51 protein-coding genes (1 of these 51 only partly in view) are annotated in these 54,553 nt (G+C 40.6%); 13 read left to right on the plus strand and 38 right to left on the minus strand.

From position 1 onward, the window contains the following. Positions 1–658, minus strand: the 5' portion of a protein-coding gene (locus tag EHQ58_RS05700; RefSeq protein WP_135622909.1) for a porin OmpL1. Its footprint begins 245 nt before the window's first position; only the first 658 of its 903 coding nucleotides appear in the window; it begins with the start codon at positions 656–658; the stop codon falls past the left edge of the window. A gap of 217 nt (positions 659–875) precedes the next feature. Between EHQ58_RS05700 and EHQ58_RS05705 the strand changes: the two genes are divergently transcribed. From EHQ58_RS05705 to EHQ58_RS05715, 3 genes are all read left to right on the plus strand, one after another. Further along, the gene (locus tag EHQ58_RS05705) at positions 876–1,445 is read left to right on the plus strand and encodes a hypothetical protein (protein WP_135622910.1); all 570 of its coding nucleotides are present in this window, start codon (positions 876–878) and stop codon (positions 1,443–1,445) included. A 188-nt stretch (positions 1,446–1,633) separates the two neighbouring features. Beyond that, the gene (carA, locus tag EHQ58_RS05710) at positions 1,634–2,722 is read left to right on the plus strand and encodes a glutamine-hydrolyzing carbamoyl-phosphate synthase small subunit (protein ID WP_135622911.1); all 1,089 of its coding nucleotides are present in this window, start codon (positions 1,634–1,636) and stop codon (positions 2,720–2,722) included. A gap of 13 nt (positions 2,723–2,735) precedes the next feature. Then, positions 2,736–2,921 (plus strand): hypothetical protein, encoded by a 186-nt coding sequence (locus EHQ58_RS05715; RefSeq protein ID WP_135622912.1) that lies wholly within the window; start codon positions 2,736–2,738, stop codon positions 2,919–2,921. 2 nt (positions 2,922–2,923) lie between these two features. Here the strand turns inward: EHQ58_RS05715 and EHQ58_RS05720 are convergent, their stop codons facing one another. The 19 genes from EHQ58_RS05720 to lepB all read right to left on the minus strand — a co-directional run bounded on the left by EHQ58_RS05720 (position 2,924) and on the right by lepB (position 21,135). Next, the gene (locus EHQ58_RS05720) at positions 2,924–3,970 is read right to left on the minus strand and encodes a hypothetical protein (protein ID WP_135622913.1); all 1,047 of its coding nucleotides are present in this window, start codon (positions 3,968–3,970) and stop codon (positions 2,924–2,926) included. Between the two features lie 3 nt (positions 3,971–3,973). Beyond that, positions 3,974–5,383, minus strand: a complete 1,410-nt coding sequence (locus tag EHQ58_RS05725; RefSeq protein ID WP_135622914.1) for an MBOAT family O-acyltransferase — start codon at positions 5,381–5,383, stop codon at positions 3,974–3,976. A 19-nt stretch (positions 5,384–5,402) separates the two neighbouring features. Then, a complete protein-coding gene (locus EHQ58_RS05730; RefSeq protein ID WP_135622915.1) occupies positions 5,403–7,757 on the minus strand; it encodes a GAF domain-containing protein in 2,355 nt (784 codons plus the stop codon). A 1-nt stretch (position 7,758) separates the two neighbouring features. Beyond that, positions 7,759–9,894, minus strand: coding sequence for a hypothetical protein (locus tag EHQ58_RS05735; RefSeq protein ID WP_135622916.1), 2,136 nt, complete (start codon positions 9,892–9,894; stop codon positions 7,759–7,761). Between the two features lie 9 nt (positions 9,895–9,903). Then, positions 9,904–10,173, minus strand: a complete 270-nt coding sequence (locus EHQ58_RS05740; RefSeq protein WP_135622917.1) for a hypothetical protein — start codon at positions 10,171–10,173, stop codon at positions 9,904–9,906. A gap of 49 nt (positions 10,174–10,222) precedes the next feature. Next, positions 10,223–10,603: an ATP synthase F1 subunit epsilon gene (atpC, locus tag EHQ58_RS05745; protein WP_135622918.1), complete on the minus strand. Its 381-nt coding sequence runs from the start codon at positions 10,601–10,603 to the stop codon at positions 10,223–10,225. A gap of 12 nt (positions 10,604–10,615) precedes the next feature. Then, positions 10,616–12,028 carry a F0F1 ATP synthase subunit beta gene (gene atpD, locus EHQ58_RS05750; RefSeq protein ID WP_135622919.1) on the minus strand — a complete coding sequence of 471 codons (1,413 nt, stop codon included), beginning with the start codon at positions 12,026–12,028 and terminating at the stop codon, positions 10,616–10,618. A gap of 21 nt (positions 12,029–12,049) precedes the next feature. Then, positions 12,050–12,919, minus strand: a complete 870-nt coding sequence (gene atpG / locus EHQ58_RS05755) for an ATP synthase F1 subunit gamma (protein ID WP_135622920.1) — start codon at positions 12,917–12,919, stop codon at positions 12,050–12,052. Positions 12,920–12,930: 11 nt separating this feature from the next. Further along, positions 12,931–14,445: a F0F1 ATP synthase subunit alpha gene (gene atpA, locus EHQ58_RS05760; protein ID WP_135622921.1), complete on the minus strand. Its 1,515-nt coding sequence runs from the start codon at positions 14,443–14,445 to the stop codon at positions 12,931–12,933. Further along, complete coding sequence (atpH, locus tag EHQ58_RS05765) at positions 14,435–15,004, minus strand: ATP synthase F1 subunit delta (RefSeq protein WP_135622922.1); 570 nt, start codon at positions 15,002–15,004, stop codon at positions 14,435–14,437. The genes atpA and atpH overlap by 11 nt, the downstream gene beginning before the upstream one ends. Then, the gene (locus EHQ58_RS05770) at positions 15,001–15,525 is read right to left on the minus strand and encodes a F0F1 ATP synthase subunit B (RefSeq protein ID WP_135622923.1); all 525 of its coding nucleotides are present in this window, start codon (positions 15,523–15,525) and stop codon (positions 15,001–15,003) included. Before EHQ58_RS05770 ends, atpH begins: the two co-directional genes overlap by 4 nt. Before the next feature lie 2 nt (positions 15,526–15,527). Beyond that, positions 15,528–15,824 (minus strand): ATP synthase F0 subunit C, encoded by a 297-nt coding sequence (gene atpE / locus EHQ58_RS05775; RefSeq protein ID WP_135622924.1) that lies wholly within the window; start codon positions 15,822–15,824, stop codon positions 15,528–15,530. A 49-nt stretch (positions 15,825–15,873) separates the two neighbouring features. Continuing rightward, on the minus strand, positions 15,874–16,926 hold the full coding sequence (gene atpB, locus EHQ58_RS05780) for a F0F1 ATP synthase subunit A (protein WP_135622925.1): 1,053 nt from the start codon (positions 16,924–16,926) through the stop codon (positions 15,874–15,876). Next, positions 16,916–17,296 carry a hypothetical protein gene (locus EHQ58_RS05785; protein ID WP_135622926.1) on the minus strand — a complete coding sequence of 127 codons (381 nt, stop codon included), beginning with the start codon at positions 17,294–17,296 and terminating at the stop codon, positions 16,916–16,918. Before EHQ58_RS05785 ends, atpB begins: the two co-directional genes overlap by 11 nt. A 19-nt stretch (positions 17,297–17,315) precedes the next feature. Next, positions 17,316–17,804 (minus strand): glutathione peroxidase, encoded by a 489-nt coding sequence (locus tag EHQ58_RS05790; RefSeq protein WP_135622927.1) that lies wholly within the window; start codon positions 17,802–17,804, stop codon positions 17,316–17,318. A gap of 30 nt (positions 17,805–17,834) precedes the next feature. Beyond that, on the minus strand, positions 17,835–19,550 hold the full coding sequence (ilvB, locus tag EHQ58_RS05795) for a biosynthetic-type acetolactate synthase large subunit (RefSeq protein WP_135622928.1): 1,716 nt from the start codon (positions 19,548–19,550) through the stop codon (positions 17,835–17,837). Between the two features lie 71 nt (positions 19,551–19,621). Then, the gene (locus EHQ58_RS18995) at positions 19,622–19,747 is read right to left on the minus strand and encodes a hypothetical protein (RefSeq protein WP_281277100.1); all 126 of its coding nucleotides are present in this window, start codon (positions 19,745–19,747) and stop codon (positions 19,622–19,624) included. Positions 19,748–19,876: 129 nt separating this feature from the next. Next, positions 19,877–20,086: an AtpZ/AtpI family protein gene (locus EHQ58_RS05800; protein WP_246047186.1), complete on the minus strand. Its 210-nt coding sequence runs from the start codon at positions 20,084–20,086 to the stop codon at positions 19,877–19,879. A gap of 5 nt (positions 20,087–20,091) precedes the next feature. Beyond that, positions 20,092–21,135: a signal peptidase I gene (gene lepB, locus EHQ58_RS05805; RefSeq protein ID WP_135622929.1), complete on the minus strand. Its 1,044-nt coding sequence runs from the start codon at positions 21,133–21,135 to the stop codon at positions 20,092–20,094. Positions 21,136–21,247: 112 nt separating this feature from the next. Between lepB and EHQ58_RS05810 the strand changes: the two genes are divergently transcribed. Together EHQ58_RS05810 and EHQ58_RS05815 are read left to right on the plus strand one after the other, a co-directional pair. Beyond that, the gene (locus tag EHQ58_RS05810; protein WP_135622930.1) at positions 21,248–22,039 is read left to right on the plus strand and encodes an aldolase; all 792 of its coding nucleotides are present in this window, start codon (positions 21,248–21,250) and stop codon (positions 22,037–22,039) included. Between the two features lie 201 nt (positions 22,040–22,240). Next, positions 22,241–23,722: a DUF2079 domain-containing protein gene (locus EHQ58_RS05815; RefSeq protein WP_167883547.1), complete on the plus strand. Its 1,482-nt coding sequence runs from the start codon at positions 22,241–22,243 to the stop codon at positions 23,720–23,722. Positions 23,723–23,737: 15 nt separating this feature from the next. On the opposite strand, the gene EHQ58_RS05820 is transcribed toward EHQ58_RS05815, so the two are convergent. From EHQ58_RS05820 to EHQ58_RS05830, 3 genes are all read right to left on the minus strand, one after another. Further along, positions 23,738–25,546 carry a PAS domain-containing protein gene (locus EHQ58_RS05820; RefSeq protein ID WP_135622932.1) on the minus strand — a complete coding sequence of 603 codons (1,809 nt, stop codon included), beginning with the start codon at positions 25,544–25,546 and terminating at the stop codon, positions 23,738–23,740. Positions 25,547–25,722: 176 nt separating this feature from the next. Then, entirely contained in the window at positions 25,723–26,742 is a 1,020-nt protein-coding gene (locus EHQ58_RS05825; protein WP_135622933.1) for an MBL fold metallo-hydrolase, read from the minus strand. A gap of 137 nt (positions 26,743–26,879) precedes the next feature. Continuing rightward, complete coding sequence (locus EHQ58_RS05830) at positions 26,880–28,058, minus strand: MaoC family dehydratase (protein WP_135622934.1); 1,179 nt, start codon at positions 28,056–28,058, stop codon at positions 26,880–26,882. Positions 28,059–28,170: 112 nt separating this feature from the next. Between EHQ58_RS05830 and EHQ58_RS05835 the strand changes: the two genes are divergently transcribed. After that, on the plus strand, positions 28,171–28,467 hold the full coding sequence (locus EHQ58_RS05835) for a DUF805 domain-containing protein (RefSeq protein ID WP_135622935.1): 297 nt from the start codon (positions 28,171–28,173) through the stop codon (positions 28,465–28,467). A 56-nt stretch (positions 28,468–28,523) separates the two neighbouring features. On the opposite strand, the gene EHQ58_RS05840 is transcribed toward EHQ58_RS05835, so the two are convergent. Beyond that, positions 28,524–28,727 (minus strand): hypothetical protein, encoded by a 204-nt coding sequence (locus EHQ58_RS05840; RefSeq protein ID WP_135622936.1) that lies wholly within the window; start codon positions 28,725–28,727, stop codon positions 28,524–28,526. A gap of 50 nt (positions 28,728–28,777) precedes the next feature. On the opposite strand from EHQ58_RS05840, the gene EHQ58_RS05845 reads away from it, so the two are divergent. Next, positions 28,778–30,382: an NADP-dependent glyceraldehyde-3-phosphate dehydrogenase gene (locus EHQ58_RS05845; protein ID WP_135622937.1), complete on the plus strand. Its 1,605-nt coding sequence runs from the start codon at positions 28,778–28,780 to the stop codon at positions 30,380–30,382. A gap of 91 nt (positions 30,383–30,473) precedes the next feature. Then, a complete protein-coding gene (locus tag EHQ58_RS05850) occupies positions 30,474–31,733 on the plus strand; it encodes an esterase/lipase family protein (protein ID WP_135622938.1) in 1,260 nt (419 codons plus the stop codon). Positions 31,734–31,735: 2 nt separating this feature from the next. Here EHQ58_RS05850 and EHQ58_RS05855 read toward each other — a convergent pair whose 3' ends face one another. Genes EHQ58_RS05855 through EHQ58_RS05865 form a run of 3 tightly spaced genes read right to left on the minus strand, consistent with a single transcriptional unit; the run spans position 31,736 to position 35,254 of the window. Then, positions 31,736–33,688 (minus strand): Lnb N-terminal periplasmic domain-containing protein, encoded by a 1,953-nt coding sequence (locus tag EHQ58_RS05855; RefSeq protein WP_167883548.1) that lies wholly within the window; start codon positions 33,686–33,688, stop codon positions 31,736–31,738. A 52-nt stretch (positions 33,689–33,740) separates the two neighbouring features. Then, positions 33,741–34,676 (minus strand): histone deacetylase family protein, encoded by a 936-nt coding sequence (locus tag EHQ58_RS05860; protein ID WP_135622940.1) that lies wholly within the window; start codon positions 34,674–34,676, stop codon positions 33,741–33,743. Positions 34,677–34,690: 14 nt separating this feature from the next. Then, positions 34,691–35,254, minus strand: coding sequence for a hypothetical protein (locus EHQ58_RS05865; RefSeq protein ID WP_135622941.1), 564 nt, complete (start codon positions 35,252–35,254; stop codon positions 34,691–34,693). 112 nt (positions 35,255–35,366) lie between these two features. Here EHQ58_RS05865 and EHQ58_RS05870 point away from each other — a divergent pair, with 112 nt between their 5' ends. Continuing rightward, positions 35,367–36,323, plus strand: coding sequence for a putative glycoside hydrolase (locus tag EHQ58_RS05870; protein ID WP_135622942.1), 957 nt, complete (start codon positions 35,367–35,369; stop codon positions 36,321–36,323). 24 nt (positions 36,324–36,347) lie between these two features. On the opposite strand, the gene EHQ58_RS05875 is transcribed toward EHQ58_RS05870, so the two are convergent. From EHQ58_RS05875 to EHQ58_RS05905, 7 genes are all read right to left on the minus strand, one after another. Continuing rightward, positions 36,348–37,385, minus strand: a complete 1,038-nt coding sequence (locus EHQ58_RS05875; RefSeq protein ID WP_135622943.1) for a lipase secretion chaperone — start codon at positions 37,383–37,385, stop codon at positions 36,348–36,350. Positions 37,386–37,455: 70 nt separating this feature from the next. Continuing rightward, the gene (locus EHQ58_RS05880; protein ID WP_135622944.1) at positions 37,456–38,367 is read right to left on the minus strand and encodes a lipase family alpha/beta hydrolase; all 912 of its coding nucleotides are present in this window, start codon (positions 38,365–38,367) and stop codon (positions 37,456–37,458) included. Positions 38,368–38,517: 150 nt separating this feature from the next. Continuing rightward, positions 38,518–39,555, minus strand: coding sequence for a hypothetical protein (locus EHQ58_RS05885; RefSeq protein WP_135622945.1), 1,038 nt, complete (start codon positions 39,553–39,555; stop codon positions 38,518–38,520). Between the two features lie 71 nt (positions 39,556–39,626). Further along, positions 39,627–40,739, minus strand: coding sequence for an esterase/lipase family protein (locus EHQ58_RS05890; RefSeq protein ID WP_135622946.1), 1,113 nt, complete (start codon positions 40,737–40,739; stop codon positions 39,627–39,629). A 183-nt stretch (positions 40,740–40,922) separates the two neighbouring features. After that, positions 40,923–41,438, minus strand: coding sequence for a hypothetical protein (locus EHQ58_RS05895; protein ID WP_135622947.1), 516 nt, complete (start codon positions 41,436–41,438; stop codon positions 40,923–40,925). Positions 41,439–41,578: 140 nt separating this feature from the next. Next, positions 41,579–42,802, minus strand: coding sequence for a hypothetical protein (locus tag EHQ58_RS05900; RefSeq protein WP_135622948.1), 1,224 nt, complete (start codon positions 42,800–42,802; stop codon positions 41,579–41,581). 8 nt (positions 42,803–42,810) lie between these two features. Then, entirely contained in the window at positions 42,811–44,205 is a 1,395-nt protein-coding gene (locus EHQ58_RS05905; RefSeq protein ID WP_135622949.1) for a DUF5683 domain-containing protein, read from the minus strand. A 164-nt stretch (positions 44,206–44,369) separates the two neighbouring features. Here EHQ58_RS05905 and EHQ58_RS05910 point away from each other — a divergent pair, with 164 nt between their 5' ends. The 4 genes from EHQ58_RS05910 (at position 44,370) to EHQ58_RS05925 (ending at position 49,909) form a co-directional block, all read left to right on the plus strand. After that, positions 44,370–45,527, plus strand: a complete 1,158-nt coding sequence (locus EHQ58_RS05910; RefSeq protein WP_135622950.1) for a FecR domain-containing protein — start codon at positions 44,370–44,372, stop codon at positions 45,525–45,527. Continuing rightward, positions 45,478–48,591: a response regulator gene (locus tag EHQ58_RS05915; protein ID WP_135622951.1), complete on the plus strand. Its 3,114-nt coding sequence runs from the start codon at positions 45,478–45,480 to the stop codon at positions 48,589–48,591. The genes EHQ58_RS05910 and EHQ58_RS05915 overlap by 50 nt, the downstream gene beginning before the upstream one ends. A 77-nt stretch (positions 48,592–48,668) precedes the next feature. Continuing rightward, complete coding sequence (locus EHQ58_RS05920) at positions 48,669–49,292, plus strand: response regulator transcription factor (RefSeq protein WP_135622952.1); 624 nt, start codon at positions 48,669–48,671, stop codon at positions 49,290–49,292. After that, complete coding sequence (locus tag EHQ58_RS05925; RefSeq protein ID WP_135622953.1) at positions 49,292–49,909, plus strand: response regulator transcription factor; 618 nt, start codon at positions 49,292–49,294, stop codon at positions 49,907–49,909. The genes EHQ58_RS05920 and EHQ58_RS05925 overlap by 1 nt, the downstream gene beginning before the upstream one ends. Before the next feature lie 19 nt (positions 49,910–49,928). Here the strand turns inward: EHQ58_RS05925 and EHQ58_RS05930 are convergent, their stop codons facing one another. From EHQ58_RS05930 to EHQ58_RS05945, 4 genes are all read right to left on the minus strand, one after another. Further along, a complete protein-coding gene (locus EHQ58_RS05930; protein WP_135622954.1) occupies positions 49,929–50,636 on the minus strand; it encodes a hypothetical protein in 708 nt (235 codons plus the stop codon). A gap of 689 nt (positions 50,637–51,325) precedes the next feature. Further along, a complete protein-coding gene (locus EHQ58_RS05935) occupies positions 51,326–52,111 on the minus strand; it encodes an IPT/TIG domain-containing protein (protein ID WP_135622955.1) in 786 nt (261 codons plus the stop codon). A gap of 9 nt (positions 52,112–52,120) precedes the next feature. Continuing rightward, complete coding sequence (locus EHQ58_RS05940; RefSeq protein ID WP_135622956.1) at positions 52,121–52,852, minus strand: hypothetical protein; 732 nt, start codon at positions 52,850–52,852, stop codon at positions 52,121–52,123. Between the two features lie 8 nt (positions 52,853–52,860). Continuing rightward, positions 52,861–54,411 (minus strand): COG3014 family protein, encoded by a 1,551-nt coding sequence (locus tag EHQ58_RS05945; RefSeq protein WP_135622957.1) that lies wholly within the window; start codon positions 54,409–54,411, stop codon positions 52,861–52,863. Positions 54,412–54,553 lie beyond the last annotated feature (142 nt).

Here is a 54,553-nt window from a genome sequence, read left to right on the forward strand (position 1 = left end):
CAGGAGTAGGAGCGTCAGAAAGAAATGCTCCACCAGGACCAGCGAGTCCAGGGAAAAGGTTTTTTAGTGTGTCGCCGTCAACCGTTCCCGCAACACCCCATTGGCCTTTAAAGTAGTTCGCACCACCGGCAACATAGACTGCTGTGTCGTTAGACGCATTAAAAAGCTTGATACCGATAAAAGCAGGAACTGTCCAAGCAGAATAGCTCCACTCTTGTTCTAACCATTTGTAACCAGCTGCTGTAGAAGAAGTGTAACCACCAGCGATCTTGCTTGTGTGGTTTACGCTAATTCTATAAAATAATGAATTGATACCGAAAAGGCCTTCCTTTTCATAACCTACGTTTAGGTTTAAACCAACCATAGCTCCATTGTCTTTCACGCCAATGAAACCATTTGTAGATTTATTGAGTCCTACAAGTGTGTTTTCAGCATAAATGGCTTGTTGTGTTCCGCCTGTTACGTTTCCTTGTGAGTTCGTTACTGGTTTAGAAGAATCTAAACCGTCTTTTAGGATGGTTCCGCCCAATCCTGCCAAGTCAAATTGGCCCCCGAGACCAAAATTGACGTAAGAACGAGGTCCTGTCTGTGCGCTTAGGCTTGCAGCCGCAGCTACGAACATGAACCCCATAATTCCGATGCGAAGTGATTTCAACATTCGATGGTTACTCCTTGTGAGTTTGTTTCCTGATTTTTTTTATCCTGTGGACACAACCCAACATTAGTTAGGAAAATGCTCTCACAATTGTAGGAGATTTAGACATAAGAAATGCTTCTGTCAAATTAAAAAATGTTATTAAATCGCAATTTTTGTGTTTTTTAAGTCATTTGTGACGCATTGCACAATTGTTTACGCATTTAAACTGAGGAAAACCATGAAAAAATCTGCCAATTTGTCCGAAATCAGTCTACTTCTCATTTTTCTTTTTTTCCTGCCGGTCCATTCGGGAACGAAAGCAAAAATGATTCGTTACTCGGGGAAACTTTTAGGGTCCTTTCCATTGTCTCAACCGCCTTACTTTGAGTATGAGGATAAGTATACCTTTCAGTCCAAAAAGATCCATTGCGACAGAGAAACGACGGCCCTACTCGAAGAGAAGTGGAAAGAATCCAAGGACTTTCAAGTGGATGGGAAAGCGATTGTCAAAGTCGAAAGCGACGGGGCTTTTTTTTGTGAGGGCAGACCCAATGTGGGGACAAGATACAAAGTCTCTGCCCCTTCGCCTTCGCAGGCAGGTTCAAAATGGATCCAAGGTCAGGTCTTAGAAGCCGATCCGACCTCAGGTCAGATTGTCTATTCTTCCCCCTATGGAAAACGAAGCTACCTTACCCTTTCGAAAGAGCAAGCTACAACCTTCCACGAGAGAATCAGCAGGATGGAGACCGTGGAGATTCGTGGGAATTTCCGGTATGACCGAGTGAAGCGGTATTTTGTGGAGGAATGAGGGAGGGGTGGGTTATGTCGCATGGGTCTTAGTCCCCCACCCGTTTTCAGGGCGGGGGGAGTGGATCGTGGGCGACCCGCTCCGGCCATGGGACAGAGCTAACAGTTCGGGCAGAAATTGGCAAGTTTATGAATTAATTTTTCTCTTTATGTTCGCACTTTTGCCTGGGTTCTATGGAATGGAACTTGATGAAAGCTTTCCTCGTCTTAGAAAATGGTGTAATCATGGAAGGCACCTCTTTTGGTGCAGAAACTTCCTCGCTCGGCGAAGTTGTATTTAACACATCGATGGCGGGATACCAAGAAATCTTAACCGATCCATCTTACAAAGGGCAGATGATAAATCTGACTTACCCTATGATCGGAAATTATGGGATTTGTTCTGAGGATATGGAGTCAGATAAAATCCATGCTAGTGGTCTCATCGTCAAAGAATACGTACCAAGGCCATCAAACTATAAATCCACAGAAACATTAAAAAATTTTCTAGTTCGATTCAATGTGCCCGCCATTGAAGGAATCGATACTAGGAAACTAACGCGAATTATACGTAATTCGGGGGCAATGTCAGCTGGTATCTTTGTTTCAGAAACATACTCTGACGATTTCTTGAAGAAAGTAAAAGCTGCACCAAGTATGGTAGGTGCTGATCTTGCCAAAGTTGTATCGACAAATAAAGCATACAAATTCGGAGACCATTCGCCTAATAAATTTAACTTAGCTGTCTACGATTTCGGAGTGAAAACAAACATTTTACGACTTCTTGATGCTGCAGGTTTTAATGTGAATGTATTCCCTGCAGAAACGAATGCATCAGATTTACTGAAAGAAAAATTCGATGCTTATTTTTTATCAAATGGCCCAGGCGATCCTGAACCACTTAGTTATGCTATTGATTCTGCGAAAAAAATTATGGATGCTGGACTTCCGTTATTTGGTATTTGTTTAGGTCATCAAATCATCGGACTTGCGCTTGGAAGAAAGACTGCTAAACTTAAGTTTGGTCATCGTGGCGGCAACCATCCTGTTCGTAATGAAGAGACAAAAAAAATAGAAATTACAAGTCAAAATCATGGTTTCCATGTTCTGGGCGATTCCACAGACGAAACGCCTGTAACACGCATTAATCTATTTGACAATACAGTGGCTGGACTAAAAAGAAAAGGTTTGCCTGTTATGGCTGTCCAATACCACCCAGAGGCCTGTCCTGGCCCTCATGATTCAGCGTATCATTTTAAAGAATTTTTTGAAATGGTTAAAAAAAACAAATCCAGCTAATGGGAGCTAATTTATGAAGAATTTAGATGAAAAAAATTTTTGGGGTATTCCTTACGCAACTGAGATATCAACAGAGGCGTTTGTAAAAGATGTTTGGGATCCAACGACTGATGAAATCTTAACACCGAAGAATTTCCTTGGAATTGGCTGGGGAATCAACCTTCATGCCCTTGGCAAGAAAGCAGGGATCATTAAATAGGATTATTTATTTAGCAAGTGTGATTTTAATGCATCTCTTCCTTTCGCGTTGAGATGCGTAAAATCAATAAAAAACTCTGGATCATCCAATGACCTGCTTTCGATTTTTATCACTTCAGAAAATTTTAATTTTGGAATTTCTTTTTCCAATCGACTTCGCACATTCAATTTTTCCATATCCTTTTCTAATGCTGGAGAAAAAGGAAGATCTAAACAAACAACTTCTATATTTTCAATTTTAGCTATCTCAATCAGTCTTCTGATTGCATCTAGAGCGCCTTTTCTCTCTTTTAAAAAGGCAATCGAACTTCCCTCGGGCAGAGATGGAAAGGCTTCCTTATTTTTTTCTGAGCCAAAACTTTTCCAGGTCCAATGATCAGAATTATTAAAATGACCGTTAAGATAGAGATTATTTTGATAATGTTCTTTCAAAATCTCAAAACTTCGATTTCTAAGTAATTGATTCTGATCCGCATCATGTAATTCGGTTGATTTTGGTAATGGAGATGCGATCGCAAAAAGGGAGGAAAAATTCTGATTTAAGCCAAAAAAAGGAAATAATTTAATGACAACTTTCCATAAAAAATCTTGAAAATGATGAAAATAAAAGGAGCGGAGGCTTGGTTCAGTCAATTGGTGTAAATGAAATTTTGAAAATCCAAAGTAAAGTTCTTTATGGGCATCAGTGACAGCATTTTGTGAAATGGAAATCGGTGATAGATTCAAATAAATTTTTTTCAAATTTGGCATACCAGATTTTACTTCGAGGTATTGATCTAACATCCCTTCTGGTTGTTCGCTGGGCCTAACACGATATTGAATTTTGCCCGCGTCCAGTGAATTTAATTTACTCATTAATTCAGAAGTAATACCACTTAACACTTGACTGTCGCCAAGAACCAGAACTTCAGCATTTGCATGAATCTCCTTTTTGAGATTCAAATACCACAGAAAGGATGTCTCTTCCGTGAAATAACAGAGTTGCTCAAATGCCAAACGCATAGAAAGAAAAATAAAAAGTAGGCTAAGGGCAATATATTTCGCTGTCATAAATTAAAATTGAAAATAAAAAAATTCCTGTTTCGCGAATGGTGATATGAGTGAAAAAATTAGAAAAAGAATACTGAATGAAAGCCAAAATACGATAGGCTTATTATGCAGCTGCCAATCAGTTTCCGAGGTTTTTATTTGTTCTTGCCAGAGATCAAAAATGAGTATAGGTAGAAAATAAAGAAAAACAAAAAACCAGTCAGAAGTTAAGGTTCCAATAGATAAGATATTATTTAAGTATGCAATCAACTCCTTATAATTGTGTACTCGAAATAACAAAAGACCAAAAGAAAAAGAAAAGAAAGTGAAGAATATACCAATCATTTTTAAAGTAAAATTAAATTTTCCCGGAATCGATTCCAGGAAATATTTTTTGATCACATTATATACTATAATACAAAAACCAAGATAGATACCCCAGAGTAAATATCCATAGGTAGCCCCATGCCAAAGCCCACCGAGAATCCAGACTAAGAGAATATTTATATTCTGTCGTAAAAAACCTTTTCGATTTCCACCTAATGGTATATAAACATAATCTCTCAACCAACTAGATAAGGAAATATGCCAACGTTGCCAAAATTCAACTGGACTCGAGGCAAAAAAGGGTCGATGAAAATTATTCATGAGATTAAAACCCATAACATAAGCAAGGCCTCTCGCACAATTAGAATAGCCGGAAAAGTCAGCATAGACCTGGAAGGCAAACGATGGAGCAACAATCCATAAAATGCCGTCAGGTAGCGCTCCGCTCTGATTCAATGCAGCGTCGACAAATTTTGCAAGTGGATCAGCTATGGCTGTTTTTAAGAATATCCCCCACAGAAAAATGCTAAATCCTTTATAAATTCCTTCTCTTGTGATCTTCCGATTTGATTCTAATTGCGGTAAGAGAGAATTCGGTCTTTCAATTGGTCCAGCCAGCAATAAAGGAAAAAATATATCGTAAACTGAGAATGTAACAAGATTATCTGAAGGAGCTATGTTCTGTTTAGCGATTTCAACTAAATAACTAATGTTATGAAATGTATAAAATGAAATTCCCACTGGTAATAAAATTTCAGGTCGCCAGATCGAAATGGAATGAGAGAATACATTTGCGATATCAACAACAAGATCCACCAGAAACAAAGTGTATTTGAAAAAGCCGAGAATGATTAAGTTGAGGACGATTCCAAAAATTAAGATGCGCTTACGATCCTCTATCTTCTTCCTTTGACTTAAAAACTTCCCGATATAAAAATTAAAGAGTATGGAAATTACGAGCAATAAGCTCATCTTCCAATTCCAGTAAGAATAAAAATAGAATCCATATAACAGGAGTGCTACGTTTTGCCATTTTTTACTAAGGAAACAATAGAAAGAAAAAAAAAGTAAGAAACTTGTTAAGAAAGGAAGAGAATTAAATAACACAAACTTATCGTTTCGCTAATTATGCTTCTTCGATCATTTCCATAAATTGGTTTTTATCTTTTGTATCGTTCGGATACGAAAGACTCAGTATTCGATACGAAGGCTTAAAAGTTGAACTAAAGAATTCTTCTTTCTTGCTAAAAGATGCTTTGATTTTTTTTATTACGATTTCTGTCTCTTCTCTATCTTTCCCATGAAGCACGATGGCAAATTTACCTTGTCCGACTCGAGTAAAATAATCATTTTCACTAATATGATCAGTGATTGTTTTTCGCAAAGTGTCCGCATATCGAGCAAATTTTCCTGCACCAAACAGATGAATGATGCGTGCCACATTCTGAATCTTGAATATAGAAACGGTAAAATTGAGACTCATCTTTTCAGATTTCTCGATTTCTGATAAAATTTTCGTTTCCAGTGGATTAAATGGATTTCTAAATAAGGCTTCCTTTTCGGATAAAATTAATAGGTTGGCGAGTACTGGTGCTGAAGTTTCCATGATGGCAACTGCAATATCTCGACTCATATCTGTCCAAGGACTCGATGTCGCATGTACTACGACCATTCCCACAAGCCAATTTAAGTTAATGATGGGAAGTATGGTGAACTCAGACATGATTCCAAGTTCATCGTTGGAAAAAATAGATTTTAACTCCGAATCCTCCCTGAAGTTCTCTAATTTATAGACTCCAGCAACATTGGACACCATCCCTACAATATCCGAGTCTTTACTCAACCGGAAGTCACGCGCTCTCTCGGGCAAAATAAAATTAGAACCAAAGACGATATAATCTTCTCTCGACTCAGAATCTAACACGAGTAAGGAAAATTGTTTTACGCCCAATTTTTTCTTAAGATTGTCCACAAGAAGATCATAAGCATCGTCCATCTTGCGAACACCCGCAAAATCTCGCGCTGATTTTAATACAGATTCGTTAATCTCGACAACCTGTTTCACATTCACAAGTTCTTCTGTTAATTTTTCAAACTCGGCAACTCTAGAAAATACAGATCCTGCAATATCCCCGATCACCTTTACGAACTCTAGGTCATCTACAATATATTCTTCCCCATTGATTAATCTTCCCAGAGAAATGATACCAAAGCATTTTTCTTTGTGTCTTATAGGAACTAAAATTTCAGCTTCCATCTCTTCTAAAATTTGTTTTTCTTTATCGGGGATCCTTCGCTGCAGGAGATCTCCCGCATAAATCACAGTATCGGTTTCACTTAACCTTTGATAAACTTCATCATTTGTAAAAAAAGACCAATTATCTTTAAGATCAATACCCTCCGAATTTAAGGCATCCCAACGCTCGGCATCTGGAAGTGTCGAAGTTAATATAACTACAGAAGAACAACCGACTTGGCCAATGATGCTAAAGACAAGGTTGTCAAAAAAATCAGCAAAATCTTTGGACGCTGATATCTCCTTTGTGATTTCGAAGACTGCGTGATAATTTTCGATTCGCTTATTCGAGGCAATATACTGGCCCATCGGAGCCGTAGAGAAATCTGACTCATCATCAAAAAGAAAACTTTTGTCATGCGGTATAGGATCTTCGTCCTCCGGTCTCACTGGCTGTTTGGCGGATTCCTTATGGGCATCTTTTTCCCAATCTTCAAAGATATCAACCTCCGGTAGAGGCGCCGGTTCCTCGTTTTCTGCTTCGGAAGCAATTTCTATTAAACTATCATCTTCTTTGCCTTCAGGCTCTAACTCAGGCTCTAACTCAGGCTCTAACTCAGGATCTAACTCAGGCTCTAACTCAGGATCTAACTCAGGCTCTAACTCAGGATCTAACTCAGGATCTAACTCAGGATCTAACTCAGGATCTAACTCAGGTTCAAGCTCAGGTTCTAACTCAGGTTCAAGCTCAGGTTCTAACTCAGGTTCAAGCTCAGGTTCAATCTCAGGTTCAAGCTCAGGTTCAAGCTCAGGTTCTAACTCAGGTTCCTGAGTAGTTTCTTGGTCATCAAAATCGATTAAATCTTCTGAATCTGAGAAAGGCTCTGTATCAGCCATCACATCATTAAAATCAAAATCATCCTCGGAATGATCTGGAGTTTCTACACTTTCTGGTTCACCAAACTCGTCTTTGAGATTTGAAAATCCTTCCGTCTCCACTTCCGGATCGTATCCCCCGAGATCACTAAGATCAACTTCAATTTCGCCATCAGGAATGGGGAGATCATCTCCAATTTCATCCACAGGTAAATCCGATAAATCACCAATCCAATCTTCATCTTTCTCTTCTTTGAGAAATTTTTGAGCCTTCTCTAAAAGTGATTTTGGTTTCGGCAAGTTAGGCGCAGAAGGACTTTCCGATTGTGGGGATTTCTTTATGCTCTCGGCTCTATCGAGAAGACCCACGTCACAGCTCCAATTCTTTCATCATTTTCTTATATAGTTCAAAGTATTGAGACTTCGAAAATTCTTTGATGACTTCATCTGGAAGGTTTCCAAGCAAGTTGTCCAAATAACTTAATACTTTCTTGCGATCGGTTGAACTCAGCTCGGTTCGAGTATCTTCGATAGCTTCTGCAGCGGCGGTGCTTAATGATTTTTCTGATTCTTCAGGAGCTTGGCTTGCTCTTAATTCCTCAAGAGGAGAAAGTTTACCTTCCGGAGCATATTCATCTAAGTCCAGTTCCACTCCCGCGCTATCATCTTGCAAAAGAGTCGGTTCACGGTGCTCGGGAACTAGATTAGATTCGCCAAATTCAACCAGATCTTCATGCTCTACTAGGTCGGGTGTATCACTTAACGAGAAGTCTTCGATCGAATGCTCTAATTCACTTTCTTCATCTGTGTCAAAATCAAAGTCATGGATTTTATGCTCATCCATATCTTCCATCGGAAGATCGCCGATATCGTCTAGATTATCTCCGGGAAGCTCTTCGCCAATTAAATCATCAATTTTGTCGCCAGATACAGTTTCAATAGCTGGTTCAGTCGCTTCTTGTGCGTCTTCTTCTTCGCTACCGGTTATGTTTTCAAGCTCTTCCATAGAAAGAGCAATCGATTCATCTTCTAAATCTTCTTCTAACAAATCTGACTTTGATTTTTCTTCTTCGTAAGGTAGAGGTGCCCTGTCCAAACTATCAACAAGTTCATCCTCTGATGATTCTTCTGCCTCTTCTGCGATGGACTCTAGTTCATCCATGGAAAGTGCAAGTGGACCTTCATCGTCTTCGGAATCAACATGTGATTCCTCATATTCACCCTCAAGACCAGAACTTGCTTCTTCCTCATTTTGAAAGGAATCATCGCCAAATATATCAAAATTGGATTCTTCGTCTTCTTCGGCTTCGGGTGCTTCCGTTGTCTCTTCGGAAGCGATAATGCTGCCAAGTTCATCCGGACTCAAGGTGATGGTTTCGTCTTCTACTTCCTCATCGAGGATGTTTAGCTCAGGTTCGTCTGCAGCGTCTATATTATCTAGTTCTTCGAGTGATAGAGTGATAGGTCCATCGTCATCTTCTTCGGTGGATGTTTCTTTCGTTTCCGTAGATTCCAGTTCTGGTAATTCTTCTGTCTCAAAGAAATCTTCCTCATTTCCAAGCGACTCTTCAAGGCTTTCCGTGGAGGAGCCTAAAATATTTCCTAATTCATCGTCAGATAGTGTTAAATTTTCATCTTCTTTGGCAGATCCAAATAATTCTTCTTCTTCGGCGTCACGCAGAGGCTTGAATTCTTTTTCTTCTGGTTCATCATCATCTAAATCGAGTTCTGGGTAACCATTTTCATTGAAGGTCAATTGTGTATCAACTTCAGTATCATCTAAATTTAATTCTAGATTTAAGTCTTCTTCTGAATACGGCTCTAACTCGGAAGAGATTTCTGATTCCTCAGGAAGCAATACATCTTCTGAGTCTAAATCATGCATCTCACTCTCTGCAGGTTCTGCTTCCGTCTCTGCGCCGGAATCTTCTTCTGCAAGTAATCCGCCTGTTATGTTTTCAAGCTCTTCCATTGAAAGAGCAATCGGTCCCTCTTCTTCCTCATCAACGGAGAAGTCGGACTCATTTAAATTTCCTGATTTTTTCTTATTAGTTAGGATTCCATCTTCGCCATTCAATATGGCTTCGATCTCACCATCTAGATCGATGATATCATCATCAAACTCTAGTTCGAGATCATCTTCTTCCTTCTCTGATTCTTCGAATTCTATTGTATCTTCGGTCTCGTTAAAATCGGCATGCAATTCATCATCATGAAGAACGGGGTCTTCTTCACCTAATAAATTTAAGTCGGAGTCTAGATCAATATCGAGAAATTCCTCATCATCATTGTCAGTGCTAGATAGAACTAGATCACCAATACTTTCATCATCGGTGTCATCGAATCCATCTACGTCGTCAAGAGTTGGAGGTTCGAGACCTGGAGATTCCTCAAGATCGTCATCTCCTAAGTCAAAATCATCAAGATCGAGTGAAAATGCATCTTCGTCCAAAATAGGGTCGAGATTTTCTGACTCTTCTTTATTATTATTTTCCTGATCCGCCATTCGCTACGATTACCGTTTCCCCAAATCTACAGCCTGACCATCAGCTAACAGCTGGTCTCGGCGACTCATTTTATAAGTAAAAGACGAATTCGAACCAAAGCCATTCGCCTTCTCTACCGTGTCGATTCCAGTAAGCCATTTTCCAGGTCCTGACACTTTCACCTGAATCATTTCAATGGAATAGATTCTTTTACTTATTTCAGGGTTATCCTTCAAGTAAAATGCAAACATAGCTAGGATTATCATGACACCCGAACTAAAGATTGATTTATGATTCAAAGGAATAGTCCCCCTCTACAATATTTTCGGCAAGTAGAGGGGAAAAAAATTAATGTTGGTGAAGTAAAACGCGAACTTTTGCTTTCTTTATTGAATTTTCTCGCTCTTTTGACGCTGGCATTGCCTCTGCATGAGCTAAAACCTCTTCCGCTCGCTCTGTGGTGATGTCATCTTGAGAATCACCACCTTCTGTCAAAACGCGGATTTCATTGTTTTTAACTTCACAAAATCCGCCATCGATGGCGATACGGAATTCCTTATTGCCGGAATGGAGTTTGATGAGCCCCAAATCCAGCTGAGAAACCAGTGTCGCATGCCCAGGCAAGACTCCGAAGTAACCTACGATCCCAGGTAGGATCACAGATTCCGCTTGCCCTTGGTAGAGGATGCGGTCGGGCGAAATAACGGTCAGGGAAAGATTCTTATCCATGGGACAAAAACCCTATTCCTTACCTTTTAATTGTTTTGCGGCTTCTAGCACTTCGTCGATCGAGCCAACCATATAAAACGCTTGTTCAGGAAGGTCGTCATACTTACCTTCTACGATGCCCTTAAAGGAACGGATTGTATCTTCTAGTTTTACATACTTTCCAGGGCGACCCGTAAATACTTCTGCCACGGAGAATGGTTGTGATAAGAATTTTTCTAATCTTCTAGCGCGAGCGACTAGGATTTTATCATCCTCAGAAAGCTCATCCATACCTAGAATCGCAATGATGTCTTGTAGGTCTTTGTATCTTTGGAGAATTCTTTGTACTTCTCTAGCTACGAAGTAATGCTCTTCGCCAAGAATTACCGGGTTCATGATTCTTGAAGTCGAACCAAGTGGGTCCACGGCAGGATAAATTCCTTTTTCCGAAATCGCACGAGAGAGAACTGTCGTCGCATCTAAGTGAGTGAAAGCAGTCGCGGGAGCCGGGTCAGTTAAGTCGTCGGCAGGAACGTAGATGGCTTGCACAGAAGTAATGGAACCTCTGGTGGTGGAAGTAATACGTTCTTGTAATCCACCCATTTCCGTAGAAAGTGTCGGTTGGTAACCTACTGCGGATGGCATCCTTCCAAGAAGCGCGGATACTTCCGATCCTGCTTGCGAGAAACGGAAAATATTATCAACGAAAAGTAAAATATCTGATCCTGATTCATCTCGAAAATTTTCTGCCATGGTGAGTGCAGACAGGGCTACTCTTAGACGAGCACCAGGAGGCTCATTCATCTGACCATAACAAAGTACAGTCTTGTCGATTACGCCTGATTCCTTCATCTCATTCCAAAGGTCGTTTCCTTCTCGTGTCCGTTCCCCTACACCCGCAAACACGGAATAACCACCATGTTGTTTTGCGATGTTATTGATTAATTCTTGGATGAGAACCGTTTTACCTACACCAGCACCACCGAAAAGTCCTGTCTTTCCACCTTTGATGTAAGGAGCAAGTAGATCGATAACCTTGATTCCTGTTTCAAAAATTTCGGTTTTAGGTTTTAACTCTTCAAAGGTTGGCGCATCTCTATGGATTGATTTTCTTTGGATGTCTTTTGGCATATCGCCCATTTCATCAATCACTTCACCGAGAACGTTAAAGATACGTCCTAGGGTTTTTACACCAACGGGAACAGTGATGGGTCCACCTGTATCTACAACATCGAGACCTCTCTTCAATCCGTCAGTCGATTGAAGGGAAATGGCACGAACGGTGTTATCGCCAATATGCTGTTGCACTTCAGCAGTGATTTTTGTATCTTTTCCGTTAATTTTTGCAGAAATTTCTACTGCATTAAAGATTTCTGGAAGTTTTCCATTTTGGAAACTGATGTCCAAAACCGAGCCAATGATTTGTTTGATTTTGCCTGTATTCATAAATTACTCCGAATGATCTATTTAAGAGATCGCTTCCGCGCCCCCGACGATTTCTGAAATTTCTTGAGTGATCTTTGCTTGTCTCACTCTGTTATATCCGCGGGTAAGAAGTTTGATCATCTCACCAGCAGCATCTGTAGCAGCTTTCATTGCAATTCTGCGTGCAATGTGTTCTGAAGCAACTGACTCCAATAAAATTTTTACAAAGGTTGTTCTAATGACAAGTGGGAGTAAATTTTCCAAAATGGTGGTTGGATCTGGTTCATACAAGACTTCTGGTCCCGACACCTTTGCATCTTTCTCGGCTTTCACCTCGAGCGGCAAAACAGCCGTTATTTCAGGTTTTTGATTGGCAGCAGAAAAATAGTGAGTCGAGATCACTTCGACTCGGTCAACTTCTTCTGAGGCAAATCTCTCCATAAAATAATTTGCTAGCTGATTGGCTTCGGCAGATCCCGCTTTGTCATCGAGATTTGTATAACTACTTTTTGTCACAATCTTTGAGAATTTAAAAAAACCTATGGCCTTCTTTCCCGCGGCATGTACTTCCACTTCGATTCCTTGGGAATGATAGAATTCGATTCTATGTTTTACCATGCGAAGAATATTGGAATTGAATCCGCCGCACAGACCTCGATTCGCAGTCATGGCAAGAATCGCCACCTTACGAATCTTTGTCGGTTTTCGTAAATACGGGCTCTGGACAACGGATGCCAAACTTGATAAGGATGAAACCAATACTCTCGTCAAATCAGCGTAAGGTTTCGCAGCATTTACCTTATTGGTCGCTTTCTTAGCCTTCGCTGTCGAGACCATCTCCATAGTCCGAGTGATCTTTCTCGTATTTTTTACAGAGTCGATCCTCTTTTTTATCTCACGCGGTGTCGCCAAGATCTTTCCCCTTACCGATTTTTGCTAAGAAAATGTTCTACGATGGATTTCACCGTTTTTTGAACCGCTGCTTCCGCTTTGATCTCTTTGGCAGTTCGGATTTCTTCCAAAATTTCTGGATGTTGTTCCCGGATGGTTTGGATTAAGAATTTTTCAAATTCTCTGACTTGGGCAACAGGGATCTGATCCACAAAACCTTTGGTCACAGCAAAGATGGAAATTACTTGTTCTTCCACTGGGCTTGGAGAGTTGTTTGGTTGCTTTAATATTTCAAGAATGCGGTAACCGCGATCTAGCTGTGATTGTGTCACAGCATCAAGCTCCGATCCAAGTTGAGCAAAGGCTTCTAGATCACGGAACTGAGATAAGTCGGACTTTAATGTTCCTGCAACTTTTTTCATCGCTTTGATTTGAGCAGCCGATCCCACACGAGATACGGAAATACCCACGTCTACTGCGGGTCTTAGACCAGAAGCAAACAAGTTTGATTGTAGGTAGATCTGACCATCTGTAATCGAGATAACATTTGTCGGAATGTAAGCAGAAACCTCACCTTCTTGCGTTTCGATGATAGGAAGTGCTGTCATGGACCCACCGCCGTATTTATCATCTAATTTTGCCGCTCTTTCAAGGAGGCGAGAGTGAAGGTAGAAAACGTCTCCAGGATAGGCTTCACGACCAGGAGGGCGACGTAAAAGGAGACACATCTGGCGGTAAGCGACTGCTTGTTTAGAAAGGTCATCATAAACGATAAGAGTGGCCTTTCCTTCATCATACATAAAGTATTCTGCCATGGAAGCACCAGAATAAGGTGCAATGAATAAGAGGGGCGCTGGTTCCGAAGCACTTGCAGTTACAATGATGGTATAGGGAAGAGCACCCTTTTCACGCAACATTTCCACAGTGGATGCCACAGTGGATTCTTTTTGGCCGATGGCCACGTATACACAAATGACGTCTTTGCCCTTTTGGTTGATGATGGTATCAATGGCAATGGATGACTTTCCCGTTCCACGGTCACCAATGATGAGCTCTCTTTGTCCACGTCCTACTGGGATCATGGCATCAATCGCCTTAATGCCTGTTTGCATCGGCTCGTGAACAGACTTTCTCATCGCAATCCCCGGAGCAGGAGATTCTACTGGTCTCATTTTTTTTGCGTTTAACGGGCCTTTGCCGTCAACAGGTTCACCGAGTGGATTGACAACTCGACCAAGGAGTTCTGGTCCCACTGGGACTTCGAAGATTTTTCCAACGCGTTTAACGCTAAATCCTTCTTCAATTCTTGTATAATCACCGAAAATTACGACCCCAACCGAGTTTTCCTCTAGGTTAAAAGCCTGTCCGCGGACTCCGTTTTGGAATTCCACGAGCTCACCTGCCATGACATTGCTGAGTCCATAAACCCGAGCAATTCCGTCCCCGACCTCGAGCACTGATCCTACTTCATCAACTTTAAGGTCTTTATTGAAGTTCTTTATTTCTTGTTTGAGTACCGATGTTACTTCGTCTGTTTTAATTTTCATACATTGCTCCGACAGGGATTTTCTTTTGGAGGAGAGCCTCTTCCATTCCGTCTAGTTTGTAACGGATGGAGGCATCGATTAAATAATCATCAACGAACAGTCTAAATCCGCCAAGTAAATGGGCATCTATACTTTCATGAACGCGAAAATCACGTTTGAAATTTGCTGTAAGTGATTTAATGATTTTGTCTTTTTGTTCGGGTGTGAGTAGATCCTTAGAAATGATTCTGAGGGAACTACGATTCTTTAATTTATCAACGCCGGCACAAAATTCTTCTACGATATCTGGAAGAAATTGGTATCTACTTTTTCTAACAACAAGTGAGATGAAATTTGTGACAATTTCAGATGTTTTACCACTGAGTGCTTTGAATGCTGCTTTTTCTTTCTCTATCGGATCTACAACCGGAGAAAGAAAATAATGGCGGATGGATTCGTCAGCAGAAAGTGCACTCACGATTTGCGTGAGTTCTTCTTCTGTCGCCTCAACTGAGTTAGCATCAACAGCTAACTCTAGAAGAGCAGTGGCGTAAACCTTTGGGACTTTACTTAGGCTCATTTTACTTTAAGTTTTTCTAACTTTGAAATTTCTTTCTCAATGAATGAAGAATAATCTTCCTTCTTCAGTTGCTTTTCCAGAATCTCACTAGCGATGAGCACAGACATTTCCACAATTTGATGTTGCATTTCCGAAAGAGCCTTACCTTTAGCGAGTTCAATCTCTCTAACAGCTTGTTCTTTGGAATGTTTGATGTCATTGTTTGTATCTTCCATCATCTTCTGACGGAGAACTCCTGCATCACGCTTGGCTTCTTCGATGATCTTGTGGGCTTCATCGATGGCACCACGTAGTTTTTCTTGGTAATCTTTATGGGACTTTTCTGCTTCTTTGCGTAAGGCCTCAGCTTTGTCAATATCCCCCTGAATCCCTGAAGAACGCTCTTCAAGGGCATGAAGAATTTTATCCCAGGCAAACTTTTTAAGGACGAGGACAACAATTGAAAAAGTGACCAGGGTCCAGACAACTAGACCCGGATTGACTTTTAGCAAATTGAAGCCTGAAGCCGGAAGGAGTACCAAGACTATTTTCCTTGTTCTACGTTAGTGGCTGCAGGTGCAACACCAGCACCAATTGTTTTGTCAATTGAGCCGTTGAGTTTAAGTGCGATAAGAAGCGCGATTACGACTGCGAAGAGAGCTGCACCTTCGATCATACCTGCTGCTACGTATAGTACGAGTTGGATTTTTCCAGCTGCTTCTGGTTGGCGGCTGATACTTTCTGCAACCGATCCACCAATTCTACCAATGCCAATGCCGGCGCCAAGTAATGCAAGGCCAGCTGCGAGTCCTACTCCGATGTATCCTAAACCGAATTCCATTTTTTTCGTTTCACTCCTATGTGTTTTATAATCTAAATAAAACCAAAATTTAATGTCGGTGCATCACGGTTCCAATGAACACGGTTGTGAGCAACGAGAAGATAAATGCCTGTAAAAAGGCAACGAGTAGCTCTAAAAAGTAAATCATTACAGAACTAAGTACAGAAACGGGAGCAATGATATAGCTTTGGCTCATAAAGATAAAACCAAGTAGCGCTAAGATCATTACGTGTCCTGCTGTCATGTTCGCAAGTAACCTCATAGTGAGAGCAAAAGAACGAGCGATGTGTGTTACGACGAATTCAAGAACCCACATCAAAGGCCACAAAGGAATCGGAACACCCTTTGGAACGGCATGTGCCACAAAAGAGATCCCTTGGTAAGAAAAGGCCGTAGCATAAATGATGAGTAAAGTAAGAGAGGCAAGGGCAAGAGTGACCCCAATATCCCCAGTCGGAGTGATCCCAGACCAGATCTCTCCAAACGTGTGGAGGGAGTGAGGAGTTGCGGAAATGACACCCAAAGATACGAGAAAATCAGATCCCGCAACTGTCAATTCACCCACAGAAGGGATAAGTCCAAACAGGTTACAGAAAAGGATAAAGAAAAACAAACTGAAGATGTAATGGTAATAAGAATGACCGTGGTGCTCGAGAGATGAGTCGACGACGTTTTCTTTCAAATAGCCAACAAAGGCTTCCACACAAGAAGCAAATTTGTTTCCGACTCTTTTCGGGTTCTTAGAAATCAAATTCGCAGCCGGGATAAAGATGATAAATAGGAAAAAGGAAGCGATCCACATCATGGTCACGCGCTTTGTGATGTGCATATCAAAACCACCGAGGAAGTGGTATTTTTTTCCGTGGTCATCAAACACGTCAAAGTGTTCTGCATCGAAGCCCTCTTCGCCTTCGAAAACCTTATGCCCTCCGAAATTGAGAGGGAAAATGGGAGCATCACCCAAGTGGTGAGACATAACTTCACTAAAATCAAAGGAATCTTCGGCGGAATCCGCACCTTCTGAGGCGCTTAAGGCCGAAAAGGAAAGAAAAAACAGGATGGAGAGGGTTAAAAAGATCCGATGTTTAACGTTATTTTCCACTGAAATAGCTCGCAATTACAAAGAATAGAAGGTGTAGGAAATAGGCAATTAAAAATCCTATGATTGTTTCAAAAGGGTAGTCTAAGAGGACCAAAGCAGAAAGCACCCCTAGGTTGATGAAAAAAAATAGCGGAACTGTAAATAGAGGAAATCCGGATTCGCCAAGAGAGGGCTTAAAACGCGGAAGGAAGCGCAGTTCCGTCGCACTGAGCTGAATGAAAAAAGAAAGAGCCACTCCTAAGTAAAAAACAAATCGAAAGTTTGGCTCTACCCATCTAAAAAGTAAGGGATAAGAGACTGTAACCACAAACACTAAATAGGCGAAGTAGTGAATGTGGAATTTTCTTAGGTTGATAGTATAGAGATCCAAGGCAAGGAAGACCGTTTAACTATGGTTTTTCGATCAATTTCACGATATCTTTTTCTATGTCTTCAGGTTTTGTCATCGGTGCATATCGTTTAACGACTTTGCCATGCTTATCCACGAGAAATTTGGTAAAATTCCACTTAATATCCTTAAGACCCAAAAATCCACTCGCTTCCTTTTTAAGGTGGGCATAGAGCGGATCGGTGTTTGCTCCGTTAACTTCTAGTTTTGAAAAAATGGGAAAGGTGGTCATGAATGTGCGTTCACAAAAAGTTTTGATTTCTGCATCTGTTCCCGGCTCTTGTTCACCAAATTGGTTGCACGGAAAGGCGAGAATTTCAAATCCCTTTGGATTTAATTTTTCATACGTTTCCTGTAAGCCTTTGTATTGTGGAGTGAATCCACATTGGCTTGCCGTATTTACGATGAGGAGCACCTTGTCTTTGTACTTAGAAAGAGGGACTTCCTCCGAACCTCTCTTAACGGATAGATCATAAATACTTTGGCTCATAATAGGCTCCCCTTACCCCATGTATCGCTTTCAACTCGTAATACACAAATCATTTTCAATGTCCTTTTTAGACGCATCGAATAAAGGGGGATTCAAAATAAATTCCTGATTGGATTTGCCCCCAGGAACAAAGGGGTAAACACCTGCCTCACTTGGAATCATGACCTCAAGCAAACACGGCCCTGGCTTAAGCAGGGCTTTCATTTGTTCTTCGGCTCTATCACCTAACATTATTTTATACCCAGGGATTCCAAAGCTTTCGGCTAACATTTGGAAATTAGGTTGGAATTCAAAAACAGAACCCGACTTTCGGTTCTCATAAAATAATTCCTGCTGCTGTCGAACTAGGCCCAGATGTTTATTATTAAAGATGATGAGCTTTACATTTGAATTTAACTCGCGCAAGGTGGCAAGCTCTTGCAAGTTCATCATGATCGAACCATCACCAGTGATACAAAAAACATTTGCATCTGGATGGGCAAGAGAAACCCCTATAGAAGTCGGTAGGCCAAAACCCATTGTACCTTGTCCTCCTGATGTGATCCAAGATCTTTCATTTGGAAAGGGGAAGTATTGGGCTGTCCACATTTGGTGTTGGCCCACATCCGTGAGTATAAAATCGGAATCTCGGAAGTGAGAAGATAAAGATCTAAAAAAGCGATCAATCCTTCCTTCTTCCCTGATGGAAGCGGATTCTACTTCTGGCGATGGTTGCCAAAAATTTCCTTTTTTTATTTTTGAACTTACCTCGAATAAATTTTCTAAAAAAGCAGAAAGGTCTCCTTTCCAAAAAACATCTGCTCTTTTATTTTTTCCTATTTCTTTCGGATCGATATCGATATGGATGACCTTTGCTTTCGGACAAAAGGTAGCAATATTACCGGTAGCTCGGTCATCAAATCGAACTCCCAAGGCAATGAGCAAATCACATTCACCTAATGCTGAATTGGCGCTTACACTTCCATGCATTCCCATCATTCCTAAAAAATTTGGATTTTCTTTGGGGAAGATACCGAGTCCCATCAGTGTTGATACAACAGGTATCTGCAACGAATCTACAAGACGTCGTAATGCCTCTGCGGATTTTTTTGCCCCACCACCGATATAAAACAAAGATTTTTTCGAAGAATGCAACAAACGAATGGTGCTTTCAATCGCAGTCTGCAACTCAGAAAGATTGGCTTTTATTCGAGTAAAATCATTCGCTTTGGGCGAAATGAGAGATTCCTGACTTTCCAAATCAATGAATTCATTTTGTACATCTTTTGGTAAATCGATCCATACAGGACCTGGCCTTCCGCTTCCTGCGAGAAGGTATGCTTCTTCTAAAATATGCGGAAGTTCCAAAGGATCCATAATCAAATAGGAGGCCTTTGTAAAATGGGACACGATGGATTTGGTTGGTAGCTCTTGGAAGGCATCGGTTCCCAAAAGGTTTCTCGGAACTTGGCCTGAGAAAATGAGAAGAGGAACCGAATCACTAAATGCATCAGATACGGATGTGAGAAGATTTGCAACTCCTGGTCCCGAAGAAACAAGGCAGGCAGAAACTTGTCCTGTGGATCTAGCCATCCCTTGGGCAATAAATCCGGCACCCTGTTCCTGTCTGGCAAGTATATGCTGAATTTCTGATTCAGCTAATGCGTCATAGATGGGAAGTATGGTTCCGCCAGGAATCCCTGGAACGATCCGAATGCCCTTGGAAATTAAAAAATGAATGCAATATTTTGCGACGGTGATCTTCATACCACTCTCCTTTTTTTCTCCCCGCATGAGAGGCTTTCTGCCTCGCGGGGAGCCTAAATCAGGAGGGGCTCTTACGACAGAAAGCTAAGGGTTATATTAGGTGGAGTGACGACGACGAGAAGGACTGTCAGGACATAAGACATCTCTACAAGATTCGCAAACAAAGTAGAATCCAATGTATAAGATGTAAGTTCCATGTCTTTTTTCAATTTTTAAGGAAGTTTGATTTGGTCAATGTTTTTTGCACCAGCGATCAAGGCGGAAATCCTTTGCCGTGGGCAAAGATTGTAGCTGCGAGCGCGGTCGCAAGGCTTTGCGAGGTGCCATTACTCTTCGTTTTCTTTTGCGCGTTTGATGAGGATGTAAAAGGAATAACCAAAACCCAAAAAAAATCCAACCAATAAAAACGTAGGTGTGGTTTTGAAATACTCATCTGCATAATAACCAGCAATGACAAAGAGCGCAATGGAGCTAACAAATTCAAAGCCCACTCCCGCCATTGCCATGGGAGATTTATCTCGTTCTTGTTTTGGCATACGATTTACTGTAACACGCGTCCGATGCGGTCCCAGCGGACACCGAGTCTCCAGAGTCTGTATCGAAGCGTCCGTTCAATCCAACCAAATCGAGATTCATCTTCAATATAACGATAGGAAATGGCTGAGGAGTAAATTTCGCTGGGATGGCATCTATTTTCCAACTCGTCACCTTCAAAGCGTTCCGCGAACTCCTTTCCTTTTTCTGCCAGCTCTTGCCCACTCTTATATTCGCAGGTAAAATCCTTCCAATCAATAGAAAAATAAATGATAAGTGCTTTGCCTAAAATATCAACCCTGGGAACAAAACCCCAAGCCCGTGAATCATGCGAATCATCTCTGTTATCTCCCATGACCATGTAATGTCCCTCAGGGATAAGGCATCCATTTGTAAAATCGCAACTAAACCCTGTCTGGAAAGGCCGTCTGTCATCTTCCGCTCCTTCCAAAACGAAATGCTCAAAATCTCGTTTCTTTTCCAAAAAGAGGGATCTTTGCGTGGCGTCTACATTGTCGAGGTCGTTTAACTCATCACCAATGGGAACAGGTTTTGGTGAATAATTATTATAATCACTAGAACCGTTTTCTTTATATTCTATGATCGCATAAAGAACAGGCTTTCGACCTGGTACTGCCGTTTCTTTTCTTGTAATGCGAATCGTGTCACCAGGAACACCTACAACCCGTTTGACGAATCTTTTAGCAAAGATACCAGAACGTGCGTCCTCAGTGGCGAGTGCATTTGAGGGTGGGATGAAGGTAACGATATCACCTCGTTTTGGTTCATCAATCCGAAAGAGCTCTTTTTCTGTGAAAGGCATGCGTATCGAATAACGCATCTTGTTCACAAACAAAAAATCCCCTATTTTTAAAGTCGGGATCATGGAGCCAGAGGGAATGTTATTGGCATCGAGAATGGATGATTTGAATGCAAAGACAAGCACGACAATGAGGGCAAAGGAAAATGTGGAAGCAATGACTCCCTCTTTTGGTTCTTCTTTGATTGGTGGTTTTGGCGTGGTTTGCTTTTTTGAGGAAAAAATTTCCATATAGGTGGTAAGCTAGATTTGTAGAAAATTCTGTCAACCCGAGGAAAAATCTCAAGAAAGGCTTGTACGATTCTAGATAATTTCCGATACCATACCAGGAGCCCTTGCACTTATGGAAAAGAATCTGTTAACGCTTCGAAAGACATTACAAGAAATGAAGGAAAAATATGCCTTCGTTTGTCTCAAAACTGGAACTGAAACGGAAGATATGGGCGAGGATGAGATTGCGCTGCTCCAAACCATAGCCCAAGGAATTTTGCCTCTTTCTGTAAAAATCGGAGGTCCTGAGGCTCGTAATGACATTCGCATCTGCCATAAGATCGGTGTCTCCGGTATTTCTGCTCCGATGATCGAATCGGAATATGCTTTACGTAATTTCATTTCCACGTTAAAAAATCTGATTCCCTCGCCTGATTACGATAAATTGAAAAAAGCGATCAATCTGGAGACCATTACTGGATATCGAAATTTGATGGATATTTATGATTCAAAGGCATTTGCTGATCTCGGACAGGTAACAGCTGCTCGTTCGGATCTCTCTGCAAGTATGGACAAAAAACCTGATGACAAGGAAGTCACTCGGATATCGAAAATCATAGTGAAAGAAGCCAGAAGCAGAGGTAAAGTTACCTCAGTCGGTGGAACCATCACTAAAAATAATTTTGGCTTAATCGCATCAGAGATCGAACCGGACTTTATCAATTCCCGCCATGTGATGGTAGACACACGAAAAGCCATGGACATCAGTGCTACCGATGTTGCCGAATGTATGCTCGTTTTCGAAATGGATCTTTATGAAATATTTTCCAAAGCCTTTCCTGAAAAGGGGTTTTATTATCGTAACCGTGTCGAAATCAACAGAGAAAGAATCGGCGAACGTAAGGTATTGTATTTTATACGTTAGGTGATTTATTTATTTTCCTCATTCTGTTTTATTACTGGTCTCCTATTTTTCGCTCCACACCCACTTCTCACGCCCCTTAAACAAGGGCTTTTTCTTTTTAGCTTAGCTTTAACTTGTTTTAGCTTTATCCTGGCTCGATTCCGTGCCCTCTCTCGTTTGCAAGAAATCTGGAAAGAATTACTTCTAAAAGAATGTAAACATATGAATGCTTGGATCCGAGTTTCTATGGGCTTTGTGCTCCTAGAATTTCTATTTCATGGGTATGAACTTAGCAGAAGTTTTGCTAGCAGCTTTCAATTTCATGACGCAGATTATGTAGGGATGCAGGAGGTTGTGCGTAATCTGCTGAGAGGGAACGGCTACCTTTCCACATATTACTCTGCCAAGGGAGAAGGCTCTTATTTGACTCACCACTTTTCCCCAAGTCTTGTTTTTTTCCTTCCCTTTGAGAGTTTTGGTTTAGCTAGGTGGGGCTATGCGATTGGTGTTTATTTTTACTTAAGTTTAGGAACAATCCTTTGGACGGAACTCCTTCTAAAGAAGAGAACAAAACAAAATGGCAGTGGAAAAATTGATCTCGTTTACTTATTGTTATTCGGTATTATTGCCAATCTCTATCTTTATCGACTCGGGACAAGTTACCATTTTGAGGTGCTTGTCTTCCCCCTTTCTGCGGTTTTCTTTTTTTATTATGAAAAACAAAAATTGTCTCTCGGTCTTATTGTTTCACTTTTTGCATTTCTTTTTGTGAAAGAGGACATCGTCATTTATTTCATTTTATTTTTTATGCCTTCGGTGATTTGGAATTGGATCTCTAGGTTTCGAGCAGAACGAAATAAAAATAAAGAGAAGAAAACATTCACAAACTTCACTTCTGATACTGGATTTCTCATCTTACTTATTTGCCTCGCCTATTTTCTTTTTGTTTTTTTCCTTTTGCCCTATTTTATTGTTTCGAACCCGGAACATTGGTTTGGCGCATTGACAAAAGAATACCCGGAATCATACAAACAAGTTACAAGTATTCCAAAATCCATTCAAATTTTTATGGAATTGATCATGAGCTCAGGGACGGGATTCATTTTAAACATCCCTTCTTTTCTCGGATTGCTTTCTATTTATCTGACTCATGCACTTTCTCAACGTCCTTGGCACCATGAAATATATTCTTACTATTGCTATACGATGATACCATTTCTGTTGTATACGGGAATTGTTTGGCTGAGGGAAAAACAATCTGTATCCGTTCCCATTTTTTTCTTATTCTTAACTTTGCTCTTTTTTCGAAATCTCCAGGACTCAAATTATCCGATTTCGCTCCAGAAGGTGGGCTTGCCTAAGCAGGAAGAAAGGCAAGCCAAGGAAGTAACACGCGAACTGGAATCGATCGGAAACCAAAAAATACTCAGAGGTTCTCCCCATGTATTTTCCCAATACAACCTTTCTTTTTTTCTTCCCCTAGATGCGACTTTGTATCCGTTAAACCAAGTCTCTCTTACAGTGGGAAAATGTGCGTCTAAGGAATGTTATCTTGTCATAGCTCCGAAGTTCACCAAGGAAGTTTTGGTTCCGCGTTCTTTTATCGAAAGCAAACGAGAGGCGTTTCAAAAAGGAATGCTTATCTTTAAAGGGGAATGGATAGAAGTCTGGAAATTAAGATTTGATGCGAACAACAAACCCTAGATCTGACATCATGCTCTACGAGTCTAGTTTCATTTGTAACGAAAATTTTGTACCATTTTGATTTATCATTTCTAAACTTGCTCCAAGTTGGCCTGCCAAAAGGTAGACAAGATTTAATCCCATGCTTGTCGCCTCTTCCAGTTTAAATTCAGGAGGAAGTCCAATGCCATCATCAAAGATGCCGATCGTTAATCTTTCACCAGACTTTTCGATATGAATCTGAACTGCACCCTTTTTGTCTTTCGGATACGCATATTTTATCGCATTTGTCAGTAGTTCATTGATGATCAGTCCTAAGGGTATCGTTTGGGAAAGATCAAGTTCTATGGACTCAGAGCTTTCTAGAAAATGCATTTCGACATTGCCTGTAGTAAACGTATCAAGAGTTGACTTTACAAGATCTTTGATGTACAATTGTAAATCTACTTTTTCGAGATTGTCAGAGTAAGTTAGTTGATCGTAAATTGCTGATATGGAGTTGATGCGTAATTTTGAATTTAGGATCGCTCTTCGCGCCTCATTATTCTCTGATAAGTGGTCTAGCTGAATGCCGAGAAGCATAGAAATGCTGATCAGATTGTTTTTGACTCTGTGTTGAAATTCTTTGAGTAGTAAGTTCCTAGATTTGATTGTGTCTTGTAATTCTAACTCAAACTTTTTATTCTCGGTAATATCTTCAATGATGGTGGCAAAAAAACCCTTTTGGTAGCTATACACAATTGTTGAAATATATTTTCCAAGCTCCTGGATAAAGCTCTCGAATTTTATGCTTTTACCGTTTAAGGCAACGTTTCCGTATTCATAAAATCTTTCTGCGTATAAAGCGGGCATCACTTCATTTACGGATTTTCCTATCAATAGCTCACGGTTCTTACCTATGATTGTTTCAAAGGCAGGGTTTATACTGAGTAACTTATAATCAATCGGAAGACCATCTGCATCCAAAATCACCTCATGTAGAGCAAGTCCATTTGTCATCTCATTAAAAAGTGACCTATACTTCGTTTCACTCTCTTTCAGTAATTCTTCTGATCGACGTTGTTCTGTTATGTCACGACTGATTCCCAGTATGCCGATAATTTCGTTTTCTTCATTTCTTAACGGACGTTTTATCGAATCATAAATATGAACTTTTCCATCTGTATATACATAATCCGAAGAATTTCGGACAATTTTTCCGCTTAACGCCTCCTTATCATCTTCTTCCCAACCTCTAATTCCTTTTGCTGGATTCCCCTTTACAAGTTCGAGAGCGGCACCGTTTTCCAAATCATTATGCCCATATAATTCCTTACGAGTCCTACCTACAGATTTTGCGACCATTTCATTACAAAGAATGGTTCGTAACTCTCGATCCTTTACAAAAATAAAATCACCAGAACAATCTAAGATGCTTTCAATAAGATTCGATTTCTCTTCTAGAACTTTCATTTTTGTTTCTTGTTCCAGAGAACGCGCATGCTGGCGTAAGGCCATATTGATAGAAGCAATCAAGACAGATATAGAAACGTCATGGCTTAGGATACCAAAACAGGATAGATTTTGCCATTTTTCATCCAAACCAATGATGTCATCGGAAATTAAAAAAAGAGTGGGGATAGAGTCCCGCGTTTGGATCTCTTTTGCTGTTTCGAAGCCAGCGTTTCGTGTGCCAATTTTAATCAGTAGAAGATCAACTCGTTTCTTAGTATCGTTTAATTCGGAAAGCGCCTCCTTTCGGCTGGAAACATGCGAAACCAAAAAACCGTTTTGGGTCAAGAATTCCCAATGAACAGAAGCCACACTTTGTTCTTCTTCTATGATTAAAATTTTTTTTTGCATCATTTAATTGTAAATTGAAATAGAATCAGATGTCTGTTATCTGACTGCCAAATGCAATAAAACTGAGATTCACATTACTTTCAAACATTCGTACTATTTGTCGATAAAAAACATTCTACTTTTTGCATATATGGCTCAGAATATCGTATGCATTCAGACGGAATTGACTCGTACGAATACTAGATCAAATAAAAGGTTTCATATCCTGAATCTTTGGTTTCGATGCGGATCAAACCCTCTAATACCAGTTTTTGAATGATGGAATAAATGAGTCCCAGTGCCGTAGGCAAATGTCCCCCATTATGAACTTTTTTACCGATGGCGGCTTCCATCAAATGCAAAAGGTCCGACGGGCTCTCCCTTAACCGACGAATCACACCCTTCTCCAAGATCGAGAGTGTCTTTTTTACAAGTAAGATGGTTTTTTTTGGATCTTCAATTTCATGACCATGAGCCGGAAGTAATCGTTTGATAGGCTCTTCCAGTAATTTGGAAAGAGTAAAATGATAATCTCCAAGGCTTCCATCTAACTGTGAATAAATGGCTGTCAAATTAGCAATGATGAGGTCCCCCGAAAAATAGACTCCTGACTCTGTCGATACAGGAGTGATGTGATAGAGGTTGTGACCCGGAGTATAGATAAATCGAAAATTCCTGCCACCGAGTTCTAAAGAATCGTTATGATCAATGGCCACATCAATCTGCAATATAGGATTCCCTTTTTTGGTTTCCTTAAATTTGCTATAAAATGTATTCCAGCCTCGCCTAGATTCTGTTAGGACCCGATCAAGCTCAAGCGGATCACCGAATGCGGTTCTAAATAGATCCTCGGTTGCCTCTTCAAAAAGATACATGGACTCCAAATAATTTCCGACACCAGTTTGCATGGCCCGGTAGCCATAAAAGATAGCTTTCGGAGCATAAGATTTTAATACAAGAGAAGAAGAGATATGGTCTAGATGGTTGTGCGTATAGATGACATGTCGGATGTCTTTTAATGAAAAACCTTTTGTCTTAAGGGACGCTTGTAGCATAGGAATTGATTCGATATAACCAGAATCAATGAGAATGAGACCGTCACTACCTACGTATAAGTAGATGTTATTCGGTGCATAAAACGGTTGGGGGAGGATGATCTTGTGAATCTCATCACCAATTTCTTCCATCGGAGGAATTCGTTTAGGAATGGTGACAATCATGATTAAATCCTTGCCATGCGTTAGGGGGCCGAAGTGTTTAGTCCGAGGCTTGCCAAGGCAAGCGAAGGACCGAAGCGCACGCGGAGCACGTAGGCACCTGGACCTCCCGAATTATGTTCGGGAGGTAACGCCAAAGCTTATGGCTGCTTTTTAATGAGAAGTCTACGTTCGATTTCAAAAATCTTTTCTGAGATTTTTTCCTTACCAAGTTTTTTCTTATCATTTTCTTTTAAGAAGAGGTCGGCTCCAAATTTTTCAAGGGCGTCATTTGCTTTGATGTTTTTTAGCCCTATCAGCTGCAATTGGACTTCACCTGCGGCGATCCCATATTCTGTACCTTTGTCTTCTGTCGAGAGAACTCGTGTAATGCAAGTTACCGTATCGCCAGAAAAAGCTGGTTGCGTATGATAACCTTCTGTAAAACCGATTTCCCAGAGTGCATTTTCTGAAATATCACGAGAGGCCATACCTACAAGCCAACCAAACACCAATCCACCGTATACCACAGGTTCGCCGCCCATTGGGCCAGATATACCAGCAGAATAAAGTTTATCATAATGTAACGGGTGAGTGTTTCCTACTCGGTATGTCCAATTATAATGCTCATCGGTAATGGTCCTTCCATTCTGGTGCACATAGATTTGGCCTGCTTCGAAGTTTTCAAAATAGGTATGTCCCCAAGTGACATCTTTCAGAGCGGTCGGGAATTGCAGTTTTGGAAGTTTTAAGGCAGGTGTGGCAGATTCTGGAAAAAAGGCTGAAGAATCGCCTGGTTTAGAATTTCCTTTTGGTTTGCCATTGGAATGGTAAATCATGATCTTGCGTTCATATTGTAACACAACTTCATTTTTTTGATTTAAACAAAGGGTTCTCACATGAACGATTCCTGGTTTATCCGCACCTTTATCATCGACTGCTAATATTTTAGTACGAGAAGCTAGTGTATCACCAGGATAGACGGGCAACAAAAATTGTGCGTTATAATAACCTAAATTTGCAAGCGCCTTTTCACTGTTATTCTGTACGCCAATCGAAAGTGCCAGATTGAATACCATAAGAGGTGGCACGAGGAGATCCTGGAATCCATGTGCTTTTGCATACTCTGCAGAAAGATAGAGAGGGTTTGCATCCATAAAGGTAGTGGCAAATTCCTGAGCGAAGGATCGGTCCACAGTGAACTGTCTTGGGTGGACATAAATATCACCGACGTTAAATTCTTCGAGGTAACGTCCGTAGATGTTTTTTTTGATTTTGTCAAGAGTGGCGGGAGTCTTCGGAGCAATTTCTCCGAACGGGGTCATAGCTTTTTCTACCATAGGACAAATTTCTGGGTATCGGCCCCGACGAAAAGAGTTTTTCAAATCCTTATTTTCTTGTATCTTTTTTTATTCCGCATGATAGAGTCTTCCCCCATAGGAAGGTGATAGAATGCAATTTCAAGACGCTATTAAAGTATGTTTTCAAAAGTATGTCGATTTCAACGGAACGGCAAAAAGGCCTGAATTCTGGTATTTTTTTCTATTTGTTTTCGTTGTCAGTATGGTATTGAATCAGGTCCACCAAGTGGCTGGTGGGGTATTTTCCCTTGCCATCCTTTTACCGTCTTTGGCAGTCGGAGCTAGAAGGTTGCATGACACTGGTAAAAGTGGATGGTGGCAATTGATTGCGCTTACGGGAATCGGATACTTTGTACTTCTTTTCTTTTGGTCTCAAGAAGGAAAATAATTTCTTTCTAAATTAGTTTGCAGCAAAGAAAGATTCCGTAACACCGAATCTTTCTTTTAAATCGCTTCGCGCGATTGTTTCCACTCTTCATGGCACCTGCGCCATTCTTCCCTGACCCTGCGGTACGTTTTCAGATCCGATCTGACTTCCATCATCAACTCTTCCAATTCTCTTACACGCATAAAAAGTCGCTCGGAAATTTCGATCCATTGGACATAGTCTTTATCGCTAAAAGATTCCACTCTTTGAATATCGGGCATTTAGATCGGAATTCCTTGCTTTTTTACGACGACTCACATAGCTTTCCAGTATGAGTTTTAAGTTTCCAAAATCCTCCGAGATCCCTACCGAATTTTCCATCCTACCCATCCACCAGAAAGAATATCTCATTGATGGGGAATTGAAAGTATGGGAAGGCAAAATGATCTCTGTACACTCTCCCATTTTTTTGGAAGAGAGTGGCAAACCGAAACAACTCGAGATCGGAAGTTATCCCGCCTTTGGTGCAACGGAAGCTCTGGCCGCACTTGCTTCCTGTGAAAGAGCTTACGATGGAGGGAGTGGAGAGTGGCCACAAACATCCATCGAAAATAGGATCAAAGCCATTCAGAAATTTACAAATCTGATGTTGAAAGAGCGAGATTTAATCATCCGGCTTCTCATGTGGGAGATCGGAAAAACGCATAAGGACAGTGCCAAAGAATTCGACAGAACCATCGAATACATCAATGACACAATCAATGCTCTTAAGGCCGGTGACCGCGACTCGTCACGATTTGTTTTCGAAAAGGGAATCCTTGCTCAGATCAAACGCGCGCCCTACGGCATCGTACTTTGTATGGGACCTTTCAATTACCCATTAAATGAAACATTCTGTACACTCATCCCCGCCATCGCCATGGGAAATACGGTATTATTTAAACCCGCTAAATTTGGCGTCCTCCTTCTCGAACCTCTCCTCAAATGTTTTAAAGAGGCATTCCCGAAAGGTGTCATCAACACCTTGTATGGTGATGGTGCAAGTGTCATTTCACCCATTATGGAATCAGGAAAAATAGATGTTTTTGCGTTTATTGGAGCAAGCACGACCGCAAATATCATTACCAAAAAGCACCCCCGCTTGAATCGACTGCGATCCATACTCGGTTTGAATGCGAAAAATCCTGCGATCCTACTTGAAGATTGTGATCTGGAGTCAGCGATTCCAGAAATACTGATGGGAAGTTTAACGTATAACGGCCAAAGATGTACGGCTTTGAAGATCATCTTCGTACATGAGAAAATAGCAGACTCGTTTATCAAAAAATACCTTGCCGCACTCGCCAATTGGAAAGCGGGAATGCCTTGGGAGAAGGATGTCATGCTCACTCCTCTCCCAGAAGAAGGCAAAACAAAGTGGCTGACAGAACTTATGGATGATGCGATCGCAAAGGGTGCGAGAATCCAAAATGTAGGTGGTGGAGAAGTATTGGAATCCTTTATGTTTCCTGCTGTATTGTATCCGGTTTCGAAGGACTCTCGTCTCTACCATGAAGAGCAATTTGGTCCTCTTGTCCCTATCGTTCCTTACAAAGACATATCGGAAACGATAGCATATGTTAAAGAGTCAAACCTTGGACAACAAGCAAGTATCTTTGGCAGAGATCCAAAAGTCATTGGCAAACTAACAGACATTCTAGTGAACCAGGTCGCCCGAGTGAATATAAATGCCCAATGCCAGAGAGGTCCTGATAATTTTCCCTTCACAGGTAGAAAGGATTCTGCGGATGGCACCTTATCTGTCTCGGATGCACTTAGGGCGTTTTCCATGCGAAGTCTTGTCGCCGCCAAAGACGATGAAGAGAGCAAACAACTTTTTCGAGAAATACTCGAAACAAAAGCCTCTTCGTTTATCAGCACCAATTTCATTCTTTAGATGACAAATGTGTCAAGAAATGTGGGAGAAAGCCTCAGGATTTCCCGTATTTCTTGATTGAATTCTCTCTCATATCATGTAGGATCGCTATGTGATACAACTCTACTTCCACCAAATCGCTGGCCGCGCCATTCAATTTTCACAAAAGTCGACCGACTCGATACTCAAAGGTGTCCAGTTACTTGTCAATGGGAGTCTTAGTGGGACAAGCACTGGTCTCGACCTTCTCTCGAACGCATTTTTTTACAAACCAGATTGGCGCGCCGCCTTACAAAAAGCTGGCGTCACGATAAGAGATACCAATCACAAAACGAATGAGAAATTTCAGGAAGCCATCGAAGCCACAAATTTAAATTTTGAAAAAGCTTTTTTCGCAATGGATTCTCTTGGGAAACGCGGTGAAGAGCTTATTTTCGATAACCGTGTCATCTCAAGTATATTAGGAAGTTCTCATAACCAAAGTTTTAAATTGACGAAAATTGACATGAGTTTTCGAACACTTGGTGCGGATGTTTCCGCGAAAGAAGTAGCATCCGAATACCATGCATCAGGGAAAACAAAAATGATTCTTTTTGTTCCTGGCCTTTTTACAGATGAGACGGTATGGATTGAGAAATGGGTACCCTATAAAAAAAGGAAAATTCGATCCCTTGGCATTTCGACAGAACTGCAGAAAAAAGATTATTTCCCGATCTATATTAGATACAATCACGGGCTACCGATCCATGAAAATGGACGAAAGCTCATGCACCTACTCGACATTTTTTTCAATGAATGCCCGGACGCTAGACCCCATTTGATTGCGTATAGCTTAGGTGGACTTGTGCTGAGAAGTTGTCTCTATTACGCGAGAGTAGAAAACAAAGAATGGGTGAAACATTTTCAAAAAATGGTATCTATAGCAACACCTAACCGAGGATCGTATCTTGAGAAAATAGGTTTTTGGCTAGGCCTCATTTTAGAAAGAAGCCCGAACATTGCTTTAAAAATAATAGGAATGGTTGGCAATTTACGTAGTGATGCCATCAAAGACCTTTCTTTTGGCCTCGTCAAAGAAGAGCCCAAAACCCTTTGGTCGCCTATCTCACAATACTTTGAGGAAACCTATCATGGGGAACTTGACGATATGGATGCTTATGAAGCCTATGCTGTGATCGACACGATTCAAAATCCCATCCAAAATTTTTTAGGTGATGGGATCGTAGAAAAGCAAAGTCTTCGATACTTATCCGATAAAGTGTACGCAAAAAAAGAGAACCCAGAACTTAGAACCTTAGAAGTGATGAAGGCCACACATTTTTCGATCTTGAACTCAAAATTACTTTTCGCTTGGCTCGATCGAATCTTTTAATCTTAAAAGAGATACTGATAAGAAACTAAAGTCTCTGCATACTGCGGATAGGTGGTATACTCTAATCTGATTTCATGATCCACATGGATGGCATACCTTAGTTTTAGGCTGTTCTGAAAAAAATTATTATTTTTACTCATTGACGTGTAAGCATAAGAGTATTGCCATTGAAACTTAAATCGTTCCCACTCATAAAGATAGTTAAGCATAGCCTGAGGGCCAAAGCGCATGCCATAAGAAAAATCTGAATTCGTCTGAGCCTTCAATCCCCCGAGAATTGAAATCACTCCAAAAGAGTTCCCCTTCGAAAATTCTTGTGCAAACGAATACCCATAGAGTAAATCTAAATTCCCAACGGCCTTTCTGGCCTCCGGATGATTGAAACTGAGTGTTTGTGATCCGATATCAATCAAATAGGAATGTTTTTGCGATAAACCATTATAAGGCGAAAGGGAAGCCAATTTGATCAAATGGAAAGTCGTAATCTCAGGTCGGTTATCCTCATACTTTCTAACCTTTAAATTGAAGAACTGAATTTCCGAAGTGGAAATCATTCCTTTGGGCACATTGAGCAGATCGTGATATGCCAGTCGCGACTCCACCTCCATAAAATTTCCTATACTGGCGTTACCATAACCCAAAGAAAGTCGTCTAGATCCATGCGCGGATTCTGGCGGATCTTCTTTTTTTATCTCGTCTGCTTTTTTAGCTTCTATTGGCAACGAACTTTGTTTGCCTAGAAGGCGAAAGTAGCGGTCATCTGTCTCTAAAAGTTTTCTTTGAGTCATACGATATTGAAAAGAATCGATTAAGACTGGGACCAAACGCACGTCAGTCTCTTGGTTTAGAGATATTTCCTTCTTTTGATCGATTTCGTTTAAGTTTATAAAATACTGCTCTCTCTCTTCCTCTTTCATCTCGGTGATCTGATTTTCGAGCCGATGATACAAGGAGGGCCGAAAAACAGGAGAGTTATCCTTGACCAAACCAAAGGCATGCACCTTTTTCAAAAGGTCAATGGGCGTTAGAATCATTTGCGTATCACTCTGCAAATTGATGTCCTTTACCACTTCTAGCACTCTTAAGATTTGGTAGGCACAATTTTCACGTTGGAAAAAATAATCGAATTCCGCCTGCCCCATTTCCCAAAGATGCCCGAGTAAAATTTCTTTTTGCAAATCATCAAGACTTAATTCATATTCCCAGAGATCTCGATTTTCTAGATCATTGTATTCGTTGATTTTTGCATAATAGGGAAATATAGAAAATTTGCCTGTATAACCTCCGAAGATACCTCCCAAAACGTATCTAAGAGGATCTATTTCACCTGGCTCTGCCGCATATCCAATGCCGTAGTCAAGCAACTCGGAATTCAAATTAGATTTATTATTTAACTTCAAAAAAGTGTGGCCAAAAAGTGAGGCTGGCGATTGTAAATAGTAGGAAGCAAAAACTAATTTCACTTTTGAAAGATTGATATTTTGTTTCCAAACATCCAACCGATTGCACGCGATTTTCTGGTCAGAAATTTCTATCTTTAAGGCATGCCGAAGCCAACGGTATCGTTCTGGGAAAATACATTGAGGTGACAGATCTAAATTTTTATTATTTTCGAGAAACAAGCCCCTAACAGATGCTATCATTTCTTTTCTTGGATCTACTTTACCATACGCAGAAAGAAAATAGCTGTCTGATACGATCTCTGAATGATATCCAACTAGTAAACTCTTTCGGTAACGGAGAAGCCTCATCCAATGCGAACTTTGGAAAAGTTTTGAGCTGTCGATTTCCGATAATAAAATCCTGAGTCGCTCTCTTTCAGGTTTTGACTTTGGCTCGAAAAAGTCCAGATACTCTCTCTCCGCCCTCTCCCGATACTTTTCAGCGGGTAACGGAATATCGTTCTCGAAAGCTTCCTCGGAAGGGAGATCCGCGCTAAAGTTAGCGGATGGCAAGATCACCAAAAATAATAAAAAGTAAAATCTATAAAAAAAAGCCAAGGAAACTTTACGAGGCGGCCAGCACTTCTAAATGGACTTTTACGGATTCTGAAAGAGCCTGGAAATCATAACCACCTTCCAGAAACGAAATGACTCTACCCTTTGCGTATAGGTTTGCTTCCATTAATATTTTTTTTGTGAAATTTTCAAAAGATGTGGTTTCCAGAAGCATTCCACCTAACGGATCTTCCCTGTGAGCATCGAAACCAGCGGAAATCAAAATCACTTCAGGTTGAAATTTTTCCATTTCCTTTTGAAACAAAGGCCAAAGCCTCATATAATCGACTTCTATAGAATTCCGAGGCAGGGGAAGATTCATCGTAAAACCAATGCCTGCTCCCGTTCCGATTTCTTCTTTGGAACCGCTCCCCGGATAAAATGGATATTGGTGGAATGAAACAAAATAAACGGAATCGTCCGCATAAAATTGGTTTTGCGTTCCATTTCCGTGATGCACATCCCAATCCAAAATGAGTATCCGCTTGATTCCTTTAGATTGAAGATACTTTGCCGTGATGGCAATATTATTGAACAAACAAAAGCCCATAGCATTTCCACTCTCAGCATGATGACCAGGTGGTCGAACCAATGCGAAACCATTTTTTATTTCACCTCCTAACATGAGATTCGCGAGATGTATACCAGCACCGGAAGCAAGACTGGCAGCCACATAGCTATCTTTGGAGAATGGCGTATCTCCATCAAAAAAACCGAGGCTGTGTTTTTGACAAGAAGTCTCTACAAATTTGACATATTGGGGATTGTGGATGAGGGTAATATCTTCCAATGTGGCGGGATTAAATTTTTTCTCCCATTGAAATCTATTGCCATCTAAGCCCTGTAGACTTTCAAGGATCGCAGTCAGCCTGCCGATGGTTTCAGGATGCCCAGGACCGGTATCATGTTTTAAAAATTCATCGCGAAAGGCAATGGCTGTCTTCATGTACTTTCTCCAGGTTATGTGAACTTCATAAATCGTTCTATATAGACGATCATTTCGACCAGTTCAATCGAAATCAAGTCCAGGGTTTTTGCTATCTGCTCTTTTTCTTGCATAGAAATCTCTTTGTCTAGAGCAGAGTTGCCATATGAGGTTAAAAAATTTCGAATGGCCTCTGACAATACTTCATTAAACCAAGTTTTAAAAATGCCAATTTTCATTTTATATTCTGGAGAAATCGAACCGCTCAATTCCCAAATGGAGTGTTCTACAAACCGGAGTTGGATGCGGAAATGACCGTTTCCTTTTTCGATAACGATGATACTTTGGCCGTTCGTAAAATCGATCCGTCGCAACATAACCGTAATCACGAGAAGTTTTTCAAGGTCATCGATCAGTGCTCGTTTCTCTTGCCCCGTAATCTTCGCATCATCGCCCAGTGAATTTAAATAGATTGTACCTATATTTTTGAAGCAAACGGTGAGCTCATGCACTCGTTCTTTAAATTGGTCAGGACGAGTGAGAGTTTCGTCAAACCTACCAAAAGATTTTAAAACATAATCAGGTGAAATTTCGATCATTTGTTTTTCCCAAAGAGAATTCTAAACATCTTTTTTACATTCGTCAATTGAATCGATTGGATTTTTAAGTCACATGCAAGATTCTGTCAAAAAAGGAACTAGCCTAACCAAAATGTCAAATATCTCCCCTAAAATTGCGGCCATCTCGCTCCTCCTTCTTGCGAGTTTCTGCCAATCTGCAGATACTAAAAAAGAATCTCGCCTTTCCGCCTTATCAAAGAACAAGGAAGTTCCAAGCTTTATCGAAGGACTCTATATAAACACAAAAACAATACGTGATAAAAAATACTGGAATGCTCTTTTTACTGCCATGCAAGAACACGGGATGAATGCGGCTGTCATAGATATGCAGCCTTTCCCTCCATCTGCTGAGCAGATTCAAGATGCAAAATCTCGTGGCATCTATCCGATTGCAAGAGTCGTCAATTTTGAAGGTGGACTCATTGAAAAGTCTCCGTCACCTAGCCTCGTACTTTCGATACAAAAATCTATACGCACTGCTTGTTCCATCGGAATCAAAGAGATTCAGCTAGATTACATTCGTTATGCGGATGGAGGCACAAACTTTAGCATGAGTTATGAAAAAAGATACGAGAGTATCCTTGCCATCATTAAAGACCATAAAGAAAAAACAAAAGATGTGTGCGGAGAGGATGTTGAGTGGTCAGCAGATATTTTTGGTAGGGTGCCTTTTATAGAAAATGATGTCATCGGTCAAAAAGTGGAGCCCTTCAGCGAGGAATTGCAAGCACTCTACCCCATGCTATACCCTTCTCATTTTTATGGAATCGCCAAACGAGTAGCAGATCCCTACGGTACGATCAAAGATGGCTTAGATTTGACTGTTTCACGCGCGAAACCAGGTACGAGAGCTCTAGCCTGGGTGCAGGGTTTTAAGATGATGGTAGGACCCAGCCGGCTCTCTTATAAAGACTATATCAAAGTTCAAATGTTAGGTGCAAAGGATTCAAAGGGACATGGATTTATCGTTTGGAATGCTGGAAATGATTACCTGGAGACATTCGAGGCGTATACCGAATACCAAAAGGAAAAAAATAACCAGCGATAAACTTAACTACTCATTCATCTGGATTTAGAGGTTCTTCGTCTCTTCTTCAAATTGTTTTCGGCGGGTATAGGCTTCTGCCTCTTCTTCGCCGAACGCTTTTACTCGAAGTTCCATTATTTTTTTTTCTTTTTCTTTCGAACTCAGAGAAGGATTGCTGGATAAGAAATCTCGTTCCAATTTTTCATAATCTGCGATGCGGGCACTTGCCTGAGCCTCTTCTTTTCTTACTTTTGCCAATTCCGCGGCTTTTTCCTTTCCGAAGTATCTTGTTTCCAAGGCTGCCAGTTTCTTTTCCTTCTCTTCTGGGCTGAGTCCGCTTTGAAATTCTTTTTCCCTTAAAGAAAGCTCTGTCTGGTAATGATCGAATTTGTCTTCACGAGAAACGACTGCATCATAGTAAGATCCATACGTTTTCTTTTTAAGTTCATTGTATTTTCGAACTCGATCTTCAGGGTTAAGATTTTTTGTTGCTTCTATGAAATTTGATGAGCCTTCCAAAAATTGGACTTGTGATTCTTCCATGCCAAAAATCAAATCTGCTTTTTCTTCGCCCATGATTTCTCGGCGTTTGTTCTTTAAAATTTCGTACCTGTCGTCAAATTTAACATCGGCAGATATCTCTAACTTATGTAATGCGACTTCGTATTTAAAATAACTTTCAAACAAATCTTTTAGTTTTTCTTTACTCGGACTTTCATAATTGGCATCGATATAGGCAAGAATGGTCTGGTTGCACTGATCTGCCGTATAGGAGGCATCACATTTACGTCTAAGTGCCCAGATTTCCCAGACAAAATTGATCTTTCCTGTTTTTAAATCCTCAATGATCTCGAGGTAGCTCTTTGGTTCCTCGTCTTTAAAAGGAGAAAGCGCGTCATCCCAGAACTGAGATTGGTTGCCCATGGGACTCAAATTTGGATCGTTACGCAAAGCTTCATTCTCGGAGGAGAGTTCACCTGCCTGCTGATTCGTATCTTTAGTGAGAGACCTGCTAATAAAAAATAAAGCAAGAATTGCAACAAAGCCAATGATAGAAAAGATGATGATATTTTTTTTGTCCATGGTGGTTAAATAGAAAAGGTTGTGCAAAACGCACAACCTTTCTTTAGAGACAATCTGTATTCTTTAAAGATTAAAGAGCCGCTTTCGCGTTCTTTGCGATATTTAAATACCAGCCTTGCACGTCGAAGTAACCTTGACCGCTCCACTCTAAGTTTGTCGCTTGTAAGTGGTCGATTCCTGTTGCATACCAATACGATGGAGCTTGTCCTTTGTATGTTCCCCATTTTTGTGAAGTTAACGGAACCACACCATCATTTGCTCCACCTAAACCATAGAACAATCCGCCGGCCCAAGTGATAGGGTGCGTAAGTGCCATAATCGGGTGTTGGATGAGGTCAGCCCATGCCATCGCATTTGCGTAAGAGTAGTATTTCATACCAGATACGTTTGGAGTTGTCGTATTGAAACTGTTCACATAACTTGTAGTTAATGATTTACCCATAGCGATCACATCCTGAGGGCGACCGTCACGATAAACTAATTTTGCAAGTAAGCTGAGTGCAGAGTTTGCGAATGGTTGCAACCAACCAGGAATGATCGCGAGAACGATGTCTGCCATAGGTGCGCCTTTATGAAGCGAATCTACAGTCGTTACTGTCGCTGTCTTTGAAGCAAATCCTAGGTTTTTAACCATATATCGAATCACAAGTCCACCTTGGGAGTGACCTACCAATTGAACTTTCGTACAACCGTTAGATGCCATCCAAGAAGAAACTGCCGTTTTGATTTGGTCCGCACGAACAGGGATGCTGTTTGTTGCAGAACTTCCAGGAGTCGTTACTTTTGCACCTTGAGATCTCAAGTAAGTATCAAGACCACCCCAATACTTTACGAGTCCACCTGCGAGTCCTTTCGTATCATCAAAACCAAGGATTCCGTGAACAAGCGCAATGCACTGTCCATCAAGAGGTCCCGCCATCAATCCCGTCGAAGGGATCGTTAAAAAAAGTGCTAAAATTCCTGTTACGATTTTTGTTTTCATATTCCATCCTGCCTACTTTCAATTGTCAAAACTATGTCATTATGGTAAATAATGTCAATATTTTTAACTAAAAAAAGAAATAATTTCGGTAAATCCCTTATTTTGATACATTTATGACAAAATCCCGACAGAATGCCTTTAGAATGAACATCAATTGATGCCATAATTGCGTTCTTCGGGACTTCGGAAATAACCAGAAGCTTCTTCATTCTTGATGATTTCCGCTTCTTCCCCAAATAATTTTGTCCGGGCGGCATCTAATTCCTTTTCCTGCTCTGGACTGAGTGAGGTTTTTTTACCAAGAAGTTGTTTTCGAAGTTCAATGTATTTATCTTGGTTCTGCCACCTAATCTCTCTTTCATCTTCAAGTGCATCCCATCGGTTTAACGCTGCTGCGTCCATACCCATTGCTTCCCGGATATCGCGAAGAGTGGATTTCCTAGCATCATACGACATGATTTTTAAATCTTTCTGAACTGACATGACAAACCCTTCCGTTAATGTTTGCTGTCTTTTGTTTAAGATTTGAGGTAGTTCCTTACCAAAGTTTTCTTTTAGGGTCGACTTAAATGTATTTAGTTTTGCATCAACATTTCCAACGGGACTCTCCTCAATACGTTTTAATACATCTGATACATTTTGCATCTTCTTTTCCATAGCCCAAATATCGTCTGCCTTATCACCAAACAGACGATACCTCTCTTTCCACATCTCTTTACGCCTGTCTGCATCTGACATGAGTCCAAGTCTTGTCATATTGTTCTCACGAAATTTATTGTAAGAGTATAACTTTTCAGACATACGAAATAATTCTAAGGCTCGGTCTGGGAAAGCCAAGTGGAGGATTTCATGTAATTTTTCAACCCAATTCTCAGGGAATAATTTCGGAAGGTCCTTCATTAACTCCTCTAAGAGTGCAATTTGTACGCGTGCATTATCAATATTTTTACCGTACTTCTCTACCATGATACGTGCAATTTGTTCTGGAGTGAGATTTGCAAAATCAATATCTTCAAAATTTGCTGGTAGCTCACCCAATTCTCGATTGGCATATGTTTTATTTGATTCTAGGAGATTTTTATATGCTTTTGTATTCGCATCATCTCTGTTGCGATAAAGGAGGATAGATATGAAGAAAATTGCAAGTGTAACTAAACTAAGGTATAATAAGTATTTTTTTTGGAACATAAATGATCTCGTTTGGTTTTTAAGAAAAGAAAAGCAGGCGGTATCCTGAGACCGCCTGCATGCAGTGAAATTTAACCGCCTTTAGAAACGATAAAATCGATTATAGAGGCATAGAACTCATTTTCGTCAAATGTATCTGGTGGGATCCCAACGACATCCAAATGGTCCTGGCTAATGACAGAAGACTTTGATGTCATCTGCAAGGAAGAAGGCGCATTTAGGTTGCTTACATAACCAAGTGCTGTATTGACAGTAATGGTGTCGAAAGAGAGGGCATACTCAGTGTAAGTGAGTCGGTCTCCCATTTGTTGCGAATTGATTCCAACGAGTCCATCATCATCGTTGTTGGTTTTATTTCCGTCGCCTTTACCAGCTGCCCCGTCATTATCACAGTCGTCTACGCAATATCCATCACCATCGATATTGTAAAACGCTTGTTTAACGAGATAAAGCGCTGGATTCACATTGATACCTTCCTGAGCAGTGATCAAGGAACCAAAATACGCCGCATTACTAGCATTTACATTGTAATTGATATTGAAAGCCTTTGCACCAGTTGTAATCCCATCCGTGGAAGAATAGTCATTGTAAACTAACTGTTTTGCGGCAGCAATCCCATCATTTCCTGGACCATTGATCGCGTTTCCAAAAAGAGTTGCGAGAGCATTGACGACGGAAACTACACCTGGCTTAAGATCCAATATGTATTTCGCAATCGGTGATCCTCTGTGTGGGCTTGATACAGAAATGAGTGCATGTACAACCTGACGACCGTATCGTGTGCGGAGAACAGCAGCTGCTTTTCTGGCATCAATTCCACCTTGGGAGTGACCAATGATATTCACTTTTGAAGCACCAGTCGATGTCATATAGTTTTGTATTTTGTCAGCGAGCATGGTTCCGCGAACTTCCGAAGATTGGAACGGAGTCACCGAAGCAGCGAGTGCCTTTTGTCCGGAGTTGATGCTTCCATTGCAACTAATTTCTAAAAACTCATCACAAGGATCCCCAACAAACACGCCGTAATCGTCTCCGAAATAAAAGTACCCGAGCAAGTTGTCAAAGCCAGAAAGACCATGAGCAAAGACAACAGGATACACCGTTTTTCTCGCGCCAGCACTCAGACTCGTAGAGAGTGCGAGGATGGCTAGAGAGAGAAACAGAAACATTTTTTTAGAGTTCATAATTCACCTCAAGACGAATTATGTGGGTAGGGCCGCCACAATGCAAGTTAATTTTGTTAACTATGTGACACTTATGACTTATTTTTCTTATTTTGTGTCATTACCTAACCTTTCTGACTCTTTTTGGACACAAATTTAGGGATTTCGATAGATCGAGATCACCATTTTACCTATGCAATTTTTTCAAAGTCCGACCAACCGTTCGTAAATCTGTAAGAAAACAACACCTAATCCGCCGATGGTGGCTCCTACAATAGGAACACCGAGTAGTCGAATTGAGAAGTTTGTGGCATCGAGCCTTTTTTCAAGAGAAGTGAACTTTTCGTCCACTCTTAAGAACCGAACGTCCATTTCCTTTTGAAGGGATTCAAATCGAACATCCATCTCCTTTTGAAAGGATTCATATCGAAAATCCATCCTTTCGAATCTGGTGATCATATCCGTATGCATCGTCTCGAATCTGGTGTTCAGCTCCGTATGCATCGTTTCAAATCTGCTAGCCATCTCTGAACGCATTGACTCGAATCCATTTCTCATTTCTAAATGGATGGGTAAGAGTTTCGTAGCTTCGAATTGGTTCATGGACTGGTCCCGTTTCTCTGCAATAGTATCAATGATCCAATCCTGGATTTCAATCGCTATTTTGGTTTCGATTTCTGCTTTTTCTAGAATCTGATATAGCTTCGGCGGATTAGCCATTTTTGTCTGCCTTCATTAGAAAGGGGCAGGAGATAGCAAGTTGTACCCTAAAAAATGGAAGTTGTAAAAAAAATGAGTGAAGTACGCCAGTCTTCGATTGGTACACCAATGAAAAGCTGGCGATAAAATTTGATACTTCCTTAAGGCGTAACTTCCGTCCAATTGGTAAAGTCTGTGGATTTAAAATATTTTTGCGTGAAGGTGCCACTATTTGACTGAGCGTAAACAAACACTGTATTGTTGATTGATCCGATGTTATTTGATGGTGATAACCCACCTGGGATTGTAATCGTAGCTGTGTTTGACCAGTTGGATCCATTGTCCGAAGAAGTATGGGCCGTAAGCGTCGTCACATTATTACTAAAACTCGAACCTACCACCTTTAATGTCCCAGAAAAATCACCAAGCCAAAGGTAACTCCCTGAGGTTAAGCCCCCCGTTTGGGTTGCGGTTGTCTCTCCTGCTATACTTGTACCTGAAAAGAGACTTGGATCCGTTGCCGTATAACGGATGGAAGTTCCTGAAGTGTAAATCGTTCTGCTACTGGCATAAATCATACTTCCTTTGGTTCCCTGGTTGGAAGTGACTGCAATAGTGAATCCTGATCCGTTCCAACGATAGTAGATATCGGCGGCCAGAGTGCCATTGAGGAGTTCAACGGCACCAGCGGTGGATGAGCTTGATGCCACTCCATTCTGGCAGACCCAGGTGCTTCCGTTTGTCGTGCCACAGTACTTATGTGAGGTGCTCGTCACCCCAAATCCAAACACAAAACCGTTGCTAGAAGCGGCGGATGGGAGAACGCTATTTGAAAGGTAATAAGTGGATGTAAGGGTCGAGTCCGTGATCTCTGTAAAGTTCAGATCATTGACAGTTACCCCGGAAGCGAAATAAAACTTGTGGTCTGTAACAGTCGTTTGGGATCCATTGCTACCTCTCTCCCCTGATTGTTTTAACCCGATTGCATAGATGGTTGATCCAAACTTAGCTACCGATACCACATGGCAATCCGTATAACTGCCCGAAGAAGAACCCGCAGTTGCTGTACAATTTGGTAGCGTGAATGTTTTTTTGGTAAACGAAGTTCCATCTGTGGATTCGTAAAGGGAAGGCGAACTACCGACGGCAAAGAGCGAACTGCCTGAGGATTTGAAACCGCGAGGGAGGGAGGAGGTGCTACCGCTAGAGCTACCTCCACTATTGGTGACAATAATGCCGGGCAGTGTGAAATAAACTAAGCCATAAATTGGATTCTGGATCGACGAATACGTCTTGATCACATCGAGCTCATCCTTTCTACAATGCATGAGCAAAGCAATGGAAAGCAAGCAGACAATTGATTTTAGTTTTAATGATGAATTCATAATCTCTCCTAATATGTGTACGTCAGAGTAAAATTTAACTTATGTTCGTTTTGAACCTGGTTTCCAAGCATTGCCACAGGTTGTAAAGAGTACTCAGGTAAAATACGAACGGAACCTTCTTGTTTGAAACTTTTGCCAGAGAAAAAGTAGGCATCTACTAAATTGAGAGCCCAAAAGACACCATAGAGGGACCAAGCTTGGTTTCGCTTGTCCACAGCCGATTCAAAGGCAGATCTAGCCTCCGACTGATACACCTCTGAAAGCAGAACACGATATAATAGATTGTCCGTGGCGCTTGTCGTAGCATTTGTTAGACCTAAGGTTCCACTCAGTAGAGGCATTCCCACCACAGAAAAATATCCATCTCTTTTAAATTTAGTATACGCACTTTGTACACTTTGTTCGGTGCTTACCACATACCCAAATAGAGCAAGGCCACTCGCCATCCAGGTATATCCTTTAACCGAATCTCCTGCGTACACTTGCCCCCATCCGGGTAGGAAGGCGGATCGTAAAAGTCTAGAACTTGGCTTTGTGGGACGAACAAAGTTTGCATCACTCTTTTCTCCGCCATAGGTTCCTTCGTTCCAAGATTCCGCTGCAAAATAGGAGCTAACAGCATCCGTGAGCAAAAGGAAACCTAAGATCCCCGCCGCTGTCGCCTGTTGGTTGGCAAGTTGGGCTTTTGCTTTGTTGTTTCCTGCTTGCTCGGCGAGTGCTCTCCCTGAGAGTCCAGACTCGTATCCATAGGCATTGGTAACGTTTGTTACAAGTAATAAGGGGATGCCGAGGGTCGTAGACAAACTGGACGCTGCTGGACCACTGCTAGAAGTTTGGTACCAAGCGAAAACTCCGACATCAAAGGCATCAACCTGGTGTGCAGTTTTTTTGGCACTCATTACATCCACAAAATTGAGAAATGCGATGGTCTCGAGAATGCTAAAGGTGATCGCTCGTCCCGTACTTTGTGTGCGGTACAAACCCGAATAACCAGGAATTAGACCCAAAGCGAAATTTCCCCACGGACTTACCATCTCTTCCTCCGCACGTGGAGTAAATTCATCCCCTCGCTCGGAGGCGATGGCCACCCTTGCTTTCTCTTCTTCTGCTTCTAAGGCGATTTGTTCGGCTGTGGGACCCGTTGTGCCAGGAGTGGTCGGAGTTTTTGTCTTCCACTCAACGGCTGTAATCTTTAAGGATTTGATATCTGATTTGGCAAGTGCTTCCGATTTTCCATTTTCGTATTTGATTTTGACGGCTGTCTTTTCAATGGATGTTTTTACGTTTTCAATCACCTTACCTGACTTTAAGGAAACACGGTCAGCAGATAGCTGTGATACGGAAAAGATAATCAGGAAGACACAAAAAAAGTTAAAGGGAATTTTTAAGATTGTGCATTTCATTTTTATACCCGAAGTTAGGTCATCAAACGGAGGGAGAAGAATAAAGAATTTTTCGTGTTTCAGAAGGCTTACCTTCTACCCCATTCATGGTAGTAAAATAGAGGAATATTCTGCTTGGCAGCACTCCCCTTCTTTCATTCAATCGACTGGAAAAAGGGAACACTATGACTTATAATCGAACCATCACTATCACGATTCTATTTGCCTTTACACTTCTCACGTCTATGTGCAATCAAAAAGAGTCAGCTGGGAAAGCAGAAGTAAAGAACATGGAAAAGCCCAGCGAATCCAAGGTTACATCTGCCGTTGTCATTTTTACCGTTGGTGAATGCCTCACTGGAGATCGGAAGCTGGCCCTCGGAGATTTGATCACAGAAAAAGACATTTTGCTTACTGGTAAAAAATCATTATGTGATCTTCAAATCATCGAAGCAGAATCCGGGATCGTCATCCGCGTAAAGGCAGAGTCAGAATTTAAACTCGAACCATCCGTGGCCTCCGATGGAGGGGATGTCAACCTTGCCCTTAGGAAAGGATCGGGATTATTTAAAATCAATAACAAACTGGCAAAAAACCAATCCGTCAAAGTCATTATGCCTACAATGGTAGCCGGCGTGAGGGGAACTAGCTTCTCTGCAGAAATCTCAAAGAAAGGTGATGTCGGCTTACAAGTGATAGAAGGTTCTGTCTCAACTAGGGCAGCGATTGCAGAAATTGACTCCCTCCCAGAAGAATTGAAATCAAAATCTCAAACTATAATCGCGGTGGAAAGTTCACTCGCGAAGAGGGAACAGGTATTAGAGGCAGGTCAAAAAGTCACCATCTCAAAAGCATATACCGATAAAATATTAAAAGATACTGGGTTAAACACAGCCATTCCTCAGATCCAGGAATCGATCAAAAAAGGGGACATCAAAACGGCCACGCAAAAGTTGGATACCCTTTCAGGTTCTACCGAAGAGACCAAAACCAAAATTGCAGATAAATTAAGTGCAACCACTCCTATCAAAGTAGAACAGACCAAAGAGAAAGACATCCAAGCGCAATTAAAAGAATTTGAAGAGCTCATCGCGATCGAAAAAGAAAAGATGCAAAATGAATCGGTTCGCAAAACAGAAATTTCATCTAGGAACAAAACAAAAAATGAAAGCCTGATGAAACGAATTGAACAAATTACTGGAAAATCCGCAGAAACTCTTTTACTGAAAGACGGTAGCCGGGTCCAAGGTGTCATCATACAAGAAGGATCGACATATCACGTGTTAACTACGGATGGTAAAAAAAGTTTTGCTGAATCAGAAGTCGAAGGAACTGAATTCTAATTCAAAAAACAACTTAGAAAAAAAGGGAGAGAGTCGTGGCTCTCCCGTCCTTTCTGCAGCAATGAATCAAAACACAAAGGCAAACAGGACCAAATACTTTATAATCCTCCTTACCTCCTCTGCTGTTATTCTGACGATTCTTCCTTTTTTCGATCAAATCCATAAGAAAACTCGATACCGTATCACCGACTTAAAGGATAATCTAACGTATCGCAGGTTAGGCTCGAGTGAATGGAAAAAATTTTCTAATCAGGAATACATAAGAACGGATAAAAAAGAAAATACCATGAAAATGAAGATACAATTGCCTGATTTTTCCGAAGGGCAAAATGCTATTTACCTGGAAACCATAGATATGGGAGCGCGTTTTTTTCTGGATGGCCGGCAATTTTACTCGCATGGAGAATGGAATGCGAAGGATCAAATCGAGCACTTTCCAAATTTTTTCGCACACATAGTGCTCCTACCTCCAGAAGCAAGTGCCAAAACCATCGATGTAGATTTATATTCGGATTGGAAATCCATAGGTATCTACGATCATATTTTGCTCGGAAACGAAAGAGACCTTTGGGAAATATTAATTCTTAAACAAGTTCCAAATTTTGCCTTTTCTCTTTTTTATATGATTGTTGGTATATCGGCCGTTCTCATGTTCTGGATGGCAAAAGACTCACTCCTATTATATTTTGGATTTTCTTCTATATCGCTATCGATCATCTGTTTGGCGGAAGTTGACATCAATTTAACAGAGTATCTCTGGCATGAGGCTTCTGCTTTTTTAGGATTAAATGGATATTTTGGGATGGTGTATTTTTTTACAAAATTTATTGGTGAGATATTTGGCAAATCTACTAAACTCATTATGAAGTATTATTCCTATGTGGTGATCTTAACATATTTTTACGGACTTTTCATTATCAGTACCTATGGTTTTACGCGTGGTTATTGTGATTACTTTGAACTCGTTGGAGGTATCGCCAGTGGAGTGGGGGCGACGTTAACGGTTGCAAGTTGCTTTTACCATGCCATGTTGAAAGAAAAAAATGCACGTATCCTACTTTTTGGTTTGCTCGTGTTTTTTACTACCTTTTACCGGTATCTGTTCTTTCAATTTGGATGGTCAACTGACAATGCAAGCGATGTACATTTGAGATTTTTTCCCGTAATGATGTCCCTTGTATGGATCATCTCACTCCGTTACCGGGAAAATATCTTGAGATTGCAAGAATACACACATTTATTGGAAGAATCAAAGCTAAACTTAGAAGAAAAAATCAAAGAGAAAACAATAGGTCTTGAAATCGCAAACCTGCACTTAACAAACGCTAACCAATCTAAAAATGAATTTTTTGCGAATGTGTCTCATGAATTCAAAACACCTCTTACTCTAATACTGTCTCCACTCGAAAGGCTTTCATGCAAAACTAACGATGAACAATCGCTATTCTTACTTTCCGTCATTCATAGAAATGCGACTCGAATTCAGGCTCTAGTGGATGATTTACTCGCCATTGCAAAAATTGAATTTGGAGTGATTGCCAAGGAGAAAATCAATGTTGAATTAATATCTTATTTTCGAAAAATTTCTGAAGAGTTTGAAATATTATGCGATGATAAGAATATTCAGTTTCATTTACACGAATCCGCACAACCTCTTTTTTTCAGAATTGATAAGTACCAATGGGATTTAATCCTTAGAAACTTACTTAGCAATGCCGTTAAATTTACTCCGACAGGACAGGTGGATCTGGCTTATGAAGTTCTCGAAAATAAGATCAAAATCAATATTTCAGATACAGGCATTGGCATTGCACCAGACGAAACGCATTTAGTATTTGAAAAATTTTACCAGTCTTCCAGAGGAAAAGCCATCTCCTCTCTCGGAACAGGGATTGGTTTATATCTTGTGAAAGAAATGGTAAATGATTGCGAAGGTTCTTTTGTTATATCATCTGCAGAAAATGTTGGCACAAAAGTAGAATTGGATTTACCTCTTTATCCAGCAACAGAAGCGACCCAGGCAGAAACTCTTTTCCCTAGAATTCGACGGGCTAAATTCTCAAACGTATTAGATCGTAAAGATCTAAAATATAGACTATTAATCGTCGAGGATGAGCCTTCGATGTCTGATTATCTCTATCATATACTAAAAGAAAAGTATATGATAAAACATGTCACCACTGTTGATGAAGCGGTTGCTTGTATCGAAAATTTAGAATTTGATCTCATTCTTTCAGATTGGACCCTCCCTGGTAAAAACGGAATTGTACTTCTCGAACAAGTAAAACATAAAAACAAGAATCTTCCCTTTTTGTTCCTAACGGCTCGTACAGAAAATTACATTGTCGAAACCGCCTTCCAGCTTGGTGCAGATGATTTTATCGCCAAACCATTTAACGTCGATGATTTGCTTTTAAGGATTGAACAGAAAATTAATAAAAGCAAAGAACACAAGCAGGACATCATTAACGAAAAAGATAGCATCTATGGAGATATTCATGATATCCTTGGTGGTAAACTTACTGACTTAGTATCTCAAATCAATCAATTAGATTTTCACCCAGAATTAATACCAGAGAGATTAGCTAACATCCGGCATACGGCAACAACCCTTTCAAACGAACTTCGTACAAAACTTCATGAATGGGAAGACTTTCGTAATATTGAAAGGGATTTTGAATTGGGCTGGATGTCAATGCTTCTGCGAAGGTATTCGAATGCAGGACGAATCTGTCGTGTGAAACTCAAAGAAGGAACCATCGAATGGAAAGAGGCGGAAAGATGGAGTCTATCTACAAAAACAGAAATTTTTCGGATCACGCAAGAAATTGCAAATAATGATCTTAAATATGGTTCTGGACCTGTTTCCTATGAAATAGGAAGTTTGCTTCCAAGCTTTGAGCTAAAAATTTTGACAAAATCCCATTACCAGAAAGATCGGATACACGGTCGCGGTTCAAGAAATCTAGCGGAACGTTGCCAGAAACTAGGAGCAAGTCTTCAATATTTGGAATTAGAAGGTGAATTCAATGTACTTTTGTTCATTCCAAATACTCTGGTTTAATTTCAGGTCCGACTACCCTAAACTAGGTATTTTCAAATCGGTTAAGGATGTTATAATGAATTCTGAATGGAAGGAATATGATCTTTGATTTTGTAGAAGATGATACAAATTTTGCAGGACGAATGCATGAAATCCTCAATCCCATGGCAGAGGAAATCAGAATATTCGAATCTGCTGAATCATACCTTGCCTCTAAAACACAAAGTTTAGCAGAGATTCTTTTCGTGGACATTGTGTTGCCTGGTCTGAGTGGTATTGAGTTAACTAAAATCATTCGCGAGAAACATCCTGACCTTAAAATCGTAGTCTTGTCCGCAATGGACTCCGATGAAATTCTTTTTCAGGCATTAAAATCTGGTGCGATAGGTTACGTGTTAAAATCTGATTTAGAGAAACTTCCAAGTCTAACAGCTGAAATTATTGCGGGAGGTGCCGTGATTACCTCGACACTAGCTCTTCGCGTTTTAAAAAGCTTTCATGAACCCCAAACGAATGCAAAGGATGGGTTCGAAAGTTTGACCACAAGAGAAAAAGATATTTTAACTGAGCTTATCTCTGGTCAATCCGTTCGGGAAGTGGCCATTGAGCTTGACCTCTCACTTCACACCGTTCAAACACACACCAAAAATATCTATAAAAAACTACAGGTAAATAATCGGATACAGTTGATCAGGCGTGCCTCCGACCTGGGTTTTGATTGATGAAATCAAAACAAATTTGTATCATTGAAGATCAGGATTACTTCAAAGAACTTGTACGAGAAAAATTACAGTACGACCCAAATCTGATCCTGACATTTTTATCCTCTGCAGAAGATTTTATCAAAAATGGTCTCAAAATAAATTATGACTTAGTCTATCTTGACATCAACCTTCACAGCATGAATGGATTGGAACTGATGAAGTACACAAGCTCTAGAGGGCTTAATATAAAATATGTTATCTTGAGTACAGTCTTTTCAGATAATATCGTTTTTGAATCCTTAGAGAATGGTGCGATTGGATATCTTTTAAAATCAGAAGCTTCCGATTTACTCGATATCACTCACACTTTCTTAAATGGTGGAAGCGTGATCACACCCACCATTGCCTTCCTCGTCCAGAAAAAATTTAAAAAGAATCAGGTCGATGGTTATGAAAGGCTGACCGAAAGAGAGAGGCAAATCCTAGAAGAGGTAATCAAAGGTTACACAGCTGATGAAGTGGCAAAATTCTTTGGTCTCTCTACACATACCGTCCGTACACAGATTCGTTCCATATATGTAAAACTAAATGTGAATAATAGAACCATGCTGATGAAAAAGTTGAATCATCATTAAAACCATTGTGCCAATCGCCTTACAAACAGAACGAACCTGTTTCCAGGAGATTGTATTCGGATCTTGTTTGAAATTGAGCCTCTTCCAAGATTCGTCCTTGTATTTGAAAATTAGAATCATATTGATAGGTAGCATTTTTTTTACAATTTAGATCTTGGGTATCCGTAAGATTTTGGATGCGAAATGATGAATCATTATATACCCAATTTGTTAGAGTTCCAGAGCATCCGCCTTTAGTGATTTTACCGGACATTACTCTATTCAATGCGTCCCAATCATAATAAGTTTCCCCATAGCTACTATCCTTTCTGACGTAATTGTACAATCTCCCAAATCCATCACGTGTATACTCTTCTTCAAATTGGCTAGTTGATTTTCTTCTCAATCCATCTAACACTGTCAATTGCCTATATTTAAAATAGAAATCATTGATGGAAAAATAATGATATAGGATCTCCGACAAGCCATTCACAGAACAGTGGTAATTTATATCCTGTGGATGGAAGGTACAAACCCTCTCGTATTCAAATTGAGAAGTTGAATTCGTATGCTTATTTAATATGAATTCTTTTACAAAGGTCTTTGTTGGGTATTGGATACAACCAGAAGAGATTGAAAATAGAATGCTACCAAGAAAATAATTCCTGGTAGCATGATTGTTCTCGGCTTTACATCCCTGAAAGTATATTGAAAATAATAAACATACAGCAAAAGGATGAATTCTCAATTGAAAAGAACTAAGGCGTCACTAAATCGCATGGAAATTCAGTTAGCCTTCCACTTCCTGTACATGTCGTCTTCCCTAGTTTAAGAGCTTTTCGATCCGAGGGAGTGCAAGCATAGAGGGCTCCTTGCGGAGAACTGCATTTAGAAACTCCATTCGTAGTATCTCCGGTAAGATCCATAAGTCTTGTATCGGAACGCACGGAAGTACAACATCGAGAAGAACAACAAGGCAAGGAATTGCTACAGGAATCTGAACAAGAACTACCTGAACTTGATGACGAAGAAGAAGTTCTCCCTGTTGACAAAAAACTTAGCAGGAATAATAGATAGAAAAAGTCCTCTAAGTCACTGGTGGTACTTTTTGCCGTATCCTTTGCGCATCCCGCAAATGATGTAAGGGAAATCATCATTATGCAAAGGAAACTTATCAATTTAACTGGAATCATTCTCATTTTTTCTCCTATTGAATCAAAAAATAATTGAAAAAGAAATTTCCCTTAAGGAAGACTGCTGGTCTTTCTCGGATTCAATTTCCTTCTCGCTCATTCGATTCATTTTTTCAGTATATTTGATTCCTTTAATAATTCAATACCCTGTTTAAGGTATATTCTTACTTTTTTACTTATTATCAATAATTTATTACTTTTTTTATTTTTATAAAGTACATTTTGAACTATTTTCTCGGAACCCTTATGGAAAAGTTACACTATCAATCCAACACGCATCGGAGCCCGAGGCAATGCTGATGTCCTTGCTATAAGTCCAAAGAAATGTATGCGAACCTGCTGTAACTGTATAGGAATTAAACGTCCATGAGCCAGAGCCACTCACACGGTTGGAATTGGTTTCCACGGAATCTACGTAAAAAATGCAATAGTCATGTCCTGATTCGCTGGAAACATTTCGGTAAAATGTGATGCTTCCCGCATTCGTCGTTTTTGTCACAGTAATAGAGGAAGACGCAGAATTACCGATCGTAGCGGACTTCAAACAATTCCCGGAAAAACAACTGACTGAAGTGTTCGTCCAAGTACCCGACCAACCTGAGGGAACAACTCCGTCGTCAAAGTTATTTGAGACACTGGCAACTGTCGAAACAGTAAAGCGAGAGGAAGAGGTGGCAGTGAGCCCACCCACGGTCACAGTAATCGTTCCAGAAGTGGCTCCAGACGGAACTGTCGTCGTTATCGACGTAGCTGTTGACCCAGTGACAGTGGCGGTCGTGGAATTAAACTTTACCGTATTACTTGATGTAGACGTTGAAAAATTGGTTCCCGTTATGATAACCGTTGTTCCAACGCTCCCCGAAGAAGGCGAAAAGGAAGTGATCGTTGGTGAGCGACCCGTAACGCTCGTAGTTGGCACGAGAAGTTGTGTCAAAAGGTATTCTTGCGTTCCTATATCGGTAGCATTGTCACGGCTATAGTTTATGCATCCGAGGGTAAGTAAAAAAAATAATAATTGTATGAGTTTCATATCTATCCTTTAAAATGAATTTTGCCAGAATATTTTTCCGGAATTTTCCCACTCTTGGTTTCCGAGTGCCGTTTGAACTCTCTTCGGTTCCATATCCAATTGGATATTTCCTTTCTCTGTTCTACCGAGTGCGATGCCTGGTCTTTCGTAATTTAACGAGGCGACTGCGGTTGGTTTAAAGATCATCATATCAAGCAGACAGATCGCCATCCAGGCACCGTAAATTTGACTTGCTTGGGCAAGATTTTCCGCACTCCTCTCGAGCGCTTCCCCTCTTTGTGTAGTTTGGATGAGATTGAGTGTATTGAGCGGCTCTAGGTTTAGAAGCAAAAAGAGAGTACCGTCTCCACCGAACAAATCCTTATATTCGCTATCCGCTTTTTTAAAATCGGAATATTTAACTCCGACATTTGCAAGTACACCTAACGTAATCAAGGGGAAGGCATATCCCTTCCAGTTATGTCCTTCTGAAGCTTGTCCCCAACCTGGGAATAAAATTGTTTTGAAATAAGCAGCACCCGAGTAGCCACTTCGATTTGGTGCAGAATTATACTCTTGTGCCAAATTTTGTTCTGAGTTTTCTGAAGAAGGATCTTGGGATTTTTTCTTCTTCAGATTGTAAATTGTAGGGAATGGAGCCTCTTTATTTTCTTGTGCATCAATTTCTCCAAATGAAAAATTGATTAGGCAAAGTAGAAACATAAATGTTTGGCAAGATAGTTTTTTTCTTTTCGTATTCATTTGATAACCTAAATCGCGATACTTCGAAGATTGACAAAAAACGGCTTGCCCTTCTCAATTTTCACTTCGATGGGAACTGAAAATTCTCCTTCAGGTCCGTTCATTTTAAATTTTACGGTATAAGAGCCTGGTTCGAGAAACAGTCGTTTTGCTTGGAAGTTCGAGGGAAGTAAGGACCAGCACCTTAAATCGGGTTCTAAACTAGCGCCTGCGAGAGCACCAGTGGCAGCACCGGCGGCCGTATCTACAGTTTTATCAAAGAGGATTTCACAAACTATATTTAAAGGCTGTGGGACTCGACCACATAACTCGCCTTTTGCTTTTCCTTTTAAAGCATTTGCTCCAGGATTATTGACAGCTGCGTTTGCAGCAGCGGAAGCAATAACAATTTTGGTGGCAAGAGATGCTACGTTTTTTGTTACCATAGCATCATAATTAGAATTGAACGTATCCATCGATGTCTTCGAATAATCATTGAAAATGTGAGTAGTAGCGATCTCCTTATCATTTATATAAATTGTTTGCTCTTTCTGATCCTCAGACTCTGATTTTTCAAATTTCGGAATGGGATTTTCTGCTTCTCCGATTGCTAATAATACACCAGTTATATTGGAAGCCAATGAACTATCTGATTGAGCTGCGACTTCAACGGCTGCTCTTAAGGCTGTCTCAAATTCGGGTGATTCTTTAAGTTTCCCTCTTGATTTTTTGCGCGCGGCAATACCTGCCTGGTTGATGATGATGAGTTCTCCCATCTCTTTTGAATATTTTGCTGGCTCTAACTTGGAATTAAAGGCAATCTTCGTATTTTTAAGTTTTCCCTCAACAGCTCGGGCCGTTTTGGAATCATTACTCTTGAGGGCGAAACCATACTGATTAATCAGTATCTCTTCTTCTTTACCAAGGTGGGCTGTTAGATTCTTATACTGGACTCTTGCATCCTCATACTTCTCAAGATGCTCGGAAATGATCGCATCGAGAAATCGGGCCATACCGTTCTGCTTGTTCTCTGCTTCCGTTAAGTACAATTCCTTTTGTTCAAAGTCCAATTTCCTTAGGTATCGCTTAGCTTCCTCATACTCTCTCAAAAGAGTAGAATTTAACGATAAATAGAAGTAGATCAAAACCCTTTCAAAGTTTTCACCTCTAAAGTTGGAAGCATTATCACTCAATACAAAAGAAGCAATTTCACCTGTGGCACTAACTTTAATATTCTCTGCGACCTGTGCCGCTTCTTTGAATATATCATTACTTTTTTTGTAATCCCCTTTTGTGTGTAAAACGACGCCGGCTTCCATCAAAGCGAGTAATACATCCTTATCTGCCGCATTTGAATATTGATTAAAAAGTTTAGAGGCGGCAGAATCCAATCGATTGTTAAAAAAATCCGACCTAACAGACGCTCTTGTATTTTCTAACCTCGCAGCAGAACTACAAGAGATCAAATGTAGTAAAAAAAGTATCGAAAATAACTTTGTACTTACTGCTGGGATATGGTCCACACATTCCCGACCAAATGCATGCGTAACGAAATCAAAAATCCGACGATTGAAACTCACTTTGTCTCCTCAATGACTGGTTAGTGGATAAGTCCATTTCACTTACATCAACTAGCACCAGTATAAACTTTCAAAAGATATATGTCTATACCCTGAATAGGTGAGAGGTCGGGAAATAATATATTTCTAGACAAATACATCT

Origin of the sequence: Leptospira ognonensis (assembly GCF_004770745.1) — a bacterium.
Classification (GTDB): Bacteria; Spirochaetota; Leptospiria; order Leptospirales; family Leptospiraceae; genus Leptospira_A; species Leptospira_A ognonensis.

Excerpts from the sequence above, each read along its gene's own strand:
- EHQ58_RS05705 (WP_135622910.1), top strand. The coding sequence starts at position 876 with ATGAAAAAATCTGCCAATTTGTCCGAAATCAGTCTACTTCTCATTTTT.
- carA (WP_135622911.1), top strand. The coding sequence starts at position 1,634 with ATGAAAGCTTTCCTCGTCTTAGAAAATGGTGTAATCATGGAAGGCACC.
- EHQ58_RS05715 (WP_135622912.1), top strand. The coding sequence starts at position 2,736 with ATGAAGAATTTAGATGAAAAAAATTTTTGGGGTATTCCTTACGCAACT.
- EHQ58_RS05720 (WP_135622913.1), bottom strand. The coding sequence starts at position 3,970 with ATGACAGCGAAATATATTGCCCTTAGCCTACTTTTTATTTTTCTTTCT.
- EHQ58_RS05735 (WP_135622916.1), bottom strand. The coding sequence starts at position 9,894 with ATGGCGGATCAGGAAAATAATAATAAAGAAGAGTCAGAAAATCTCGAC.
- atpC (WP_135622918.1), bottom strand. The coding sequence starts at position 10,603 with ATGGATAAGAATCTTTCCCTGACCGTTATTTCGCCCGACCGCATCCTC.
- atpD (WP_135622919.1), bottom strand. The coding sequence starts at position 12,028 with ATGAATACAGGCAAAATCAAACAAATCATTGGCTCGGTTTTGGACATC.
- atpA (WP_135622921.1), bottom strand. The coding sequence starts at position 14,445 with ATGAAAATTAAAACAGACGAAGTAACATCGGTACTCAAACAAGAAATA.
- atpH (WP_135622922.1), bottom strand. The coding sequence starts at position 15,004 with ATGAGCCTAAGTAAAGTCCCAAAGGTTTACGCCACTGCTCTTCTAGAG.
- atpE (WP_135622924.1), bottom strand. The coding sequence starts at position 15,824 with ATGGAATTCGGTTTAGGATACATCGGAGTAGGACTCGCAGCTGGCCTT.
- EHQ58_RS05790 (WP_135622927.1), bottom strand. The coding sequence starts at position 17,804 with ATGAGCCAAAGTATTTATGATCTATCCGTTAAGAGAGGTTCGGAGGAA.
- ilvB (WP_135622928.1), bottom strand. The coding sequence starts at position 19,550 with ATGAAGATCACCGTCGCAAAATATTGCATTCATTTTTTAATTTCCAAG.
- EHQ58_RS18995 (WP_281277100.1), bottom strand. The coding sequence starts at position 19,747 with ATGGAACTTACATCTTATACATTGGATTCTACTTTGTTTGCGAATCTT.
- EHQ58_RS05800 (WP_246047186.1), bottom strand. The coding sequence starts at position 20,086 with ATGCCAAAACAAGAACGAGATAAATCTCCCATGGCAATGGCGGGAGTG.
- lepB (WP_135622929.1), bottom strand. The coding sequence starts at position 21,135 with ATGGAAATTTTTTCCTCAAAAAAGCAAACCACGCCAAAACCACCAATC.
- EHQ58_RS05810 (WP_135622930.1), top strand. The coding sequence starts at position 21,248 with ATGGAAAAGAATCTGTTAACGCTTCGAAAGACATTACAAGAAATGAAG.
- EHQ58_RS05815 (WP_167883547.1), top strand. The coding sequence starts at position 22,241 with ATGAATGCTTGGATCCGAGTTTCTATGGGCTTTGTGCTCCTAGAATTT.
- EHQ58_RS05820 (WP_135622932.1), bottom strand. The coding sequence starts at position 25,546 with ATGATGCAAAAAAAAATTTTAATCATAGAAGAAGAACAAAGTGTGGCT.
- EHQ58_RS05825 (WP_135622933.1), bottom strand. The coding sequence starts at position 26,742 with ATGATTGTCACCATTCCTAAACGAATTCCTCCGATGGAAGAAATTGGT.
- EHQ58_RS05830 (WP_135622934.1), bottom strand. The coding sequence starts at position 28,058 with ATGGTAGAAAAAGCTATGACCCCGTTCGGAGAAATTGCTCCGAAGACT.
- EHQ58_RS05835 (WP_135622935.1), top strand. The coding sequence starts at position 28,171 with ATGCAATTTCAAGACGCTATTAAAGTATGTTTTCAAAAGTATGTCGAT.
- EHQ58_RS05840 (WP_135622936.1), bottom strand. The coding sequence starts at position 28,727 with ATGCCCGATATTCAAAGAGTGGAATCTTTTAGCGATAAAGACTATGTC.
- EHQ58_RS05845 (WP_135622937.1), top strand. The coding sequence starts at position 28,778 with ATGAGTTTTAAGTTTCCAAAATCCTCCGAGATCCCTACCGAATTTTCC.
- EHQ58_RS05860 (WP_135622940.1), bottom strand. The coding sequence starts at position 34,676 with ATGAAGACAGCCATTGCCTTTCGCGATGAATTTTTAAAACATGATACC.
- EHQ58_RS05865 (WP_135622941.1), bottom strand. The coding sequence starts at position 35,254 with ATGATCGAAATTTCACCTGATTATGTTTTAAAATCTTTTGGTAGGTTT.
- EHQ58_RS05870 (WP_135622942.1), top strand. The coding sequence starts at position 35,367 with ATGTCAAATATCTCCCCTAAAATTGCGGCCATCTCGCTCCTCCTTCTT.
- EHQ58_RS05875 (WP_135622943.1), bottom strand. The coding sequence starts at position 37,385 with ATGGACAAAAAAAATATCATCATCTTTTCTATCATTGGCTTTGTTGCA.
- EHQ58_RS05880 (WP_135622944.1), bottom strand. The coding sequence starts at position 38,367 with ATGAAAACAAAAATCGTAACAGGAATTTTAGCACTTTTTTTAACGATC.
- EHQ58_RS05885 (WP_135622945.1), bottom strand. The coding sequence starts at position 39,555 with ATGTTCCAAAAAAAATACTTATTATACCTTAGTTTAGTTACACTTGCA.
- EHQ58_RS05890 (WP_135622946.1), bottom strand. The coding sequence starts at position 40,739 with ATGAACTCTAAAAAAATGTTTCTGTTTCTCTCTCTAGCCATCCTCGCA.
- EHQ58_RS05895 (WP_135622947.1), bottom strand. The coding sequence starts at position 41,438 with ATGGCTAATCCGCCGAAGCTATATCAGATTCTAGAAAAAGCAGAAATC.
- EHQ58_RS05900 (WP_135622948.1), bottom strand. The coding sequence starts at position 42,802 with ATGAATTCATCATTAAAACTAAAATCAATTGTCTGCTTGCTTTCCATT.
- EHQ58_RS05905 (WP_135622949.1), bottom strand. The coding sequence starts at position 44,205 with ATGAAATGCACAATCTTAAAAATTCCCTTTAACTTTTTTTGTGTCTTC.
- EHQ58_RS05910 (WP_135622950.1), top strand. The coding sequence starts at position 44,370 with ATGACTTATAATCGAACCATCACTATCACGATTCTATTTGCCTTTACA.
- EHQ58_RS05915 (WP_135622951.1), top strand. The coding sequence starts at position 45,478 with ATGGTAAAAAAAGTTTTGCTGAATCAGAAGTCGAAGGAACTGAATTCT.
- EHQ58_RS05920 (WP_135622952.1), top strand. The coding sequence starts at position 48,669 with ATGATCTTTGATTTTGTAGAAGATGATACAAATTTTGCAGGACGAATG.
- EHQ58_RS05925 (WP_135622953.1), top strand. The coding sequence starts at position 49,292 with ATGAAATCAAAACAAATTTGTATCATTGAAGATCAGGATTACTTCAAA.
- EHQ58_RS05935 (WP_135622955.1), bottom strand. The coding sequence starts at position 52,111 with ATGAAACTCATACAATTATTATTTTTTTTACTTACCCTCGGATGCATA.
- EHQ58_RS05940 (WP_135622956.1), bottom strand. The coding sequence starts at position 52,852 with ATGAATACGAAAAGAAAAAAACTATCTTGCCAAACATTTATGTTTCTA.